Origin of the sequence: Cronobacter malonaticus LMG 23826 (assembly GCF_001277215.2) — a bacterium.
Taxonomy (GTDB): Bacteria; Pseudomonadota; Gammaproteobacteria; order Enterobacterales; family Enterobacteriaceae; genus Cronobacter; species Cronobacter malonaticus.
Map to the genome: position 1 here is coordinate 398466 of NZ_CP013940.1, position 56284 is coordinate 454749.

At 56.8% G+C, this 56284-nt stretch carries 56 protein-coding genes and 1 pseudogene (2 of these 57 only partly in view); 40 read left to right on the top strand and 17 right to left on the bottom strand.

Annotated elements, in window-relative coordinates; translation table 11 throughout:
• The 5 genes from yjfP to rplI form a co-directional block, all read left to right on the top strand.
• A protein-coding gene (yjfP, locus tag AFK66_RS01860; RefSeq protein WP_032968431.1) for an esterase crosses the window boundary here: on the top strand, positions 1 to 161 show its end. The gene continues 568 nt to the left of window position 1, outside the view; 161 of the gene's 729 nt are visible here — the last part of the coding sequence; its start codon lies off the left edge, out of view; its stop codon occupies positions 159 to 161.
• 171 nt (positions 162 to 332) lie between these two features.
• A complete protein-coding gene (gene rpsF, locus AFK66_RS01865) occupies positions 333 to 728 on the top strand; it encodes a 30S ribosomal protein S6 (RefSeq protein WP_001216673.1) in 396 nt (131 codons plus the stop codon).
• A gap of 5 nt (positions 729 to 733) precedes the next feature.
• Positions 734 to 1048: a primosomal replication protein N gene (priB, locus tag AFK66_RS01870; RefSeq protein WP_004385309.1), complete on the top strand. Its 315-nt coding sequence runs from the start codon at positions 734 to 736 to the stop codon at positions 1046 to 1048.
• A 4-nt stretch (positions 1049 to 1052) separates the two neighbouring features.
• Positions 1053 to 1280, top strand: coding sequence for a 30S ribosomal protein S18 (gene rpsR, locus AFK66_RS01875; protein WP_000135199.1), 228 nt, complete (start codon positions 1053 to 1055; stop codon positions 1278 to 1280).
• A 41-nt stretch (positions 1281 to 1321) separates the two neighbouring features.
• Positions 1322 to 1771 (top strand): 50S ribosomal protein L9, encoded by a 450-nt coding sequence (gene rplI / locus AFK66_RS01880; RefSeq protein ID WP_007778346.1) that lies wholly within the window; start codon positions 1322 to 1324, stop codon positions 1769 to 1771.
• A gap of 72 nt (positions 1772 to 1843) precedes the next feature.
• Here the strand turns inward: rplI and AFK66_RS01885 are convergent, their stop codons facing one another.
• Positions 1844 to 2422, bottom strand: a complete 579-nt coding sequence (locus AFK66_RS01885; RefSeq protein WP_007778344.1) for an OapA family protein — start codon at positions 2420 to 2422, stop codon at positions 1844 to 1846.
• A gap of 201 nt (positions 2423 to 2623) precedes the next feature.
• On the opposite strand from AFK66_RS01885, the gene fklB reads away from it, so the two are divergent.
• Positions 2624 to 3244, top strand: coding sequence for a BamJ family beta-barrel-assembly machinery protein (gene fklB, locus AFK66_RS01895; RefSeq protein ID WP_007702034.1), 621 nt, complete (start codon positions 2624 to 2626; stop codon positions 3242 to 3244).
• Between the two features lie 289 nt (positions 3245 to 3533).
• Positions 3534 to 4946 (top strand): D-serine/D-alanine/glycine transporter, encoded by a 1413-nt coding sequence (gene cycA, locus AFK66_RS01900; RefSeq protein ID WP_004385314.1) that lies wholly within the window; start codon positions 3534 to 3536, stop codon positions 4944 to 4946.
• Positions 4947 to 5014: 68 nt separating this feature from the next.
• Here the strand turns inward: cycA and ytfE are convergent, their stop codons facing one another.
• The gene (ytfE, locus tag AFK66_RS01905) at positions 5015 to 5680 is read right to left on the bottom strand and encodes an iron-sulfur cluster repair protein YtfE (protein WP_007778342.1); all 666 of its coding nucleotides are present in this window, start codon (positions 5678 to 5680) and stop codon (positions 5015 to 5017) included.
• 242 nt (positions 5681 to 5922) lie between these two features.
• Here ytfE and AFK66_RS01910 point away from each other — a divergent pair, with 242 nt between their 5' ends.
• Positions 5923 to 7596: a methyl-accepting chemotaxis protein gene (locus tag AFK66_RS01910; RefSeq protein ID WP_023897938.1), complete on the top strand. Its 1674-nt coding sequence runs from the start codon at positions 5923 to 5925 to the stop codon at positions 7594 to 7596.
• Between the two features lie 30 nt (positions 7597 to 7626).
• On the opposite strand, the gene AFK66_RS01915 is transcribed toward AFK66_RS01910, so the two are convergent.
• The 5 genes from AFK66_RS01915 to AFK66_RS01935 all read right to left on the bottom strand — a co-directional run bounded on the left by AFK66_RS01915 (position 7627) and on the right by AFK66_RS01935 (position 11535).
• Positions 7627 to 8595: a DMT family transporter gene (locus AFK66_RS01915; protein ID WP_032986528.1), complete on the bottom strand. Its 969-nt coding sequence runs from the start codon at positions 8593 to 8595 to the stop codon at positions 7627 to 7629.
• 79 nt (positions 8596 to 8674) lie between these two features.
• A complete protein-coding gene (locus tag AFK66_RS01920) occupies positions 8675 to 9256 on the bottom strand; it encodes a DUF1349 domain-containing protein (protein ID WP_007778338.1) in 582 nt (193 codons plus the stop codon).
• 48 nt (positions 9257 to 9304) lie between these two features.
• Positions 9305 to 10126 (bottom strand): AraC family transcriptional regulator, encoded by an 822-nt coding sequence (locus AFK66_RS01925; RefSeq protein WP_023897940.1) that lies wholly within the window; start codon positions 10124 to 10126, stop codon positions 9305 to 9307.
• Positions 10127 to 10211: 85 nt separating this feature from the next.
• On the bottom strand, positions 10212 to 10583 hold the full coding sequence (locus tag AFK66_RS01930; RefSeq protein WP_004385319.1) for a lysozyme inhibitor LprI family protein: 372 nt from the start codon (positions 10581 to 10583) through the stop codon (positions 10212 to 10214).
• 97 nt (positions 10584 to 10680) lie between these two features.
• Positions 10681 to 11535, bottom strand: coding sequence for an SDR family oxidoreductase (locus AFK66_RS01935; RefSeq protein WP_007778331.1), 855 nt, complete (start codon positions 11533 to 11535; stop codon positions 10681 to 10683).
• A gap of 88 nt (positions 11536 to 11623) precedes the next feature.
• Between AFK66_RS01935 and AFK66_RS01940 the strand changes: the two genes are divergently transcribed.
• On the top strand, positions 11624 to 12004 hold the full coding sequence (locus tag AFK66_RS01940) for a winged helix-turn-helix transcriptional regulator (RefSeq protein ID WP_007778329.1): 381 nt from the start codon (positions 11624 to 11626) through the stop codon (positions 12002 to 12004).
• Between the two features lie 116 nt (positions 12005 to 12120).
• Here the strand turns inward: AFK66_RS01940 and AFK66_RS01945 are convergent, their stop codons facing one another.
• Positions 12121 to 14064: a bifunctional 2',3'-cyclic-nucleotide 2'-phosphodiesterase/3'-nucleotidase gene (locus tag AFK66_RS01945; protein WP_007778326.1), complete on the bottom strand. Its 1944-nt coding sequence runs from the start codon at positions 14062 to 14064 to the stop codon at positions 12121 to 12123.
• A 221-nt stretch (positions 14065 to 14285) separates the two neighbouring features.
• On the opposite strand from AFK66_RS01945, the gene cysQ reads away from it, so the two are divergent.
• Positions 14286 to 15029, top strand: a complete 744-nt coding sequence (gene cysQ, locus AFK66_RS01950) for a 3'(2'),5'-bisphosphate nucleotidase CysQ (protein WP_023897942.1) — start codon at positions 14286 to 14288, stop codon at positions 15027 to 15029.
• Here the strand turns inward: cysQ and AFK66_RS01955 are convergent.
• Positions 15019 to 15576 carry a YtfJ family protein gene (locus AFK66_RS01955; RefSeq protein WP_007778321.1) on the bottom strand — a complete coding sequence of 186 codons (558 nt, stop codon included), beginning with the start codon at positions 15574 to 15576 and terminating at the stop codon, positions 15019 to 15021. The genes cysQ and AFK66_RS01955 overlap by 11 nt on opposite strands.
• Before the next feature lie 327 nt (positions 15577 to 15903).
• Here AFK66_RS01955 and AFK66_RS01960 point away from each other — a divergent pair, with 327 nt between their 5' ends.
• Positions 15904 to 16110 (top strand): DUF1107 domain-containing protein, encoded by a 207-nt coding sequence (locus AFK66_RS01960; RefSeq protein WP_004387562.1) that lies wholly within the window; start codon positions 15904 to 15906, stop codon positions 16108 to 16110.
• A gap of 63 nt (positions 16111 to 16173) precedes the next feature.
• Here AFK66_RS01960 and paeA read toward each other — a convergent pair whose 3' ends face one another.
• The 3 genes and pseudogenes from paeA to msrA all read right to left on the bottom strand — a co-directional run bounded on the left by paeA (position 16174) and on the right by msrA (position 19862).
• A complete protein-coding gene (gene paeA, locus AFK66_RS01965) occupies positions 16174 to 17505 on the bottom strand; it encodes a polyamine export protein PaeA (protein ID WP_023897943.1) in 1332 nt (443 codons plus the stop codon).
• A gap of 198 nt (positions 17506 to 17703) precedes the next feature.
• Positions 17704 to 19118: pseudogene (locus AFK66_RS23135) on the bottom strand (CBM96 family carbohydrate-binding protein).
• A 105-nt stretch (positions 19119 to 19223) separates the two neighbouring features.
• Complete coding sequence (gene msrA, locus AFK66_RS01975) at positions 19224 to 19862, bottom strand: peptide-methionine (S)-S-oxide reductase MsrA (RefSeq protein ID WP_004387565.1); 639 nt, start codon at positions 19860 to 19862, stop codon at positions 19224 to 19226.
• Between the two features lie 224 nt (positions 19863 to 20086).
• On the opposite strand from msrA, the gene tamA reads away from it, so the two are divergent.
• The 14 genes from tamA (at position 20087) to AFK66_RS02040 (ending at position 37427) form a co-directional block, all read left to right on the top strand.
• Entirely contained in the window at positions 20087 to 21820 is a 1734-nt protein-coding gene (gene tamA, locus AFK66_RS01980) for an autotransporter assembly complex protein TamA (RefSeq protein WP_007778311.1), read from the top strand.
• On the top strand, positions 21817 to 25593 hold the full coding sequence (tamB, locus tag AFK66_RS01985; RefSeq protein WP_032986527.1) for an autotransporter assembly complex protein TamB: 3777 nt from the start codon (positions 21817 to 21819) through the stop codon (positions 25591 to 25593). Before tamA ends, tamB begins: the two co-directional genes overlap by 4 nt.
• A gap of 2 nt (positions 25594 to 25595) precedes the next feature.
• Positions 25596 to 25931, top strand: a complete 336-nt coding sequence (locus AFK66_RS01990) for a gamma-glutamylcyclotransferase family protein (RefSeq protein ID WP_004387569.1) — start codon at positions 25596 to 25598, stop codon at positions 25929 to 25931.
• Between the two features lie 420 nt (positions 25932 to 26351).
• Complete coding sequence (locus tag AFK66_RS01995) at positions 26352 to 26885, top strand: fimbrial protein (protein WP_007778306.1); 534 nt, start codon at positions 26352 to 26354, stop codon at positions 26883 to 26885.
• Positions 26886 to 26957: 72 nt separating this feature from the next.
• Positions 26958 to 27521 (top strand): fimbrial protein, encoded by a 564-nt coding sequence (locus AFK66_RS02000; protein WP_179944221.1) that lies wholly within the window; start codon positions 26958 to 26960, stop codon positions 27519 to 27521.
• A gap of 61 nt (positions 27522 to 27582) precedes the next feature.
• Positions 27583 to 30093, top strand: a complete 2511-nt coding sequence (locus AFK66_RS02005; protein ID WP_147573909.1) for an outer membrane usher protein — start codon at positions 27583 to 27585, stop codon at positions 30091 to 30093.
• 39 nt (positions 30094 to 30132) lie between these two features.
• Complete coding sequence (locus AFK66_RS02010; protein WP_023897949.1) at positions 30133 to 30891, top strand: fimbria/pilus periplasmic chaperone; 759 nt, start codon at positions 30133 to 30135, stop codon at positions 30889 to 30891.
• Positions 30892 to 30912: 21 nt separating this feature from the next.
• Entirely contained in the window at positions 30913 to 31488 is a 576-nt protein-coding gene (locus AFK66_RS02015; protein ID WP_007778296.1) for a fimbrial protein, read from the top strand.
• Positions 31489 to 31496: 8 nt separating this feature from the next.
• On the top strand, positions 31497 to 31991 hold the full coding sequence (locus tag AFK66_RS02020) for a fimbrial protein (protein ID WP_007778293.1): 495 nt from the start codon (positions 31497 to 31499) through the stop codon (positions 31989 to 31991).
• On the top strand, positions 31988 to 32470 hold the full coding sequence (locus tag AFK66_RS02025; protein ID WP_007778291.1) for a fimbrial protein: 483 nt from the start codon (positions 31988 to 31990) through the stop codon (positions 32468 to 32470). The genes AFK66_RS02020 and AFK66_RS02025 overlap by 4 nt, the downstream gene beginning before the upstream one ends.
• A 9-nt stretch (positions 32471 to 32479) precedes the next feature.
• Positions 32480 to 33010: a fimbrial protein gene (locus tag AFK66_RS02030; RefSeq protein WP_032968427.1), complete on the top strand. Its 531-nt coding sequence runs from the start codon at positions 32480 to 32482 to the stop codon at positions 33008 to 33010.
• A gap of 125 nt (positions 33011 to 33135) precedes the next feature.
• Entirely contained in the window at positions 33136 to 33954 is an 819-nt protein-coding gene (locus AFK66_RS22220; protein WP_123948290.1) for a PapG chaperone-binding domain-containing protein, read from the top strand.
• Positions 33955 to 34050: 96 nt separating this feature from the next.
• On the top strand, positions 34051 to 35667 hold the full coding sequence (locus tag AFK66_RS02035; RefSeq protein WP_007778290.1) for a PglL family O-oligosaccharyltransferase: 1617 nt from the start codon (positions 34051 to 34053) through the stop codon (positions 35665 to 35667).
• Between the two features lie 164 nt (positions 35668 to 35831).
• The gene (locus tag AFK66_RS02040; RefSeq protein ID WP_023897954.1) at positions 35832 to 37427 is read left to right on the top strand and encodes a methyl-accepting chemotaxis protein; all 1596 of its coding nucleotides are present in this window, start codon (positions 35832 to 35834) and stop codon (positions 37425 to 37427) included.
• A gap of 51 nt (positions 37428 to 37478) precedes the next feature.
• On the opposite strand, the gene ppa is transcribed toward AFK66_RS02040, so the two are convergent.
• Positions 37479 to 38006, bottom strand: a complete 528-nt coding sequence (gene ppa, locus AFK66_RS02045; protein ID WP_004388179.1) for an inorganic diphosphatase — start codon at positions 38004 to 38006, stop codon at positions 37479 to 37481.
• A gap of 198 nt (positions 38007 to 38204) precedes the next feature.
• Positions 38205 to 38330, bottom strand: coding sequence for a hypothetical protein (locus tag AFK66_RS23140; protein WP_007778280.1), 126 nt, complete (start codon positions 38328 to 38330; stop codon positions 38205 to 38207).
• Positions 38331 to 38407: 77 nt separating this feature from the next.
• Here AFK66_RS23140 and ytfQ point away from each other — a divergent pair, with 77 nt between their 5' ends.
• The 5 genes from ytfQ (at position 38408) to AFK66_RS02070 (ending at position 44843) form a co-directional block, all read left to right on the top strand.
• Positions 38408 to 39364, top strand: coding sequence for a galactofuranose ABC transporter, galactofuranose-binding protein YtfQ (ytfQ, locus tag AFK66_RS02050; protein WP_012123718.1), 957 nt, complete (start codon positions 38408 to 38410; stop codon positions 39362 to 39364).
• Positions 39365 to 39652: 288 nt separating this feature from the next.
• A complete protein-coding gene (ytfR, locus tag AFK66_RS02055) occupies positions 39653 to 41155 on the top strand; it encodes a galactofuranose ABC transporter, ATP-binding protein YtfR (RefSeq protein ID WP_023897955.1) in 1503 nt (500 codons plus the stop codon).
• A gap of 10 nt (positions 41156 to 41165) precedes the next feature.
• Positions 41166 to 42191, top strand: a complete 1026-nt coding sequence (ytfT, locus tag AFK66_RS02060) for a galactofuranose ABC transporter, ATP-binding protein YtfT (protein ID WP_105581152.1) — start codon at positions 41166 to 41168, stop codon at positions 42189 to 42191.
• A complete protein-coding gene (gene yjfF, locus AFK66_RS02065) occupies positions 42178 to 43167 on the top strand; it encodes a galactofuranose ABC transporter, permease protein YjfF (protein ID WP_007778269.1) in 990 nt (329 codons plus the stop codon). Before ytfT ends, yjfF begins: the two co-directional genes overlap by 14 nt.
• 110 nt (positions 43168 to 43277) lie before the next feature.
• A complete protein-coding gene (locus AFK66_RS02070; protein ID WP_023897957.1) occupies positions 43278 to 44843 on the top strand; it encodes a methyl-accepting chemotaxis protein in 1566 nt (521 codons plus the stop codon).
• A gap of 180 nt (positions 44844 to 45023) precedes the next feature.
• Here the strand turns inward: AFK66_RS02070 and fbp are convergent, their stop codons facing one another.
• Positions 45024 to 46022 carry a class 1 fructose-bisphosphatase gene (fbp, locus tag AFK66_RS02075; protein ID WP_012123724.1) on the bottom strand — a complete coding sequence of 333 codons (999 nt, stop codon included), beginning with the start codon at positions 46020 to 46022 and terminating at the stop codon, positions 45024 to 45026.
• Positions 46023 to 46197: 175 nt separating this feature from the next.
• On the opposite strand from fbp, the gene mpl reads away from it, so the two are divergent.
• Positions 46198 to 47577 (top strand): UDP-N-acetylmuramate:L-alanyl-gamma-D-glutamyl-meso-diaminopimelate ligase, encoded by a 1380-nt coding sequence (gene mpl, locus AFK66_RS02080; RefSeq protein WP_012123725.1) that lies wholly within the window; start codon positions 46198 to 46200, stop codon positions 47575 to 47577.
• 57 nt (positions 47578 to 47634) lie between these two features.
• On the opposite strand, the gene AFK66_RS02085 is transcribed toward mpl, so the two are convergent.
• A complete protein-coding gene (locus AFK66_RS02085) occupies positions 47635 to 48843 on the bottom strand; it encodes an aldose 1-epimerase family protein (protein ID WP_007778256.1) in 1209 nt (402 codons plus the stop codon).
• Positions 48844 to 49167: 324 nt separating this feature from the next.
• Positions 49168 to 49719 (bottom strand): ribosome biogenesis factor YjgA, encoded by a 552-nt coding sequence (yjgA, locus tag AFK66_RS02090; RefSeq protein WP_004385258.1) that lies wholly within the window; start codon positions 49717 to 49719, stop codon positions 49168 to 49170.
• A gap of 107 nt (positions 49720 to 49826) precedes the next feature.
• On the opposite strand from yjgA, the gene pmbA reads away from it, so the two are divergent.
• The 9 genes from pmbA to AFK66_RS02135 form a co-directional block, all read left to right on the top strand.
• Positions 49827 to 51179 carry a metalloprotease PmbA gene (gene pmbA, locus AFK66_RS02095; protein WP_023897958.1) on the top strand — a complete coding sequence of 451 codons (1353 nt, stop codon included), beginning with the start codon at positions 49827 to 49829 and terminating at the stop codon, positions 51177 to 51179.
• Positions 51180 to 51236: 57 nt separating this feature from the next.
• Positions 51237 to 51623: a cytochrome b562 gene (gene cybC, locus AFK66_RS02100; RefSeq protein WP_004385260.1), complete on the top strand. Its 387-nt coding sequence runs from the start codon at positions 51237 to 51239 to the stop codon at positions 51621 to 51623.
• A 304-nt stretch (positions 51624 to 51927) separates the two neighbouring features.
• On the top strand, positions 51928 to 52269 hold the full coding sequence (locus AFK66_RS02105; protein WP_071602986.1) for a glycine dehydrogenase: 342 nt from the start codon (positions 51928 to 51930) through the stop codon (positions 52267 to 52269).
• 16 nt (positions 52270 to 52285) lie between these two features.
• Positions 52286 to 52648, top strand: a complete 363-nt coding sequence (locus tag AFK66_RS02110) for an SFCGS family glycine-rich protein (RefSeq protein WP_004385262.1) — start codon at positions 52286 to 52288, stop codon at positions 52646 to 52648.
• Between the two features lie 3 nt (positions 52649 to 52651).
• The gene (locus AFK66_RS02115) at positions 52652 to 52954 is read left to right on the top strand and encodes a DUF4312 family protein (RefSeq protein ID WP_007764242.1); all 303 of its coding nucleotides are present in this window, start codon (positions 52652 to 52654) and stop codon (positions 52952 to 52954) included.
• A 22-nt stretch (positions 52955 to 52976) separates the two neighbouring features.
• Complete coding sequence (locus AFK66_RS02120) at positions 52977 to 53753, top strand: DUF4311 domain-containing protein (protein WP_004385264.1); 777 nt, start codon at positions 52977 to 52979, stop codon at positions 53751 to 53753.
• Positions 53754 to 53763: 10 nt separating this feature from the next.
• A complete protein-coding gene (locus tag AFK66_RS02125; RefSeq protein ID WP_004385265.1) occupies positions 53764 to 54408 on the top strand; it encodes a DUF4310 family protein in 645 nt (214 codons plus the stop codon).
• Between the two features lie 40 nt (positions 54409 to 54448).
• Positions 54449 to 55582 carry an amidohydrolase/deacetylase family metallohydrolase gene (locus AFK66_RS02130; protein ID WP_023897962.1) on the top strand — a complete coding sequence of 378 codons (1134 nt, stop codon included), beginning with the start codon at positions 54449 to 54451 and terminating at the stop codon, positions 55580 to 55582.
• Positions 55566 to 56284: the 5' portion of a DgaE family pyridoxal phosphate-dependent ammonia lyase gene (locus AFK66_RS02135; protein WP_007774481.1), read on the top strand. 400 nt of this gene lie beyond the right edge of the window; only the first 719 of its 1119 coding nucleotides appear in the window; it begins with the start codon at positions 55566 to 55568; the stop codon falls past the right edge of the window. Before AFK66_RS02130 ends, AFK66_RS02135 begins: the two co-directional genes overlap by 17 nt.

Sequence of the window (56284 nt, forward strand, 5' to 3'; positions counted from 1 at the left end):
ATGACGTCGTGCCGGCGGCGCAGAGCCTGCGTTTAGCCGACGCGCTGCGCGAACGGGCGCTTGATAACAATCTCACCTGCCAGTGGCAGCCGGGCGTGAAGCACCGCATTACGCCCGAGGCGCTGGACGCGACGGTCGCATTTTTCCGCCGCTCTCTTTGAAAGCTGCGCAAACCGGGATTGCGGCTTTTTTTACCAGCGGCCTTGTGTTTGTCATGGTCCGCCATTAGAATGACGCGTCAATTTTTCAGCCGCCCTTTAATCACGTTCCTTGCCTCCCCGGGCCGCGGCTGACCCAGACAGGAGGCTGAATAATCCGTAAGGAGCAATTCGATGCGTCATTACGAAATCGTTTTTATGGTCCATCCTGACCAGAGCGAACAGGTTCCGGGCATGATCGAGCGCTACTCTGCTGCCATCACTGGTGCAGAAGGCAAGATCCACCGTCTGGAAGACTGGGGCCGCCGTCAGCTGGCTTACCCGATCAACAAACTGCACAAAGCACACTACGTTCTGATGAACGTTGAAGCGCCGCAGGAAGTTATCGATGAGCTGGAAACTACCTTCCGCTTCAACGATGCCGTTATCCGCAGCATGGTTATGCGCACCAAACACGCCGTAACTGAAGCCTCTCCGATGGTTAAAGCGAAAGACGAGCGCCGTGAGCGTCGCGATGATTTCGCTAACGAAACCGCTGATGATGCTGAAGCTGGGGATTCTGAAGAGTAATTCTGATGGCCAACCGTCTGGTGTTGTCCGGCACCGTGTGCAGGGCACCCCTTCGTAAGGTCAGCCCATCAGGAATTCCTCATTGCCAGTTCGTGCTTGAGCATCGTTCTGTGCAGGAGGAGGCCGGTTTCCACCGGCAGGCGTGGTGCCAGATGCCTGTAATAATCAGCGGGCACGAGAACCAGGCCGTTACTCACAGTATAACGGTCGGCACGCAAATCACCGTTCAGGGGTTCATCAGTTGCCACAAGGCAAAGAACGGACTGAGCAAAATGGTGTTGCATGCCGAGCAGATTGAATTGATAGATTCTGGAGACTAGCCAAATGGCACGTTATTTCCGTCGTCGCAAGTTCTGCCGTTTCACCGCGGAAGGCGTTCAAGAGATCGACTATAAAGATATCGCTACGCTGAAAAACTACATCACCGAAAGCGGTAAGATTGTCCCGAGCCGTATCACCGGTACCCGTGCAAAATACCAGCGTCAGCTGGCTCGCGCTATCAAACGCGCTCGCTACCTGTCCCTGCTGCCGTACACTGATCGTCATCAGTAATCGGTCACGGTCCATTAATACGACTTTGAGAGGATAAGGTAATGCAAGTTATTCTGCTTGATAAAGTAGCAAACCTGGGCAGCCTGGGCGACCAGGTAAACGTTAAAGCGGGCTACGCTCGTAACTTCTTGGTTCCGCAGGGCAAAGCTGTGCCGGCTACCAAGAAAAACGTTGAGTTCTTCGAAGCACGTCGCGCTGAACTGGAAGCCAAACTGGCTGACGTTCTGGCCGCTGCTGAAGCTCGCGCAGAGAAAATCAATGCGCTGGGCTCTGTTACCATCGCGTCCAAAGCGGGCGACGAAGGTAAACTGTTCGGTTCCATCGGTACTCGCGACATCGCTGACGCTGTAACTGCAGCTGGCGTTGAAGTGGCTAAGAGCGAAGTTCGTCTGCCGAACGGCGTTCTGCGTACCACTGGCGAACACGAAGTGGACTTCCAGGTTCACAGCGAAGTATTCGCTAAACTGACTGTCAACGTGGTTGCTGAGTAAGTTTTTACTCAACTACACGTAAAGACGCCGGCCTTGTGCCGGCGTTTTGCTTTTCTGACGCGCTGAAAAGTCTCAGCGCACGCGTAGGAAACTGCCGTCCGGCTGGCGGGTAAACAACACCTGCTGGTTATCGCCGGTATCAATGGTCAGTGCCGTCACCACGCCGCTGGCGTTCTGACGAACCTGCACCATCTGCCCCTGCTGGAGATTACTGAGCGGCTTGCCGTCGCCTTCCACTTTCGCCATCGCGTACACATCTTCAGGCGGTAGTCCGTGATCGCGGAACAGCTGCGCCAGCGTTTTGCCGGATTCGACGCGATAAGTGCGCCACTGCTGCTCGATATCATTATTCTGGAACGGCTGCACCGGCGCGCTGGACGCAGGTTGCTGGACGTTCGCCTCCGGCGTTTCCACAGGCGCTACCGCCTGCGGCTGTACGGGGGCTTCTGGCGTACGGTTGAAGTCGAGCTGCGCGTCGCGGCGCTGCGGCGCTTCCGGCTCGTTGGAAGAAGGCCATAAAAAGCACAGCGCGATGACGACCGCGCAAAGAATAATGCCGCGTCGGTGCGCAGGCGGTAGCGGGTCCATCAGCCGGATGCGGTCCGGGGCGTGCCATACCTGCGCCAGCAGCGGTTTAATTCGTCCAGGCATGTCTTCTCCTCATTCACTCAAACGCTTCGCCGCGCCAGTGTACCATTATAGCGTTCTAACTGGTTGATGCCGGTAGTAAAGCGCGCATTCGTGAGCGCGCTGACATCCCTGACCTTATCACCTTGCCGGAGGATTATTTTACCCGACGTGGCGCTGCTGTTATGCTGCCCGCTAATTTTCCCATTGAGAAAGGATAACCCCATGACAACCCCTTCTTTTGACACCATCGAAGCGCAGGCAAGCTACGGCATTGGCTTACAGGTCGGACAGCAACTGCGCGAGTCGGGCTTACAGGGTCTGCTGCCGGAAGCGCTGGTGGCGGGGCTGCGTGACGCGCTGGAAGGCAACCAGCCAGCCGTTCCTGTTGACGTAGTGCACCGCGCGCTGCGTGAAATCCACGAGCGCGCCGACGCCGTGCGCCGTGAGCGCCAGCAGGAGATGGCGGTAGAAGGCCAGAAATATCTGGATGAAAACCGCGAGCGCGAAGGGGTGAACAGCACCGAATCCGGCCTGCAATTCCGCGTGCTGACCCAGGGTGATGGCCCGATCCCGTCCCGTAAAGATCGCGTACGCGTGCACTACACCGGCAAGCTTATCGACGGCACCGTGTTTGACAGCTCCGTCGCACGCGGCGAACCGGCGGAATTCCCGGTGAGCGGCGTGATCGCAGGCTGGATCGAAGCGCTGACCCTGATGCCGGTCGGCTCCAAATGGGAACTGACCATTCCGCACAACCTGGCCTACGGCGAGCGCGGCGCGGGCGCGTCTATTCCGCCGTTCAGCACGCTGGTCTTTGAAGTCGAACTGCTGGAAATCCTGTAAGACTTTTCATTTCCCCGCTGTGGCGGGGAATTGTTTTCCCGTAAGCGAAATAGCGCGATTTTATTTTGATAATAAGCGGATTGCGGGTATTTTTGTGATGCATTTCGCGAAGTGAAAGTGATTTGCCACCCATTTTAAACATAAAATTAACATTATATTTAAATCTTAGTATTCAACCCTCCGATTCTTACCTAATATCGATGATGTTTTCGCCATGGACATCGTCATTTCAACACGTAAATAGAGGCCAGCAGAGCCTCCACAACACAGACAGGTACAGGAAACGAACATGTCAGAACAGATCAAAGTGGCTGATGCTGCTGAGGCGCCGGCTGAGCAGTCGCTACGGCGCAATCTAACCAATCGTCATATCCAGCTAATCGCTATCGGCGGCGCTATCGGCACCGGGTTATTTATGGGTTCCGGCAAAACCATTAGCCTCGCCGGCCCGTCGATTATTTTCGTCTATATGATCATCGGCTTTATGCTCTTTTTCGTCATGCGGGCGATGGGCGAGCTGCTGCTTTCTAATCTCGAATATAAATCGTTCAGCGATTTCGCCGCCGATTTACTCGGCCCCTGGGCGGGGTATTTTACCGGCTGGACGTACTGGTTCTGTTGGGTCGTCACCGGCATGGCGGACGTGGTGGCCATTACCGCCTATGCGCAATTCTGGTTCCCCGGGCTTTCGGACTGGGTCGCGTCGCTGGCAGTCGTCGTGCTGCTGCTCTCCCTTAACCTCGCCACGGTGAAAATGTTTGGTGAGATGGAGTTCTGGTTCGCGATGATCAAAATCGTCGCCATCGTCGGGCTTATCGTGGTCGGGCTGGTGATGGTGCTGATGCACTTTAAATCGCCGACCGGCGTTGAAGCGTCCTTTACGCACCTGTGGAATGAGGGCGGCTGGTTCCCGAAAGGGCTGAGCGGGTTCTTCGCGGGCTTCCAGATTGCGGTTTTCGCGTTTGTGGGGATTGAGCTGGTGGGCACCACCGCCGCCGAAACCAAAGATCCGGAGAAATCACTGCCGCGCGCGATTAACTCGATTCCGGTTCGTATCATTATGTTCTACGTCTTCGCGCTGATTATTATTATGTCCGTGACGCCGTGGAGTTCAGTGGTGCCGACAAAGAGCCCGTTCGTGGAGCTGTTTGTGCTGGTGGGGCTGCCGGCGGCGGCGAGCCTGATTAACTTCGTGGTACTGACTTCTGCGGCCTCTTCGGCCAACAGCGGCGTCTTCTCCACCAGCCGTATGCTCTACGGTCTGGCGCAGGACGGCGTGGCGCCGAAAGCGTTCGCCAAACTCTCTAAACGCGCCGTACCGGCGAAAGGGCTGACCTTCTCCTGCATCTGCCTGCTGGGCGGTGTGGTGATGCTCTATATCAACCCGAACGTCATCACCGCGTTTACGATGATCACCACCGTGTCGGCGATCCTGTTTATGTTCGTCTGGACCATCATCCTGTGCTCTTATCTGGTGTACCGTAAGCAGCGCCCGCAACTGCATGAAAAATCGATCTACAAAATGCCGCTCGGTAAGCTGATGTGCTGGGTCTGCATGGCGTTCTTCGTGTTTGTCATCGCGCTGCTGACGCTGGAAGACGACACCCGCCAGGCGCTGATGGTGACGCCGCTGTGGTTTGTGGTGCTGGGCGTGTGCTGGTTGTTTATCGGCAAGAAACGTCTGGCGAACTTCCGCCGCTAAGCCATAAAAAAGGGCCCACGTATCGGGCCCAAAAGGTCAAGTTACTGAGGCGCTCGACAGGGCGCCTTTTATTTTTCGCCTGCGAGGGCACGCGGGAAAAGTGTATTGTTCTCAAGGCTGATGTGATTCATCAGATCGTCAATCAGCTCATTGATGCCGTTATATAGCGCGCGCCATGTCGTGCAGGCCTCCGGCGGCGGCGTCACGTTATTCGTGGTGTGCTTAATCACCTCCAGCAGCTCTCCCGCCTCGTCGTGCTCGCTCTCCATTACGCTAACCGGTCCCGCCGCCTGGCTGCCCATGCCCTGTTTAATCATCGGGAACAGCACACGCTCCTCTTTCATCATATGGCTCGTCAGCTCTTCATGCAGCAGGCTCAGATACTTCGCCAGCCCCTTCGGCACGCCCGGTTTATCGGCGTGAACGCGCTCCACTTTGGTGGCCTGCAAAATCAGCTCCGGCAATTGTTCGCGGTGGCGGTCGTGGTAGCGCACGATGATGTGATCGATGATTTCAGCAAGCGGCGCGGCTTGCCAGTCCTTCTCCAGCGGCGTTTCAGCCAATGCCGCCAGTTCGTTTTCAATCATTTCCAGATCGAGCGCCTGGCGGGTCGCCGCGCGCAGCAGCGTCTGTTTGCCGCCGCAGCAGAAATCCAGGTCGTATTTACGGAACAGCGCAGAGGCGCGCGGGATGGTTAACGCCAGTTCGCCAAGGGGTTGGTCACGGAAGGCCATAGCAGTACCTCACTCAGGATTTATTAAGATGCATATTAAATGCATCTTTAAGGCGAGGCTATAACCCTTTCGGGGAGGGGGATTAAAGTGTGAGGTGTGTCACAAAAATATTTTGCCAGCTAACTGGCTGATCGCTATCAGGAAATAACTGGAAACCGCGCTCTGCGCCGCTTTGCTGATTAAACAACCTGAATGACCTGCCGATAGATACACCCTGGATTACACCTGCCAAAAGGTCTTTCATGTTTAAACGTATAAAAGTCATAACCCTTTTAATTACCGTATTGATCGTTCTGGGCGCGATGCAGCTTATTGCGGCAGGCGTTTTTATCTCTGCGCTCAATAACGACAAAGACAACTTTAACGTCTCGCAAATCTCCAGCCAGAACGTGGCGGAATTTACCGACGCCTGGATAAGCCTCAACCAGACGCGCGTTACGCTGAACCGCGGCATGCTGCGTCTGCAGGGCAACATGGCGAACCAAATCAACGGCGGCCAGCTCAATCAACTGGTTGATACGGCTAACAAACTGCTGGCAGAAGCGCAGAGCCATTACGACAAATACTATGGGCTGCCGGAAACGCCGGGCATGGACGAGCGTCTGGTCGATCGTCTGGAAGAGCAGTACCGCATCTACTCCTCGACGCTTGCGCAAATGAATAAATTCCTGGCCGAAGGCAATCTGGAAGGCATGTTCAAGCAGAATGCCGAGCAGAAGCAGAACGCCATGCAGGCGGTCTATCGCGAATGGCGCGCCGAGCAGGCGAAGCTTGCCAGCAAAGGCGTGAAAGACAACGAAAGCGACTACGAGCGCATTCTGTGGATCCTGTCGGCGATTATGGTGATGGTGCTGGCCGTCATTATTATCAGCTGGGTGGCGATGCGCCGTGTGCTGCTGCTGCCGCTGCACGATGTCATGGGTCATATCCGCGCGATTGCCGCAGGCGATCTGACGCAGCCTATCGATGCGCAAGGCCATAACGAAATGGCGCTGCTGGCGCGTAACGTCCACGAAATGCAGCAGGCGCTGGCTCGTACGGTCAGCACCGTGCGCGACAGCACCGACACCATCTTCACCGGTGCCAGCGAAATCTCCGCGGGCAGCAACGATCTCTCTTCACGCACCGAGCAGCAGGCCGCGTCGCTGGAAGAGACCGCCGCCAGCATGGAACAGCTGACCGCGACCGTGAAACAGAATGCCGATAACGCCCGTCAGGCGACGCAACTGGCGCGTACCGCATCGGAAACCGCGCTGAAAGGCGGGGAAGTGGTGGATGGCGTCGTCCGCACTATGGACGAAATCGCCGCCAGCTCTAACCAGATCGCGCAGATTACCAACGTCATCGACGGCATCGCGTTCCAGACCAACATCCTCGCGCTTAACGCGGCGGTGGAAGCGGCGCGCGCGGGCGAGCAGGGCCGTGGTTTTGCGGTGGTGGCGGGCGAAGTGCGCACGCTGGCAAGCCGCAGCGCCCAGGCCGCGAAAGAGATCAAAGCGCTTATCGAAAACTCCGGCAACCGCGTCGACGCGGGCTCGCAGCTGGTGCGCGAAGCGGGTGAAACCATGAAAGAAGTGGTCGGCGCGGTGACGCGCGTAACCGATATCATGGGTGAAATCGCCTCGGCGTCAGATGAGCAGAGCCGCGGTATCGATCAGGTGGGTCTGGCGGTCTCCGAGATGGATAAAGTGACGCAGCAGAACGCCGCGCTGGTAGAAGAGTCCGCCGCCGCAGCAGCAGCTCTTGAAGATCAGGCGGGCAAGCTTAACGAAGCGGTCGCGGTGTTCAAACTCAACCGCGCCCAGGCGCGCGCGGCGAGCGTTGCGCCGCAGGCATCAACCTTCAGCGCGCCAGCGCCGGTGGCGAGCCTCAAAGCCGCGCCAGCAGGCGGCAGCGACAACTGGGAAACGTTCTAAGCCTGAAGGCCCGTCACCGACGGGCCTTTTTTATGGCGCCTCCTGCGTCACGCGCTCCGCGACCGGCACGATTTTCACCCGCACCGCCATCACCACGCCTGCGGCCAGCAGCGCGATGCCGGTCAGGGTCAGCAGTGGCGGCAGGCTCTGGCGCAGCAAAAAGGTATAGAGCAGCCCGGCCAGTGTTTCAAAAACGATAAGCGGACCGAGGATCACGGTCGGCAGGCGCTGGCTTGCAATATTCCAGCACAGCGCGCCAATCCACGAACAGCAGAGCGCAATGGCGATCATCAGGCCGATAAACACGCCAGGGCGCGGGCCGAAGGGCAGCGCGAAGCCGCTATTATTGGCCGAAAGCCACAGGCACGCGGCGATATAACCCACCAGCGAAACCGGCAGCGTCACCAGCCCTTGCGCGGTCGCCCACATCATCGGGTGTTTATCGGGGTTTTCCCGCAGCCAGCGGGCGTTACGCAGCGCATACCACGCCCAGCAAATCACCGACACGCTCGCGAGCGCAATGCCGCTTGCGTAGCGGCCCGGCGTAAAGCCCGGCAGACCGTGACGCAGCTCGGCGAAATTAACGCAGACCAGCCCGCAGAAAATCGCCGCCAGCGCCGGGCACAACCGCCGCCAGGGCAGCCTGCCGTCGCGACGGCTATAGAGCAGATTGGCGAAGACCGGAATGACCACCGGCAGCGTGCCGATGATCATCGTGGAGACCGGCGCGCCGGTGCGCTGAATGGCGCTCGCAAGGCACACGTAATAGATAAGATTGCCCATCATGGTCAGCGCCAGCGCGGTCAGCCAGTCGCGCGCGGTAAGCTGTTTTAACCGCCCGCGCCCGGCCCACGCCAGCGGCAGCGCCAGCAGACCCAGCGCCAGATAGCGCCCCATCGACTGCAATACCGCCGGGTATTCCGGCACCAGTAAGGGGCCGACGAAAATCAGCCCCCACATTAACCCCGCCAGCAGGGCATACAACACACCCGTTAACATCATCACCACCCACGTCGCTGTTTAGCGCATGAGTGTAGCGGCGGGCGAAAGAGGGCGTCTTGTACCAGCTTGCTGCGCATCAGCTCAGATCGTGCAGATCTTTGCCGTTGGGCGGCCCGAGGCGAAAATCGGAGAAAACTATCTCAAGCCCGGCGCGCGACGGCGAACAGCACATCGCGCCGAGGAAATAGCGCTCCACTTGCGGAAATGGGCACAGGCGCAGCAGCGGCCAGGTGTCGCCGTCGGTGGAGTATTGCAGGCGCAGGCTCTGGTTCTGGCGCGTCAGGCGCAGCCAGAAGTGATTCTGCGCGGCGGGGAAAATGCCGGTCGCCCAGTCGGAGCGCTCAAGCGTCAGCACGCTGCCTATCATCGGCTGCGCGTCGTTATACTCAATACCCGCTTTCAGCCAGCGTTGTTCGTCCGCCATCAGGAACAGCCCCGCCTGGTCATACAGCGTGGTGAAATCGCCCTCGACGCGCACCTGGAACGTAAACTCACCGGCGATATCCGTACCGAAAACGTGCCCGGAATGGCGCTGAAAGCCATACCAGGTGGTTTGCCAGAAATCGGTTTGCGCATCGGTGGTGACATGCAGCGCGTCACTTTCGCGCCGCCAGCGTGCGGGTTCATTCAGCCAGCGCCAGTCCGCCAGATTTTCCATCGGTCTTCTCCCTTGCAAAGGTGTCTGAATTATAGCCGGGCTGAAGATCTAGCGAGCCACCTGTTTCTGGTAGCGGGCGGGCGTAATGCCGTAGCGGCGGGTAAACGCGCGGGTGAGGTGCGGTTGATCGGAAAGGCCCACGGCAGCGGCGACTTCGGCGGCGGGCAGGCCAGCGGCGAGAAACTGTTTGGCGCGCCACAGCCGCACCGCCATCAGCATCTGGTGCGGCGTCACGTCATAGCGGGCTTTAAACTGGCGCTGGAAATGATAAGGGCTTAACGCCGCTTCGGCGGCAATCTCATCGAGCGTCAGCGGCAGCATGTAATTTTCGTAGAGAAAATCGCGCACCCGGTCGAAGCGGTGCGCGCCTTCGGCAGCCTGCGGCGCGTGGCGCGCGTACGGGCGGAAGGTGTCGATAAGCTCAAGCAGCAACCCCTGCTGCGCGAGCGTATCCGGCGCGGACCAGAGTGCGGCGATAAGCTGGCCGGTCTGGCGGGCGCGTAGCGGGTCGTGACGCTCCACCTCGCCAAACCACCAGTGGCGCTCGCCAGTGAGCTGCGCCAGCGTTTCTGGCTCCAGATAGATCATCCGGTAGCGCCAGCCCTGCTGGGTCGCCGCTTCGCCGGTGTGCAGTTCATCGGGGTTCATGGTGACGAGCGAATTGACCGCCGCCACGTGTTGCGCGCCGCGATAGCGAAAGCGTTCGGCGCCAAGTTCAATCGCGCCGATGCCAAAGGCCTCGTGGGTGTGTGGCTCAAAAGCGTAATGCGCGATATGGGCGTGATAAAGCTCCACGCCCGGCAGCGCAGGCAGTTGCCGGAAGCGGGCGCTGTCGCGTTCGTCGGTGAACTGATCGGGTACGCCGTGCACAGGAGCTCTCCACGAAGGGTAAGCCCCCATTATAAGAACAACGGTGGCCTTCGCCACCGTAATTAACAATTAATTAACCTGACGGTTATTCGATGCGGGAGAGGTCGGCGTCGTTGCACCCGGCGTTGCGGCACTCGCGCTCGATGCTTTTCAGCAGCGCAATGCGGGCGGCCATTTTTTCATTCGCGCAGCCGAGCAGCAGCGTGGAGCCTTCCGCGCACTCGTGATCGCGCACTTTCAGCCAGGAGATCTGCGCGTTTTTCACGACCTGTTTCTGCGCAGGCGAGAGCACTGACATGGTGTTTTTATATTGCTGGTTGAGGTCGCGGTCGCCCTGAACCATTTCCAGCGCGGCGCAGTAAGTGGTGTCATACGGGCTGCGCGGATTGTCACAGCTCATGGACCACGCGGCGGCGCTGCACAGCAGCAGCGGAAGTGCGAGAAGGTGTGCTTTCATGAGGATCCCTGTTTTCGGTTTATTGTTTTGAGCGCCTGTGGCAGGCGCTCGCATTGTATCCGGCAGGCACAGGGAAAGCAGCCTGCCAGATTTAATATTACGGTTTCAGACTCTCGCGCAGGCTCGCTTCAAGCGAGGTAGTCGGGCGGCCAATGAGCGCGCTGAGCTGGCGGCTGTCATCAAACAGGCCCCCTTTGGAGGCACCGACATCGGAATCCGCCAGCAGCTTAGCAAAGCCTTCCGGCAGACCCGCGCCCGTGAGCGCCGCGGCGAAATCCGCCTCGCTCAAATTCTGATACGCGACCGTTTTACCGGTTTCTTTACTTAACAGCGCGGTCAGATCGCGAAGCGTCCAGGCGTGGTCGCCCGCCAGCTCATAAACGCGCCCGGCCTGGTTATCGAGTGTCAGCACTTTCGCAGCGGCTTCGGCGTAATCCTGACGGCTGGCGGAGGCGATTTTCCCGTCGCCGGCGCTGCCGATAAACACGCCGTGCTCAAGCGCCGGCGGCACGCTCGCCAGATAGTTTTCGGTGTACCAGCCGTTACGCAGCAGGACGTAAGGAACACCGGCATCCGCGAGCATCTTTTCAGTAGCGACATGTTCGTCGGCAAGCCCCAGCGGCGAGCGGTCGGCATGCAGCAGGCTGGTGTAAGCAATGAGTTTCACGCCTGCGGTTTTCGCGGCGTCGATAACGTTGCGGTGCTGCGGCGCGCGCTGGCCCACTTCGCTTGAAGAGATGAGCAGCAGTTTCTCCACGCCCGCGAATGCCGCGGTGAGCGCCGCCGCGTCATTATAATCAGCCGCGCGGACCTGGACGCCTCTGGCACTGAGCGCCGCGGCTTTCGCCGGATTACGGACAATCGCGACAATTTCCTGTGCCGCGACGGTGTTCAGCAGAGTATCAATCACGCGCTGGCCAAGCTGGCCGGTAGCGCCGGTAATCGCAATCATGGTCTTTTCCTTTGTATCGGTTGGGTGTTGTGGCACACTATCACTCAAACTAACTTTTAGTAAGTACGTACAAAAAGGTAAGTATGAAATGACCCTTCCTACCCTGAGTGAGCAGTTACGCGACGGCAATCTGTTCGCCGAGGAATGCCCGTCACGCGATGTGCTGAAACATGTGACCAGCCGCTGGGGCGTGCTGATCCTGGTGGCGCTGCGCGACGGCACGCACCGCTTCAGCGATTTGCGCCGGAAAATGGGCGGCGTGAGCGAGAAGATGCTGGCGCAGTCGTTACAGGCGCTGGAGCAGGATGGTTTTGTCGATCGCGTCTCGTATCCGGTGGTGCCGCCGCATGTGGAATACAGCCTGACGCCGCTCGGCGTGGAGGTGAGCGAAAAGGTGGCTGCGCTGGCCGACTGGATTGAAGTCAATCTGCCGCAGGTGATGGCGAACCGTGGAGAGCGGGCGGCGTAGGGGCGGCCTTTGATGCGGCTAAGTGCCGGGTGCGGCTGCGCCTTACCCGGCCTACGGGGGGGATGGTTTGTCTGGGTGCCGGGTGCGGCTACCACCACACCTGGCACTGATGACCCTTACTTCGACAGATCCAATTGATACACCGCAAAACCGATATCATCTTTGCCAACGCTGGTCATCGGATATTGCGCTTTCTCTTTGATAAACACCGCCGCTTTGTCGGAAGGCGAGGTTTCAAAGCGGATATCCAGCTTGTGGTTGCCCGCAATCGGCGCGAGACGCCAGTTGTTATCCGCCGCCGGGTGAATTTCCCCCGCGCGTTTGGTTTCGGCACCAATCCACGCCGCCAGCACCGCGCGGTTCTCATCCGGCGAGGCGAACGCGATATGGCTGTCGCCGGTGCCGGCAAACTTCCCGCCATAAGCGCGATAGTTATTGGTGGCGACCAGGAACGTCGCGTTCGGATCGATGGGCTTGCCCTTAAACGTCAGGTTTTTGATGCGCTCCGCTTTCGGGTTGATCGTCTGACATTCACCGTCATAGCGGGCGGGCTGCGTCACGTCTATCTGGTAATTTACGCCGTCGATAACGTCGAAGTTATAGGTGCGAAAACCGTCCCAGTTCAGCAGCGACTGCGGCTTCGTGCTGTTGACATCAATCTGGTTAAACTGTCCGGCGGAGCACTCCAGCCACGCTTTTACTTCCGCGCCGGTCGCCTTCACCACCACCAGCGTATTCGGGTAGAGATAGAGATCGGAGGCGTTGCGCAGCGTCAGCTGGCCTTTTTCCACTTCCACAAAGCTTGCCGGATCGTTTTTACGGCCGCCTACTTTAAACGGCGCGGCGGCGGAGAGCACCGGCAACTGCGCCAGGTCCGGATCGCCCTGGATAAAGTGTTCCACGTAAGCTTTCTGGGCGTTATTCACCACCTGCACGGTCGGATCGTCCTGCACCAGCGCCAGATAGCTGTACATCGGATCGGCGGATTTCCCGACCGGCTGGCTGACAAATTCGCGCGTGGCGTCGTGATCCGCTTTCAGCATCTTCACCAGCGCCGGATCTTCAGCGGCGAGCGATTTCTTCGCCTGGGTGTCGTAGATCGGGCGCGCTTCGGCTTTGCTGTGCGTCACTTGCCATTTGCCGCTGTCGTTATTCAGCACCAGATCGACGATCCCCAGATGATCGCCCCACATGCCCGGCATCACCGCCGGCACGCCGTTTAGCGTACCTTTGGCGATATCCGCGCCTTTGATGGCGGCGAAATCTTTACCGGGGAAGACCGCGTGCGCATGGCCGAAGAGAATGGCATCCACGCCCGGCACCTGGCTCAAGTAGTACACCGAGTTTTCCGCCATCGTTTTGTATGGCTCGGCGGAAAGCCCGGAGTGCGCGACCACGACCACCAGATCGGCGCCTTCCGCGCGCATTTGCGGCACATATTTACGGGCGGTTTCGGTGATATCGTTGACCGTGACTTTGCCGCTGAGGTTCGCCTTATCCCACGTCATGATCTGCGGCGGCACAAACCCGATGTAGCCGATTTTCAGCGTATGCGGCTTGCCGTCTTTATCTTTTACTTCGGTTTCTTTAATCAGGTACGGCGTAAAAAGCGGCTTTTGGGTTTTGGCATCGATGATGTTCGCGTTGACGTAAGGGAATTTCGCGCCAGCGAGCGCTTTATGCAGGTAATCGAGGCCGTAATTGAATTCATGGTTGCCGAGGTTGCCGACGGCGTAGTCCAGCATGTTCAGCGCTTTGTAGACCGGATGCACATCGCCGTCTTTCAGGCCCTTCGCGGCCATGTAATCGCCCAGCGGGCTGCCCTGGATGAGATCGCCGTTATCCACCAGCACGCTGTTGGCGGCCTCCTGGCGTGCGGCTTTGATTAAGCTTGCGGTACGCACCAGGCCGAATTTTTCGGTGGGCGCGTCTTTGTAATAGTCAAAGTCCATCATGTTGCTGTGCAGGTCGGTGGTTTCCAGAATGCGCAGGTCCACCGTGGCGGCGTTCACGCTGGCGGCGACCAGCGTGGCTATCATCGTTGCACTAAACTTAATCATCAGGCAGGTCCTTTTTTTCAGAGCGAAGCCACAAAAGTTTATGTATCTATCGTTTGTTGCTTACAAAAATGTGAATCCTGCCAGAAAAACGGGCAGGGAAACCGGAATCGCTTCACAGATAGCGGAACAAGACGCAATGCGATATAAAAATCATATCGATAAAACAAGGTGTTAAATCCGCAGCCGGGACGGACTGCGAAACGAGAAAGAGGTGGATGACAATGTTAGAACAGATTTGCCAACTGGCGCGCGAAGCCGGCAGTGCCATCATGGAAGTCTACGAGGGTCACAAACCGCTGGAAGCCACCCAAAAGGTTGATGATTCGCCGGTGACGGCGGCGGATATCGCAGCGCACGCGGTGATTGTCGCCGGGCTAAAAGCGCTGACGCCGCAGGTGCCAGTGCTCTCCGAAGAAGATCCGCCAGGCTGGGACGTGCGCCAGCACTGGCAGCGCTACTGGCTGGTGGACCCGCTCGACGGCACAAAAGAGTTTCTCAAGCGCAACGGCGAATTCACCGTCAATATCGCGCTGATTGAAGACGGTAAGCCGGTGCTCGGCGTGGTCTACGCACCGGTGCTGAATGTGATGTACAGCGCGGCGGAAGGCAAGGCGTGGAAAGAAGAGTGCGGCGTGCGCAAGCAGATCCAGGTGCGCGACGCGCGTCCGCCGCGCGTGGTGATAAGCCGCTCCCACGGCGATAACGCCGAATTGCAGGATTATCTGCAACAGCTCGGCGAACACCAGACCACGTCCGTGGGCTCGTCGCTGAAGTTCTGCCTGGTGGCGGAAGGGGAGGCGCAGCTTTATCCGCGCTTCGGGCTGACGAATATCTGGGATACGGCGGCAGGCCACGCCGTGGCGGTCGCCGCCGGGGCGCAGGTTCACGACTGGCAGGGCAAAACGCTCGATTACACGCCGCGTGAATCGTTCCTGAACCCCAGCTTCCGGGTCACTATTTACTGAGTAACTGTTGCAGCAGGTTCATGACCTGCTGCACTTCTTCCTGCGTCAGGCCGCCATCTTTCGCGTACCGTACGCGCCCGTCTTTATCCAGCACCACAATCGCCGAGCTTCCCGGCTCCAGCTGCCAGGCTTTTTGCGCCACGCCGTTGCTGTCGACGATAAACTGCGACCACGGATACTGCTGTTTATTGCTCTCAATGCTGTTGCGAACAAACATGCCGGTACCGGGAATGGCGTCGTCGCTGTTCACAATCGTTGTGGTCTGGTAGCGGTCGTGCGGAAATTTCGCGGCTTTGATGGCTTCAATCAGCCCCGCGTTTTTCTCTTTCGCCGAGGTGCGTCCGGCAATATGTTGCAGCACTCGCACTTTTCCAGGTAACTGCGCGCTGTTCCAGTTTTTGTAGCTAAACTGATCTTTATCCAGCATCAGTTCGCCTTTGTCGTTAATGCCGATGGGCGGCACGCGGTCGTTCTCTTTGAAATTGTGTGCCGAGGCCATCAGCGGCAGCAGCAGGCAGCTTAGCGCCAGCATTCCGCGCAGGGTCATAGGTGGCTCCTTCTTCAATTTTGCAGGTGATCGGACCACTTGGGCCCATTGCTTTTTAGCTTAATTGTTAATTTTCTGTTTTCACGCAACCAGAGTGCCAGTTTGCGGGCGAACGCACAGAACCCGTGAAAAAAAGTGGCATTCTCCTGCGCTCCTTCGAGTTTTGAAAAGAATATTCTGAAAGAATGTAATAAAAGCGTAAATAAAGTCAGGCAGAGTGGGTGCTCCCGAACTTCTGGTCTATAGTCATCTGGCAACAAATTTTGCGTCTTAATCATGATGGTCCAAATGTGGTACCACGAGGGCGTAATTCAGCAGGAGAGAACAATGAAAATTTTCCAACGTTACAACCCGCTTCAGGTGGCGAAGTACGTGAAGATCCTGTTTCGTGGACGGTTGTATATCAAGGATGTTGGCGCTTTCGAGTTCGATAAAGGCAAAATCCTCGTCCCGAAAGTGAAGGACAAACAGCACTACTCCGTCATGTCCGAAGTCAACCGTCAGGTTATGCGCCTCCAGACCGAGATGGCGTAACGACAGCGTTGTATGTATGCAGTAAGACAAACGGCCCCGATGGGGCCGTTAGTGTTTTGAGGCTCAGGCGGCGTTCTGCTCGTCTGGCAGTTTAGGCGTCAGCACACCCGGCTTGTTGTCGATGCGCGTCACCAGCAACTGGTCGATGCGGTAGTTATCGATATCCACCACTTCAAACTTATACCCGGAGAATTTCACCGCGTCGGTGCGTTTCGGGATCTTGCGCAGCATAAACATCATAAAGCCGCCGATGGTTTCGTAGTTGCCGGACTGCGGGAACTCGTCAATATCCAGCACACGCATGACGTCGTCGATCGGCGTGCCGCCGTCAATCAGCCAGGAGTTCTCGTCGCGCGCGACGATCTGCTCTTCCAGCCCCTGACCGACCAGGTCGCCCATCAGCGTGGTCATCACGTCGTTCAGCGTGATAAGCCCCACCACCAGCGCATACTCGTTCATGATAACCGCGAAGTCTTCACCGGCCGTTTTGAAGCTTTCCAGCGCCTCGGAGAGCGTCAGCGTATCCGGCACGATAAGCGTGTTGCGGATCTGTACGCCGCTGGTCAGCGCCAGGCTCTGGTTGGCCAGCACGCGGTTCAGCAGGTCTTTGGAATCGACATAACCGATGATGTGGTCGATATCCTGATTGCAGACCAGGAACTTGGAGTGCGGATGCTCCGCCACTTTGTTCTTCAGGCTCTGCTCATCTTCATGCAGATCGAACCAGACGATGTTTTCGCGTGAGGTCATGGAGGACGGCACGGTGCGCGACTCCAGCTCAAACACGTTTTCGATAAGCTCGTGCTCCTGTTTGCGCAGGACGCCCGCGAGCGCACCGGCTTCCACCACCGCGTAGATATCATCAGAAGTGATGTCATCTTTGCGCACCATCGGCAGCTTGAAGATGCGGAAAATCACATTCGCCATGCCGTTAAAGAACCACACCAGTGGGCGGAAGATGAACAGACAGAAACGCATCGGGTTGATGATGCGCAAAGCCACGGCTTCTGGCGCAATCATACCGATGCGTTTCGGGGTCAGGTCGGCAAAGAGAATGAACAGGCTGGTGACGAGCGTAAAGGAGAGGATAAAGCTCACCTGCTCGGCGGCCTCAGGGGAAATAAACCGCACCAGCAGGGTGTAGAACGCCGGAGAAAACGCCGCATCACCCACGATACCGCCAAGAATGGCGACGGCGTTCAGGCCAATCTGCACCACGGTAAAGAAGGTGCCGGGGTTTTCCTGCATCTTCAGCACCCGTTGGGCGTTGATGTTGCCGTCATCGGCCAGCAGCTTGAGTTTGATTTTACGGGAGGCGGCAAGTGAGATCTCGGAAAGCGAGAAAAAGGAGCTGACGCCAATGAGACAAAGTATCAGTAAAATACTGTTTAACATATCTTATCCAGCCATCGCCGGATCCTCGGAAGGGAAGTTGATTATTGTGTGAAAACACGGTGAACGCAGGTCTGTAGAGAAGGAGGCCTGCAAATTCAAAGGGTAGTATAGCGTAAGCCCCTGCGGGGCTGCCAGAGGGCTTGCGCAACGGGTGAAGAAAGCGCCCGCCGCGCGGAGAAGCGGCGGCGGGGCGAAGTATCAGATTTCTGGCGTGGTCTTATACGCCGAGAGCATCAGCAGCAGGTTTTCTTTAGTGCCGGCGGGGTTGAACGTGTAGTTATTGTTCTTACGGTCACCGCCGATATACCAGGCGATCTCGGTTTTCCCTGCGGCCAGCGCGGCCCGCACGGCTTTATCGACATCCACGTAGCGATAGTCCCGTTCCTTTCCGGTATACATAATGCCATCGGAGAGGTAATTACAGCCCGGGCGGTTATTCCACGTCACCGTATGCTCATCCCACTTCGTGTCGGTCGGATAGAAAAACACCTGATCGGCGCCGTCGGCGTTTCTGCCGCCGTAGATACGAACCTCATATTTAAACAGCGCCGCGTCAGCCTCTGAGTAACCTTCCGGCAGCGGCGGGATGGTGAATTTTACCAGCGACATGATCTCTTTATTAGCGGTGCGCCCGCCGTTGCGCCAGTCATCCTGGACCTGCAACACGGTGTCGTCACCAAAATTGCGGCCCGGCTCCGCGCTGCTGACATACGTATCGGCGCTGGCGCGCGTGTAGCTGAACGGCACTTTCACACCGCAGTCCATATTGTTATTCATACACTCGTCGGTCATAAACTGCGCCGACTCCACCGACCAGCCGTTCATAAAGTCGCCGTGCGCGGTGTAGATGCTGCCCCATTTTTCTATGCGCGTTTCGCCATCCATCTGCGGGTCCATCGACAGCTCGATTTTTGCGGTATCCAGTGAGGTGATTTGCGGCAACACCCAGGCGACGTTCATATTGACCGTCGGGATCTTCACCGGAAATTCCGCCGGACACGCGCCCGCGTCGTTCGTATAGGTGGCGTTCATCCTGCCACGTACTGGTTTGAGGTTGACGCCATCCCAGCAGTTCGGGAACTGGATGCCGATATTAACTGCACCGCGTCGCCTTTTTCGCGCAGCCCGCACACTTCGCCCGCCGTATTGGTATAACCCTTGCCGTTTCCGCACAGGAACGTGATACGCCGGTTCGGGCCGGTACCGTGGTGATCGCCCGCCAGCAGTTCCAGCCCGAGCGGGAAGGGCGTCAGCGGATATTTATCGACGTTGGTGCTCTGGTAATAGGTTTTCTGGTAGGCGGGCTTCACGATCTGCCCATCGGGCAGTTTCATGGTGGGTGCCCACCAGGCGGAGCTGTCCGCTTTGTTGTCGCAGGTGGTTTCCGGCTGATTTCGCAGCCGGACATAGTCGGTATAAGCGTCGGTATGGGTATTGCCGAAGAAGTCATGCAGCATGGCATGGTTCGGCATACCGTACATCATGATGGCGTCGTCGCCTGCGGTGTGATGATAAGCGCAAACCGCGTGCGCCTGGGGGCCAGCCCAGGCGGAAAAAGCGCTAAGACCGGTAATTACCGGGATCAACGAGCGTAACAGCGTGGTGGGTTTCATGGTATGTCTCCGTAACCAGGGTCGGTTGAGGCATACCACGGGCGCGCTGCTTAGCGCCTCTCATCACTTATCACAAATCCAGATAAAACGATGAATGATAAATTGTTACGCTTCAGGCGGCAGGCAGACCCCGATGCCGCCGATGCCGCAGTAGCCGTACGGATTTTTATGCAGATACTGCTGATGCTCGTCTTCGGCGTAGTAGAACGGTTTTGCCGGGGCGATTTCCGTGGTGATGTGGCGATAGTCGCCTGCCGCCTCCATCGCCGCGCGGAACCGTTCGAGGCTCGCCTGCGCTGCCGCTTCTTGCTCAGGCGTTAGCGGGTAAATCGCCGAACGGTATTGCGTCCCGACATCATTGCCCTGACGCATGCCCTGCGCCGGATCGTGGTTTTCCCAGAACACCTGCAACAGCTGTTCGTAGCTGATGACTTTCGGGTCATACACCACGCGTACCGCTTCGGCGTGTCCCGTCTGGCCGCTGCAGACTTCGCGGTAGGTCGGGTTTGGCGTATAGCCGCCGGTATAGCCCGCCGCGGTGCTGTAAACGCCCGGCAGCGCCCAGAAGAGCCGTTCGACGCCCCAGAAGCAGCCCATCGCGAACAGCGCGACCTCCATCCCTTCCGGCACATTGGTCATTGAGTGGCCGGTCACGGTATGTAATGCCGCTACCGGCATACGTGTGTTACGTCCCGGTAGTGCTTCTTCTTCTGTAATCATCTGTTTCTTATCAAAAAAACTCATGGCGCCGACCTCCTGAAAAATGTTGCGCGTGCAAATTCTCGCCTGCAGTTGTCACGAAGCGGCTCTTTGCCCACAATAAACCTCTTAAATGCGACTAAATTAAACATAAGAAATATTTGGGTGATCGTCTTCATTTCAACTCCATTTACCGGAGTTTTATCAGGCCGCGGAGCGGCATCAGGTTTCCTCCCAGGGGTGGGAATAAGGGATATTCAGGAGAAAACGTGCCATTAATCCGTAACTTGTGCTGGGCCACGCTGCTGGTGGCGAGCGCCTCGACCGCTGCGCCCGTCCGTTTGCAGGTAGAAGGGTTGACCGGCGCGCTGCAAAAAAACGTCCGCGCTCAGCTTTCCACGATTCAGACGGATGAAGTCACGCCGGACCGCCGCTTTCGCGCGCGCGTCGATGACGCCATCCGCAACGGGCTGAAAGCGCTGGGCTATTACGAGCCGACTATCGATTTCGAACTGCGCGAACCGCCGCCGGGCGGGCGTCGCCAGGTGTTGCTGGCGCGGGTTAACGCGGGCAAACCGGTACTTATCGCCGGCACGAATGTGATTCTGCGCGGCGGCGCGCGCGACGATAAAGAGTATCTGGCGCTGCTGAAAAAGCGCCCCGCTATCGGCACAGTGCTGAACCATAACGACTATGACAGCTTCAAAAAGGGGCTGACCAGCCTGGCGCTGCGCCGCGGTTATTTCGACAGCGAATATAAAAAAAGCCAGCTTGGCGTTTCGGTGGAGCGCCGCGAGGCGTTCTGGGATATCGACTACGACAGCGGTCAGCGTTATCGCTTCGGCGATGTCACTTTCAGCGGCTCGCAGATCCGCGAAGAGTATCTGCAAAACCTCGTGCCGTTTAAAAAGGGCGACTATTACCAGTCAAGCGACGTGGCGGAGCTGAGCCGCCGTTTATCCGCGACCGGCTGGTTTAACTCGGTCGTCGTGGCACCGGAATTTGAAAAATCCCGTAAGACTAAAGTGCTGCCGCTGCGGGGCGTGGTCTCGCCGCGCATTAAAAATACCGTCGAAGTGGGCGCAGGCTACTCGACTGACGTCGGACCGCGTCTTAAAGCGAGCTGGCGCAAGCCGTGGATCAACTCTTACGGCCACAGCCTGACCACCTCGGCCAGTATCTCCGCGCCGGAACAGCAGCTTGATTTTAGCTACAAAGTACCGCTGCTGAAGAACCCGCTGGAGCAATATTATCTGGTGCAGGGCGGCTTTAAGCGCACCGATCTCAACGATACCGAAGCCGACTCCACCACGCTTGCCGTTTCCCGCTACTGGGATCTCACAAGCGGCTGGCAGCGCGCTATTAACCTGCGCTGGAGTCTGGATCACTTTACCCAGGCCAACGTCACCCATACCACCATGCTGCTCTATCCTGGCGTGATGTTAAGCCGCACCCGTTCGCGCGGCGGCCTGATGCCGACCTGGGGCGATTCACAGCGTTATTCCATCGACTACTCTGACTCCGCCTGGGGCTCGGATGTCGATTTCGTGGTGTTGCAGGCGCAAAACGTCTGGATCCGCACGCTCTATGACAAGCATCGCTTTATGGCGCGCGGCAACCTTGGCTGGATTGAAACGAACGATTTCGATCGCGTGCCGCCGGATCTGCGTTTCTTCGCGGGCGGTGACCGCAGCATCCGCGGCTATAAATACAAATCGATTTCGCCTGAAAACGACGACGGTAAGCTGACCGGTGCCTCAAAACTCGCCACCGGTTCGCTGGAGTATCAGTACAACGTGACCGGAAAATGGTGGGGCGCGGTGTTTGTTGATTCCGGCGAAGCCGTCAACGATATCAAACAAAGCAATTTCAAAACCGGCGCGGGCGTCGGGGTGCGCTGGCAGTCGCCGGTCGGGCCGATTAAGCTCGATTTCGCGGTGCCCGTTGGCGACAAAGAGGAGCATGGTTTGCAGTTTTACATCGGTCTGGGGCCTGAATTATGAGTCGTATGAAAAAAATCAGCCTCGCCGTTCTTGCCGTTATTGTGCTGCTTATCGCGACCGTTGGCTTTCTGGTGGGCACCACGACGGGTTTACACCTGGTTTTCAACGCCGCTAACCGCTGGGTGCCGGGGCTGGATATTGGCCGCGTCACAGGCGGCTGGCGCGACCTGACTATTACCTCGTTGCGTTACCAGCAGCCGGGTGTGGACGTTAACGCCGGCGAAATCCATCTTTCCGTGAAGCTCGCCTGCCTGCGTGACAGCAGCCTGTGCGTGAATGATTTCTCGCTGAAAGATATCAACGTGGTCGTCGATACCAAAAAAATGCCGCCTGCGGAGAAAGTGGAAGAAGAAGAGAGCGGGCCGCTTGACCTCTCCACGCCGTACCCAATCACGCTGAGCCGGGCGGCGTTGCATAACGTCAACATTAAAATCGACGATACGCTGGTGTCGGTGATGGATTTCAGTTCGGGCCTCGCCTGGGAGAGCCGCAACCTGACGCTCAAACCGACCTCTTTACAGGGGCTGCTGATTGCGCTGCCCAAAGCGGCGGACGTGGCGCAGGAAGAGGTGATCGAGCCGAAGGTGAATAACCCGCAGCCGCAGGAGAAACCGCTCGGCGAGACGCTGCGCGAGCTGTTCTCTAAGCCTGTGCTGCCGGAGATGGCCGATGTGCATCTGCCGCTCAACCTGACGGTGGAAAATTTTCATGGCGAACAGCTGCGCCTGACCGGCGACACCGATATCACGGTCAGTAATCTGCTGTTGAAAATCAGCAGCGTGGATGGCGTTACGAAGCTCGACACGCTGGATATCGATTCGAATCAGGGCACGGTTAACGCCACCGGCAGCGCGGAGCTACGCAACAACTGGCCGGTCGATATTACGCTTAACAGCACGCTGAACGTGGAGCCGCTCAAAGGCGAGAAAGTGAAGCTCAAAGTGGGCGGCGCGCTGCGCGAGCAGCTGGAGTTCGGCGTGAACCTTTCCGGCCCGGTGGATGTGGTGCTGCGCGGGCAGACGAAACTTGCCGAAGCGGGGCTGCCGCTCAATCTGGATATTACCAGCGAGCAGCTCTACTGGCCGCTGACTGGCCCGAAACAGTATCAGGCTGACGATCTTAAACTGAAGCTTTCCGGCAAAATGACCGACTACGCGCTGTCGTTCCGTACCGCCGTGAAAGGCGATCAGCTGCCGCCTGCCACCATTACGCTTGACGGCAAAGGCAACGAACAGCAGATCAACATCGATAAGCTGGACGTCGCGGCGCTGCAGGGCCACACCACGCTGACCGCGCTGCTCGACTGGCAGCAGGCCATTAGCTGGCGCGGCGAACTGGCGCTGAAAGGCATTAACACCGCGAAGCAGTACCCGGAGTGGCCGTCAAAGCTCGACGGGCTGATGAAGCTACGCGGCAGTCTCTATGGCGGCACCTGGCAGCTCGACGTGCCGGAGCTGAAGCTTGCGGGCAACGTCAAACAGAACAAGGTGAAAGTTGACGGGCAGCTTAAGGGCAATAGCTATCTTCAGTGGACCATTCCCGGCCTGCATCTCGAGCTTGGGCGCAATAAAGCGGACGTGAAAGGCGAGCTTGGCGTTAAAGATCTGGCGCTGGATGCGACGATTGACGCGCCGGCGCTGGATAACGCGCTGCCGGGGCTTGGCGGCACGGCGAAAGGACTCGTGAAAATCCGCGGTAACGTTGAGGCGCCGGAACTCAACGCTGACGTCACCGCACGCAACCTGCGCTGGCAGGAACTCTCCGTCGCGCAGGTGCGCCTGCTTGGCGATGTGAAATCCACCGATCAGATCGGCGGCTCGCTGGATCTGCGCGTCGAGCGCCTGGTGCAGGGCGATATTAACCTGCGTCTGATTACGCTTGCGGCCAAAGGCAACGAGAAGTCACACCAGATGGCGCTGCGCGTGCAGGGCGAACCGGTCTCCGGGCAGCTCGACCTGCGCGGCAGCTTCGATCGCCAGGCGATGCGCTGGCGCGGCGAGATTGATAATACGCGTTTCGCCACGCCAGTTGGCCCGTGGGCGTTGAGCCGCGCGCTGACGCTCGACTATCGCGGCCAGGAGCAGAAAATCGCCATCGGCCCGCACTGCTGGCGCAACCCAAACGCCGAGCTGTGCGTGCCGCAAACCATCGATGCGGGCGCGACCGGCCGGGCGCAGGTGAACCTCAACCGTTTCGATCTCGCCATGATCAAACCGTTTATGCCGGAAGAGACCCAGGCGAGTGGGCTTTTCACTGGTAAAGCGGATGTCAGCTGGGATACGACCAAAGAAGGGCTGCCGCAGGGGCAGGTGCAGCTTGCCGGGCGCGGTGTGCGTGTGACTCAACTGGTAAACGGCAATCCGCTTCTGGTGGCGTTCGACACGCTGAACCTGAACGCGGAGCTGCGCAATAACCGCGCGCGGCTCAACTGGCTGATTCGTCTGGCGAATAACGGCCAGTTCGACGGTGATATTCAGGTGGCGGATCCGCAGGAGCGCCGCAATCTTTCCGGCAATATCAATATCCGTAACTTCTCCCTCGCTATTGCCAACCCGGTCTTTTCGCGCGGTGAGAAAGCGGCAGGTATCCTGAGCGCGAATCTGCGGCTTGGCGGCAGTGCGCGTCAGCCGCAACTGTTCGGTCAGATGCAGCTTAACGGTGTGGATATCGAAGGCAACTTTATGCCGTTCGATATGCAGCCAAGCCAGCTTGCCATGAACTTCAACGGGATGAGTTCGACGCTACAAGGCGTGGTGCGCACGAAGCAGGGCGAAATCGCGCTGGACGGTAACGCCGACTGGAGCCAGATCGATAACTGGCGCGCCAGAGTGGCGGCGCGCGGCAGCCGTGTGCGGATCACCGTACCGCCGATGGTGCGCCTGGATGTCTCGCCAGATGTGGTGCTGGAGGCGACGCCGAGCCTGATTACGCTCGATGGCCGTGTGGATGTGCCGTGGGCGCGCATCGTGGTTCACGATCTGCCGGAAAGCGCGGTGGGTGTCTCCAGTGATGAAGTTCTGCTCGATGAAAATCTGAAACCGGAAGAGGAACAGCACGCTTCTATTCCTATTAATAGTAATCTCATCGTTCACGTTGGGAACAACGTGCGGATAGATGCTTTTGGGCTGAAGGCGCGTCTCACCGGCGATCTGAAAGTGGCGCAGGATAAACAGGGTCTGGGCCTGAACGGGCAGATCAACATTCCGGAAGGGCGTTTCCACGCTTACGGCCAGGATCTGCTGGTGCGTAAGGGTGAGCTGCTGTTCTCCGGCCCGCCGGACCGGCCACTCCTGAATATTGAGGCGATTCGTAACCCTGATGCCACCGAAAACGACGTGATTGCCGGCGTGCGCGTGACCGGCGAGACCGACGAGCCGAAGGTGGAAGTGTTCTCCGACCCGGCGATGTCGCAGCAGGAGGCGCTCTCTTATCTGCTGCGCGGGCAGGGGCTTGAGAGCGGCCAGAGCGACAGCGACGCCATGACGTCCATGCTAATTGGCCTGGGGGTTGCACAAAGTGGTCAGGTTGTGGGTAAAATCGGCGAGACGTTTGGCGTAAGCAATCTGGCGCTGGACACCGAAGGGGTGGGCGATTCCTCCCAGGTGGTGGTCAGTGGCTATGTACTGCCGGGTCTCCAGGTGAAATACGGCGTGGGCATTTTTGACTCGCTGGCGACGCTCACGCTAAGGTATCGCCTGATGCCTAAGCTATATCTGGAAGCGGTGTCTGGCGTAGATCAGGCACTTGATGTGCTCTATCAGTTTGAGTTTTAGCAATGCGAATATTTGTCTACGGCAGTTTACGACGCAAACAAGGTAACAGCCACTGGATGACCAACGCCCAGTGGCTGGGCGATTACGACATCGAAAACTACCAGCTCTTCAGCCTGGGGCATTACCCTGGAGCGGTGCCAGGCGAAGGCTCGGTGGTCGGCGAGGTGTATCGTATCGATGCCACAACACTTGCGGAGCTGGATGCGTTGCGCACCGCGCGCGGCGAGTATAAACGTCAGCTTATCCAGACGCCGTATGGCAGCGCCTGGATGTATGTATACCAACGGCCTACAGAAGGGCTGACCCGCATCGAAAGCGGCAACTGGCTCGACAGGTAAACTCGTCCTTCCCTGAAACCACGCTCCGGCGTGGTTTTTTATTATCTGTAGTTTAATTAAAGGTGTTTTTTAATGGATGTTAATTGTCTTTTATTGATTCTGTCGCCGACGGAAATGATAAAAATTGAGTGACCATGAATTGATAAAAAATGTTATTTCTTAAAGCTTTTTAAATTGTCTCGTTGGTGTGTTTTTATTTTATTTTTCAGTCGTTTAAATCAAGCCCACGCATAATGCTAATGCTGTTCTTTTTTTAGAATTTATATCCCTTGCTGCAATCCCGCCGTAATCCTAAAATTCTCGCGAATCCAACGGCTGGTAAATATAAAGAGCACTATATATTAATTTAGTGAATTTTATATTCAATCACGTTGGAAAGAGTTAGTAAGGAACCGTTTTAATTTTACTCAAGGAAATAACATGAAATTCAGCAAAGTTTCTCTGGCAGCGGCAATGGGTTTAATGCTGGCAGCAGGTATGGCTAACGCGAAAGATCAGGGCCACGGCAAAGTCACTTTCACCGGTTCTATCATTGATGCGCCGTGCTCCATTAACCCGGACAGCATCGATCAGACCGTGAAAATTGGTGAGATTTCTAACGTGGCGCTGAAAGCCAATGGCAACACCGGCACTTCCGTACCGCGTAACTTTGAAATCAAGCTGGAAAACTGCGATGTCTCCACGCTGAAAACCGTGAAAACAACCTTCACTGGCGCAGAAGGCGCTATTGATGGTTCTCTGGGTATCACCGGTACAGCAAAAGGCGCGAGCCTGATCCTGACCAACGGTGACGGTGAGCAGATCAAACTGGGCGAAGCGTCTGAAGCGCATGAACTGCAGGAAGGCTACAACACCCTGCTGTTCTCCGCATACCTGCAGGGCGACGGTGCGTCTGCAACCATCACCCCGGGTGATTTCACTGCCGTTGCTGATTTTACGCTGGCTTACGAGTAAGTTTTAGCGTTAGCGGGCAACATACGTCCGCGTAAGCGGACGTATGATTTTTCCCTTCCAGAGACGGATCTCATGACCAGATTCACGTGGTATGCGATGGCCCTGGCCCTCGGAACGGTAGCCTGTTCCGTACACGCATCGCAACAAACCATCATGCTTAACTCCGAATTTGATATGGGGTTAAACGGGCGAGTGAGTATGCAGGGCGCGATTGTGTCTAAAGCCTGCGATATCGCCATGGAGAGTCGTTATCAGTCAATCGAAATGCCGGATGAGTCAGTCAATATTATCAGGCGTACCGGAGAAAGCATTGCGCAGCCGTTTTCGATTCATCTGGTTAATTGCACTTTTGATACTGGCGAGCCAGACAGCGCACCGTGGCAATTCTTACAAATTAGTTTTGATGGTGCTAATGATGATGGACTCTTTCAGGTTAATGGGACAACAGGCGGTGTAGCACTGGAGATTGCCAGTAAAAATGGTGAAGAAATTCATCCTGGGCAGCCACAACCGTATACCGAAATCGCAGGCGACGATATTAAACTGGATTATGAATTACGCCTTAAAGTTAATCACGAAGATTTACGACCAGGCGCTTATTCCTCGATTATTAAATATCGCATCGATTATTTTTAACCAATACCTTTTATTGATGATTGTTTCTGACAGAGATTGCCCGTAAACCGGCAAAAGAGAAATGGCCAGACTACATAATAAACAAGCCACAATATCAAAACTGATCGTGCCGTCAGCATTGGCTTTATGCATCTGCGCGTGTTTACGGACTCCCGCAATGGCTGCGGATGATATTCAGTTCAATACCGATGTGTTAGATGTTAAAGACAAACAAAATATCGATTTAAGCCAGTTTTCAAAGCGCGGCTATATTATGCCGGGCAATTACGATTTCAAAATTAAAATTAACCAGAATGAACTGGAAGAACAGCCGGTCAGCGTATTTACTGCTGAAAATGATAAAACACAATCGGTTGTCTGTTTTACGCCAGAGCAGGTTAAAAAATTCGGTTTTAAAGAAAAATACCTGACGCAGTTCAAAAGCTGGCATAACGGCCAGTGTATAGATGTCATGGCGCTTAAAGGTGTGGAAGTCACGCCGGATCTTGGCAGCGGTATGCTGCTGCTGAGCGTGCCGCAGGCGTACCTGGAATATACCTCAGATGACTGGGTACCGCCGTCAATGTGGGATGACGGTATTCCTGGATTCATTGCGGATTATAACGTCAACGCCCAGGCGCGTCATAACGAAGGCGATCGGAGCGGTGATGATAATTCAGTGTCTGGTAACGGTACTGTAGGTGCCAACTTCGGGCCGTGGCGTCTGCGCGCCGACTGGCAGGCGAACTACGATTCGCAGTCAGAAAACAGCAGCACTCAGAAAAAATGGACGTGGAGTCGGTTTCAGATGTACCGCGCTCTGCCGAAAATGGGCGCGAAGCTGACCGTCGGCGAAGACTACATGAATTCGGATCTCTTCGACAGCGTGCGTTTTGCGGGTGCAAGCGTGGTTTCAGATGACAATATGCTGCCGCCGAACTTGCGTGGTTACGCGCCGGAAGTGACCGGCGTGGCGAAAACCAACGCCAAGGTCACTATTTCGCAGCAGGGTCGCGTGATTTATGAAACGCAGGTGGCGGCAGGGCCGTTTTCGATTCAGGACCTGAACAACTCTGTCGCAGGCGCGCTGGATGTTCGCGTCCAGGAGCAGGATGGCTCGGTGCAGGAATATAAAGTGAACACCGCGTCTATTCCTTATCTGACGCGCCCTGGCAGCGTACGTTACAAAATGTATGCCGGGCAGCCCAGTACCTACGATCACCATAGCGAAGGCAGCGGTTTTGGTTCTGGCGAATTCTCCTGGGGCGTCAGCAACGGCTGGTCGCTTTATGGCGGTCTGGTGGCGAGCCGCAACTACCTGGCCACGGCGCTGGGTGTAGGGCGTGATCTGATGGCGATAGGGGCACTGGCTTTTGACATCACCCGTTCCGGCGCGAAGCTTGATGACGGTGAAGATAAACACGGTCAGTCTTATCGTGTGAGTTATTCAAAGCGCTTTGATGATACCGGAAGCCAGGTAACCTTTGCGGGTTATCGCTTCTCGGAAAAAGACTTTATGAGCTTTAATGATTATCTGAATTATCAGGCAGATAACGGCGATTTTATGCAGAGTAAAGAGATGTATACCGTCTCTTTCAGCCAACAGTTTAAGAGCATTGGGCTGAGCGCATACCTGAACTATTCGCATCAGACCTACTGGAATAATCCGGCGGAAGATCGCTACAGCCTGTCGCTGTCGCGTTATTTCGATATCGGGAAGGTGAAAAACATCAGCGCGTCGCTGACGGCGTACCGCAACAAATTTAACGGTCAAAATGACGACGGCATGTATGTGTCGATGTCCGTCCCGATGGGGGATACCGGCTCTCTGGGTCTTAACTCCTCCTTTAACGGTAATGCCAGTAACCACAGCCTGAGCTATTTCGACAGACTTAAGAATGGCGACAACTACCGCATTGCCGCGGGTGGCAGTGATGATGGCGGTAACCTGAGCGGCTATTACGACCATATGGGCGACCTGGCGGAAGTGAGCGGAAACGTGGATTACCAGCATGGCCAGTACAGTTCAGCAGGGGTCTCACTGCGAGGCGGGATGACGGCGACAGCCAAAGGCGCTGCGCTGCACCGCTCGAATGTCATGGGTGGTAGCCGCGTACTGCTGGATACCGGCGATGCTGCGGATATTCCGGTGCAGGGTTATGCCAGTACCACCACGACCAACCATTTTGGCAAGGCAGTGGTGACGGAAGTCAGTGACTACAGCAAAAACAGCCTGAGCATTGATATCAACCATCTGCCGGAAAACGCAGAAGCGTCTGCCTCGGTAGTCCAGGCCACGCTGACCGAAGGGGCTATTGGCTATCGCAAGTTTAATGTGATTTCCGGCATCAAGGCGATGGCGATTATTCGTCTCGCGGATGGCAGTTTCCCGCCGTTCGGTGCCAGCGTAATGAACGCCGAAAAACAGGAGGTCGGCATCGTCAATGACGAAGGCCAGGCTTACCTGAGCGGCCTGAAACCGGGCCACAAATTACAGGTTAACTGGAACGGTGCCACGCAGTGTGTCGTCACGTTGCCAGAGAAACTGCAAGGGACGAGCGAGAACGGAAATCTGCTGTTGCCGTGCCATTAAGGCACGGCGGTAAACCGATTAACTAAAAGGTCATTCATAATGTTCACCATGAAAAAAACGGTTTTCGCAGCTGCGCTGGCACTGACTGGCGTACTGACAACCCAACAGGCTTTTGCGGCTATCGCCCTCGATCGCACCCGTGTCGTCTATAACGGTGGTGAAAAATCAATTAGCCTGAGTATCAGCAATGAAAACAAAAATCTGCCTTATCTTGCACAAGCCTGGATTGAGGATGCGCAGGGTAACAAGATTACATCGCCACTGAACGTGTTGCCGCCGGTACAACGTATAGAAGCAGGCGCGAAAAGCCAGGTAAAAGTACAGGCCTCTCCTGCGCTGGCGTCTCTGCCGCAGGATAAAGAAACCCTGTTCTATTTTAACCTGCGTGAAATCCCGCCCCGTAGCAATAAACCGAACACGCTGCAAATCGCGCTGCAGACCCGCATCAAGCTGTTTTATCGCCCGGCGGCTATCGCATTGGATCAAACCGAGGCGGCGACAGGAGACTGGGTGGAGAAAGTCACACTGACGCGCCAGGGTGATAAATTTGTCGTGAATAACCCAACGCCGTATTTCCTGACTATTGTTGAAGGCGCGGCCAGCATTAAAGGCAAAGCGGTAGCTTTTGAGCCGGTGATGGTCAGCCCGAAAGGCAGCGCGACGATTGAAGCATCTGCGTCTCTGTTCGGCAATAGTCCGGTACTGACCTACGTCAACGATTACGGCGGCCGCCCGCATCTGCAGTTCAGCTGTAACGGTGCCTCCTGCACAGCGAAGCTGCTGAAAGAGAAAAATTAACCGGACGGCAAAGGAATCGTGATGAAAAGGATTACTCAACTGATTGTGGCGGGTGTCACGCTCACCGTCATGCTGCCCGTGTTTGCAGATGAATCTGTTTCTGCCGATGGTGGCGAACTCTATGTACACGGTGTACTGCGTGAAAACACGTGTCGGCTGGAGATGGATTCCGCCTGGCAGGATGTCGATCTCGGTGACACCGCGCGTGCAGAGGTCAGCCTGGTCGGTAAGCAGGCGAAGCCCGTTACCGTTACGCTCTACCTGCGTGACTGCCCGCAGATCCCGACGCGCAGCGCCAACATTACGCCGCTGACGCATTCTCGCAGCTCGCAGCAGCCTGGGTATCAGGCGCGGTTTGTCGCAGCGACAGATGCCTTTAATCCGGACCTTATTCAGGTCACCGGGTCTTCCGGCATCGGGTTACGTCTGAAAGACAGCCGTGGACAGACGGTAAAAATGGCGCAACAGGGAGACACAGTACTGTTAAACCCAGGCCAGGACAGCGTGACCTATACGCTTCAGGCTGAGCGTACCGCTGCCGCTTTTGTACCAGGGCCTTACCATGCGCTGATCCAGTTCAGCATGATGTATCAGTAAGGATAAACATGACGATTTATAAATGGTGTGGAGTTGCCTTACTGCTTGCCTGTTGCAGCAGCAGCGTTTTTGCAGATGAGAACTCTGTATTAATCACTGTCAGCGTCACCATTAATACCGCACCATGTGAGATTAATAACAATCAAAACATCGATGTTAATTTTGGTGACAATGTAATTACCACCGATGTTATTGCTGGTCTGGTAGAAAAGGTAATCAATTATACGCTTGACTGTAGCAATGCTGATACTGCAAAAACTTTAAAAATGCATATAACAGGTAATGGTGCAGATTTTAATAGTGATTTGCTGCAAACCAGTATTCCGGAGCTTGCAGTCAAACTTAAAGCTGATGGTTCCGATTTTCCTCTTAATAGCGATCTTACGCTTGCCTCTACTACAGAAAAACCTGTGCTGGTGGCAGCCCTGGTTGGCAAACCCGGAGCACGTTTACCGACTGGTGAATTTACGGCTGGCGCAACGATGACGGTAGATTATCAGTGAAAATGTTAATAAAAATTCTGGGCCTAACAGTGTTACTACCAGCATGTGCCCTCTGCGCTGAAAATATGTCTTTCCACGGCACGCTGGTGGCACCACCTTGTAAAATTAGTAACGGGCAAACTATTGAAGTCACCTTTGGCAACGATCTGGGTGTCAACAAAATTGACGGCAATAACTACAAGCAACCGATAAATTATACGATAGATTGCGATGCCGGTTATACCGCTAATAATCTGGCCATTGTGGTCGATACTACCAACCCCGCGTTGTTTGATAGTGCTGCGGTGATGACCGATAAAACCGGGCTCGGCATCCGTATTCTGGTAGACAGCCAGCCCGTCACGTTTTCTCAGCATGTAGCGGTCATTAACCCGGCTTCGCCACCGAAAATAGAAGCGGTCCCGGTGCAGGATCAAAGTATCACCCTTACGGAAGGTGCGTTTGAGGCCACGATGACCCTTCGCGCAGATTATCTTTAAGAGGCAATAATGAAACGTAATCATTTTCTGCTGGGGATATTATTTTTTATTACGGTATCAACAAATATTTTTGCTGCCGAGGATAATATACATTTTTCAGGTGCGCTTGTAGCTGAGCCTTGTAAGTTACCGGACGCGGATACTGATATTCATCTGGACTTCGGTACGGTTATTGAAAAATATCTATATCAATACCAGCGAACGAAAAGCCAACCTTTTTCTATTCATCTGAATGATTGTGACCCTTCATTGATGAACTCGGTTAGCGTTATGTTTCAGGGAACAGCTGATACAGAACTTACCCAGATGCTAGCACTTGATACTTCCAGTACAGCAAAGGGAGTGGCTATTGGATTGGAACTTAAGGATGGTACTCCGTTAGCCGTTAACAAGTCTAGTCCTTTTACAGAGCTTACTCAGGGAAACAATACGCTAGATTTTAATGCTTATGTACAAGCGCAGCCAACAACCATCGTCAATAAAACATTAGTTGCGGGCGACTTTACAGCCATTAGTACTTTTATACTGGCGTATCAATAGTCCGAAATTTGGATGGGGAAACCCTCACTATTTTTATTTATGGATTATACGATGCTGTAAAATATTTATTTTACTGAAATGCTAAATTTCTTTATTGCGCCAACGACATTTCATAAGGTATCTCCATGTTAAAGTTTTTAAATTTTAAAGGGGTGGTGAAAATCCCCTTTTTGGTATTGTTGATTTTCCCGGTAGTTAGTATCGCGGGAAAGTGGCCAGTGGCTGTAACCATTAAAAGTGAATACGTAGGTTCTGGTGGAGCAGGTGGCCAAAAATGGCGTTACTATATTACGCAAAGATTGATTGAAGTAGGCAGTTCAGTTGACGTCGTAATGCCAAATAATTATGTAATGCTAACGCATAGACATGATCCTACTGGTAAAGATGAAGTAGGGTTACCATCCGTATATGAAGCAACGGATTCCAAAAAAACTATCAGCCAGATAGCTGTGGATTTATATAATTCTCAAGGGAAAAATGTAACCTATCTTGAACATACAGGATTAGATCCGACAGGAGAAGAATGTGTCGGTTATCTTGTAAACAAAACACATGGTGATTATAGCCCCTGGAGTGGCGCATTTGTTCCTGGAGGGTGTCTCATTGTTCCTCCTGCTGACGATTGGTGCAAGATTACTACGCCAGAAATAGTTCTTGAACACGGGAATATTTTGTTAAAAGACGCAGAGGGGCATTCAGCTCGTTCTAGTTTTAATGTGACATGCGTTTCGCCAACAGCTGTAAAATTTAATTTAATCACTAATGACAACTATGTTTACCTTGATGAAGGAAAGTCTTTAATAACCATTGATGAAAAACCTTTGAATACAAAAATTGATTTGCCAGAAGGAGATTCTACGTGGTCAATAAAGGATATGCTCACAGGTATGACTACTGAAGGTTATCACACCGGTAGCAGTGTATTGGTAATGATGCCGTATTAAGTTATGGATGAAGGTGTAAAATATTTACAACAGGGAAAGGTTCGCCTTTTCCTGTTTTTTATTTTTATAGTTTTAATATTTTGAAAATTAACGCCGATGAAACGTTTCCTTTTTTTACTCCTGCTCTGTTTAACGCTGACCTATATCCCCGGCTCCGGCGGATCAGGTGTCACGCTACCCTATAACCTGACGTTTCTCGGCTGGCTGGGAATTATTCTTTTACTGTTCGCGCTAAATAATCTCTGGCAACAGCCTCAGCGCCAACCGCTGTTATTCTGTGGCGGCCTGTTACTGCTGTTACCCTGGCTTGTCCAGATGCGTGGCAACCCCGGCGTATTCGTGTTGCTGGGTGCACTTCTTCTCTGGCAGTTATTGCTGCGCTTGCCGTTCACAGGCGGCCATAAAAAAGCCATACTGCTGGCGATAGTTATTCTGGCGCTGGCGCAGGCACTTATCGGGTTACTTCAGACTTTCTTCCCCCATCTCGCCATGCAGCTTTATGAGTATAACTGGCTGCGTAATTACGGCCGCCCTTACGGTATTTTCCAGCAGGTGAATCTGCTCGCGAGTTCTCTCGCCTCCGGCATCGGCTGCGGCTTTTTACTGCTGATGCAACAGCGTCTGCGCAGGAATGTGCTGCTCTGTATCTCCGGGCTGAGCCTGCTGACGTTTGTGCTGGTGCTGAATCAGTCCCGCGCTGGCGAAATCGGCACGATATTGATTGTCCTGTGCCTCGCCGCGCTGCTGTGGCGTCAGCACCCGGCGCGCAGCGTGGCGGCGTTAACACTGATGATGATATGCGCAGCGTCAGCCTGGTACATCACGCAGCATACGACGGTGCTGGTTAACGGCATGCCCTATTCACTGGCGCGTGAGTATGCCGGTTCCACTCATGCCCGGTGGCAGATCCTGTGCATCACCTGGCAGATGATCATGGAAAAACCGTGGCTCGGCTGGGGTTATGGCACCTTTGAATATGCGTTCAGCCGCTTTGTGTTGGCGCACCCGGAACAGGGTTACACTTATTCCAGCATCGTCACCCACCCTCATAACGAACTGCTTTACGCCTGGTTCCAGGGCGGCGTGGTGGCGCTTTCAGGAATGCTTTTACTGTTCGCGGGTTGGGTGAAAATCGTCATTGCCGCCTGGCGGCAGGGTCGTGTGCAGTCAGGCTACGCGCTGCTGATTATTCCGCTGCTGGTGCACCTCAATCTGGAATATCCGTTTTACCAGTCGTTTGTGCACTTCGGGCTGTTTATCCTGCTGCTGCGCCTCGGCGTTATCGATAAACCGCATAGCCAGACACAGCGCGCAAAGGTGAGCCTGCGTGTGACGATCGGCGCTGTGGCGCTTGCGCTGCTGGCTTTTAGCCTGACGGCGCTCTGTGCCGGTTATCAGCTCACGATGCTTGAGCGCGGCCATCTGGCGAATTTCCCGCGGCCTGCGCCGTGGTATTTCGCGCTACAGGGCGAACGGGCGGAATTTGATGAAAACGTGTCGCGGCTGATCGACTACAACCACACCCATAACGAAGCCGATCTAGACACATTTATGACCTGGGCTGCGCGCTATTCGCTGCGTCATAACGACAAAAATGTCTGGCAGAGTATGATCGTGATTACGCAATCAAGAGGCGATATCGTCGCCACAGCCCGTCTGCGCACACAGTACAATCGCCTGTTTCCTGTTGTTCAAACCAGCGATTCGCCGTAAATCTGCGCTGTCATAAAACTGCCATAAAAGTTTTAGCGTGACTAATTAACCACTTAACTGTTGCTACCATTTCCACGCCCTGGTTTCCCATAAAGCTCGTATTTTGCAGGCCGATAGATCCGAAGCGCCCCTTTCGGGCGTGCCTACACCATGGGAAACAGAGTATGAAATTAAACCACCTGACAATCGGGCAACGACTCGGTCTGCTGGCGGCGTTGCTGCTCGTCGCGGTGCTTTTTATCGGCATTCGCGGTCTGACTATCAACGCCGACGGGCTTGAGCAAAACAACAATATTATGGCCACGGAAAAGGTGATAGCAGAGAGCATCGACACCGCGCGTAACGCGCAGGTGCAGTTCAAAATCCAGGTACAGGAGTGGAAAAACACCCTGCTGCGCGGTACGCAGGGGCAGGCGGCGTTTGATAAATACAAAGCCGCGTTTGTCGAGCAGAGTGATAAAACCCAGGCGCTGTTAAACCGTCTGGCGACGTTGTTGCCGCAGCTTGGCATGAGCGTGGATGAAGTACACCAGACCATTGCGCTGCATGAAGGGCTGGAAAAAAGCTATCTGGAGGCCATTGCGCAGTACAACATTGCCGATCCGACGAGCGCCCAGCGTGTCGATAAGCTGGTGAGCGGTATCGACCGTGAGCCGACCCGGATGATCGACGAAGTGGTGGCGAAAACGCTGAAGCAGGCGGATGCGCTGACCCGTCAGACCGAAGCGCGCAACCTGTCGCAATATCAGCAGACCCGCACGATGCTGCTGATCACCATGGCGCTGACGCTTATCGCGAGCATTCTGATCACCTTCTGGCTGGTGCGCAGCATCACGCGTCCCCTGGCGCAGGCGGTGACCATCGCGCGTAACGTCGCCGCCGGTGATTTGCAGACCGCGATCACCGTCAGCGGCCGCGATGAAACCGCCGAGCTGATGAGCGCGCTCCAGGAGATGAACGGTAACCTCACCCGCATCGTCTCTGGCGTGCGCAGCGGTACGGAGACCATCGCCACCGCGTCGGCGCAAATCGCCACCGGCAGCCGTGAGCTTTCAGCGCGCAACGAAGCGCAGGCGAGCGCGCTGGAAGAGACCGCGGCGTCAATGGAAGAGCTGACGTCGGTGGTGAAAAACAACGCTGAAAACTCACGTTTCGCGAGCGACATCGCCCGTGACGCGTGTCAGGTGGCCGGGCAGGGCGGTCAGGTGGTCGAGCGCGTGGTGCAGACCATGAGCGAAATCCACCAGTTCTCTACCGAAATCAGCAACATCATCAGCGTTATCGACGGCATTGCCTTCCAGACCAATATTCTGGCGCTCAACGCAGCGGTCGAAGCGGCGCGCGCGGGCGCGGAAGGGCGTGGTTTTGCGGTGGTGGCGGCGGAAGTACGCGCGCTGGCGCAGCGTTCCAGCTCAGCGGCGCAGGATATCCGTAACCTGATTGACCGCTCCGTCAGCCGTATCGACGAGGGCAACAGCCTGGTGAAAGGCGCGGGCAGCGCGATGGAAGATATCCTGAAAAGCGTGCAGCGCGTGAGCGAGCTGGTGGAAACCATTTCGATGGCGAACCGCGAGCAGAGCACCGGTATCGATCAGGTCAATATCGCCGTGACGCAGATGGACGCCTCGACGCAGCAGAACGCCGCGCTGTCGCAGGAATCCGCCGCGGCGGCGCAGTCGATGCAGTATCAGGCCGAGAAGCTGCTGGATTCCGTCAGCGTCTTTCGTCTGGCGGCGCGCCAGGATGAAGCGCTGGCGTAACGCCCATAAAAAAACACCGCCATCGGGCGGTGTTTTTTCATTCGCGGCGAATTACTTCTTCGCGCGTTCGAAAGAGGCGCGGATCTCTTCTTTAGCGGCTTCGGCGTTATCCCAGCCTTCCACTTTAACCCACTTGCCTTTTTCCAGATCTTTGTAGTGTTCAAAGAAGTGGGTGATCTGCGCTTTCAGCAGTTCCGGCAGATCGTTCACGTCTTTGATGTGATCGTATTCTTTAGAGAGTTTGGTGTGCGGTACCGCAACCAGTTTGGCGTCTTCGCCAGACTCGTCGGTCATTTTCAGCACGCCAACCGGACGGCAGCGGATCACAGAGCCAGGCTGCAGCGGGTACGGCGTCGGGACCAGCACGTCAACCGGGTCACCGTCCAGAGACAGGGTGTGGTTGATGTAGCCGTAGTTGCACGGGTAGAACATCGCGGTGGACATAAAACGGTCAACGAACAGCGCGCCGCTCTCTTTGTCCACTTCGTATTTGATAGGATCAGCGTTAGCCGGAATTTCAATAATAACGTAGATGTCTTCCGGCAGATCTTTGCCCGCAGGTACGTTCAGTAAGCTCATGTCTGTTTCCTTAAAAATGTATGGCAAACAAGTGCCAGGTATTATAGCCAACTGCAATGGAAAGTCGTGGACTCTTTTGTTTCACCGGTGAGCCTGCTGCACCTTTCAGCGTTTTCCCATGACACGTTCATCCATAAAGCCAGCTCCATCCTCAATAAATTACTGAAAACGTTTACATTACGCCTCTGGCGACCGTTTTTACGCTAAATATTTTTGCCCGATGCCGCGCTGGCGCTTGCCGCGCCGTATCCCGGCTGGCGTTAAATCCCGCCCCTTCTGAATTTTAACTTTTTCGTTACTTTTTTGAATTGTGATGTAACGCATTCAGTTACATCCACGCTTGTCTATAGTTTCGCCACAGGTGGACTCTTACCCAACAATAACCCTACGAGGATACCCTTATGTGGAAGCGCTTACTTGTTGTCACAGCAGTTTCGGCAGCCATGTCGTCTATGGCACTGGCTGCCCCGTTAACCGTGGGATTTTCTCAGGTCGGCTCTGAATCGGGCTGGCGCGCGGCGGAAACCAGCGTTGCGAAAAGCGAGGCGCAGAAGCGCGGCATTACGCTGAAAGTCGCCGATGGCCAGCAGAAGCAGGAGAACCAAATCAAAGCGGTGCGTTCGTTTATCGCCCAGGGCGTGGACGCGATTTTCATCGCGCCTGTGGTGGCGACCGGCTGGGAGCCGGTGCTGAAAGAGGCGAAAGACGCGGAGATCCCGGTGATCCTCCTCGACCGTTCGATTGATGTTAAAGACAAGTCGCTCTACATGACCACCGTTACCGCCAACAACGTGCTGGAAGGCAAGCTTATCGGCGACTGGCTGGTGAAAACCGTCGCGGGCAAGCCGTGTAACGTCGTGGAGTTGCAGGGCACCGTGGGCGCGAGCGTGGCTATCGATCGTAAGAAAGGGTTTGCCGAGGCGATTTCCAAAGCGCCGAATATCAAGATTATTCGCTCGCAGTCCGGCGACTTTACCCGCTCGAAGGGCAAGGAAGTGATGGAGAGCTTTATCAAGGCCGAGAACAACGGCAAAAACATCTGCATGGTTTACGCGCATAACGACGATATGGCGATCGGCGCGATTCAGGCCATCAAAGAGGCCGGGCTGAAGCCGGGCAAAGATATCCTGACCGGCTCCATCGACGGCGTGCCGGATATTTTCAAAGCAATGGCGGATGGCGAGGCGAACGCGAGCGTAGAGCTGACGCCGAACATGGCTGGCCCGGCGTTCGACGCGCTGGAGAAATTTAAGAAAGACGGCACGCAGCCTCCGAAGCTGACAATTACCGAGTCGGTGCTCTACTTGCCGGATACCGCCAAAGAGATGTTAGAGAAGAAGAAAACGATGGGGTATTGATTGACCGGCGTGACGGGTTTTTGACGTGTTCTTACGGCGGCGGGTGCGCGTTGCTTACCCGCCCTACATATTGCCCGCTCTTTGACAGGTAGGGCGGGTAAGCGCAGCGCACCCGCCACGCCCAGGCAGCGCCATATGAATTTGTAGGGCGGGTAAGCGCAGCGCACTCGCCGTGCCCAGGCGGCGCCATATGAACCTGTAGGGCGGGTAAGCGCAGCGCACCCGCCGTGCCAGCCAACATCACGCTACCCGCGACACGCCGACCTCAGGCCACAGGAGAGTCCGACCATGCATAACGATAACCATCAGGAAATCCTGCGAACGGAAGGCCTGAGCAAAACGTTCCCCGGCGTAAAGGCCCTCGACCATGTTGATTTCAGCCTGCGGCGCGGGGAGATCATGGCGCTGCTCGGGGAAAACGGCGCTGGTAAATCGACGCTGATTAAAGCGCTCACCGGCGTTTATCAACCCGACGGCGGCACTATTTATCTCGGCGGCGAAGCGGTACGGCCGCGCAACACCGCGCACGCGCAACAGCTTGGCATCGGCACCGTCTACCAGGAAGTTAACCTGCTGCCCAATATGTCGGTGGCGGACAACCTATTTATTGGCCGCGAGCCGCGCCGCTTTGGCCTGCTGCGCCGCAAAGAGATGGAAAAGCGCGCCACGGCGCTGCTCGAATCCTACGGCTTTCATCTTGACGTTCGCGAGCCGCTGAACCGCTTTTCGGTCGCGATGCAGCAGATCGTTGCCATTTGCCGCGCCATCGATCTCTCCGCGCGCGTGCTAATCCTTGATGAACCGACCGCCAGCCTCGACGCTAAAGAGGTCGAGATGCTCTTTACCCTGATGCGCCAGCTGCGCGCGCAGGGCGTCAGCCTTGTCTTCGTCACGCACTTTCTCGATCAGGTCTATGAAGTTACCGATCGGATCACGGTGCTGCGTAACGGGAAATTTGTCGGTACGCGCGACACCGCCGAGCTGCCGCAAATCGAACTGGTGAAAATGATGCTGGGGCGCGAGCTTGAAAGTAACGCGCTGCAGCGCGCCGGACGCACGCTGCTTAGCGAAAAACCGGTCGCGGCGTTTCACGATTACGGCAAAAAAGGCGTTATCGCGCCGTTTTCACTGGAAGTACGCCCTGGCGAAATCGTCGGCCTGGCAGGCCTGCTCGGCTCCGGGCGTACCGAAACGGCGGAAGTCATCTTCGGCATCCACCCGGCAGACAGCGGCACCGCCACCATTAAAGGCAAACCGCAAACGCTGCGTTCGCCGCAGCAGGCGTCACGGCTTGGTATCGGTTTTTGTCCTGAAGACAGGAAAACCGATGGCATCATCGGCGCCGCTTCGGTGCGCGAAAACATCATCCTGGCGCTGCAGGCCCAGCGCGGCTGGCTGCGCCCGATCCCGCGGCGTGAACAGGATGAGATCGCCGCCCGCTTTATTCGCCAGCTCGGCATCCGTACGCCGGGCCCGGAGCAGCCGATTGAGTTTCTCTCCGGTGGCAACCAGCAAAAAGTCCTGCTGTCGCGCTGGCTGCTGACGAAACCGCAGTTCCTGATCCTCGACGAGCCGACGCGCGGCATCGATGTCGGCGCGCATGCGGAGATCATCCGGCTTATCGAAACCCTGTGCGCCGACGGGCTGGCCCTGCTGGTCATCTCGTCTGAGCTGGAAGAGCTGGTGGGCTACGCCGACCGGGTGATTATTCTGCGCGACCGCCAGCAGGTGGCGGAGATCCCGCTTGAGGATCTCTCGGTCGGTGCCATTATGAATGCCATTGCGGCATAAGGAGCTACGCGTGATGCCTCGTTCATTACCGGATACGGGCGCGCCGAAGCGGCGCTTACGCTTCCCGCCCGGCATGCCGCAGATCGCGGCGCTGATGCTGGTGCTGCTGGTTGACGGCCTGGTGGCGGATCACTTTTTCCAGATAGTCTTGCAGGACGGGCGGCTCTTCGGCAGCCCGATAGATATCCTGAACCGCGCCGCCCCCGTGGCGCTTCTGGCGATCGGCATGACGCTGGTCATCGCCACCGGTGGGATCGACCTCTCCGTCGGCGCGGTGATGGCGATTGCGGGCGCGACCGCCGCGACGCTGACCGTGGGCGGGCACAGCCTCGCCGTGGTAATACTGGCGTCGCTCGGCGTCGGCGTGCTGGCCGGTCTCTGGAACGGCATCCTGGTGGCGGTGCTGAAGATCCAGCCTTTCGTGGCGACGCTGATACTGATGGTCGCCGGGCGCGGCGTGGCGCAGCTGATTACGTCCGGGCAGATTGTGACGTTCAACTCACCGTCGCTCGCCTGGCTTGGCAGCGGTTCGCTCTTTTTCTTCCCGACGCCGGTCATTATCGCGATTCTGACGCTGCTGGCGTTCTGGCTTTTTACCCGCAAAACCGCGCTCGGCATGTTTATTGAAGCCGTTGGTATCAATATTCGTGCGGCGAAAAACGCGGGCGTCAGTACGCGGCTTATCGTCATGCTCACCTATATGCTGAGCGGCCTGTGCGCGGCGATTGCCGGGATCATCGTCGCGGCGGATATCCGAGGCGCGGACGCTAACAACGCCGGGCTGTGGCTTGAGCTCGATGCCATTCTGGCGGTGGTGATTGGCGGCGCGTCGCTGATGGGCGGGCGCTTTAACCTGGCGCTGTCGGTCGTCGGCGCGCTGATTATTCAGGGGATGAACACCGGGATTCTGCTGTCGGGCTTTCCGCCGGAGCTGAATCAGGTGGTGAAAGCGGTGGTGGTGCTGTGCGTGCTGATTGTCCAGTCGCCACGATTTATTGGTCTGATTAAAGGAGTGCGCCGCCATGATAAAACGTAATCTGCCGCTGACCATCACGCTCGCGGTGTTTGTGCTCGGCTACCTCTACTGCCTGACGCAGTTCCCCGGTTTCGCCTCCACGCGCGTGATTTGCAATATCCTGACCGATAACGCGTTTCTTGGGATCATCGCCGTCGGCATGACGTTTGTGATCCTCTCGGGCGGGATCGATCTCTCGGTTGGTTCGGTGATCGCCTTCACCGGCGTGTTCCTCGCCAAAGCGATCGGCTTCTGGGGCATGTCGCCGCTGGTGGCGTTCCCACTGATCCTGCTGATGGGCTGCGCGTTCGGCGCGCTGATGGGCTGGCTTATCGATGCGCTAAAAATCCCGGCGTTTATCATTACGCTCGCGGGCATGTTCTTTCTGCGCGGCGTCAGTTATCTGGTGTCTGAGGAGTCGATCCCCATTAACCACCCGATTTACGACACGCTCTCAAGTCTCGCGTGGAAAATCCCCGGCGGCGGACGGCTTAGCGCCATGGGCCTGCTGATGCTGGGCGTGGTGGTGATTGGCATTTTCCTCGCGCACCGCACCCGTTTCGGCAACCAGGTGTACGCCATCGGCGGCAGCGCCACGTCCGCCAACCTGATGGGTATCTCCACCCGCAGCGTCACCGTGCGTATTTATATGCTCTCGACCGGGCTTGCCACGCTGGCGGGCATTGTTTTCTCCATTTATACCTCGGCGGGCTACGCGCTGGCGGGCGTTGGCGTTGAGCTGGACGCCATCGCCTCGGTGGTCATCGGCGGCACGCTGCTCTCCGGCGGCGTGGGTACGGTGCTCGGCACGCTGTTTGGCGTGGCGATTCAGGGGCTTATCCAGACCTATATTAACTTTGACGGCACGTTGAGCTCCTGGTGGACCAAAATCGCCATCGGGCTGCTGCTGTTTATTTTTATCGCGCTGCAGCGCGGGCTGACGGTCCTGTGGGAAAACCGCCAGAGCGCCGAGGTCACGCGTGTGACGCAGCGCTAACTTTTCAGTTATAAGATATTGATCTGACTAAACTGTATAAACTTTCCCCGGTAATTGCCGATAGTTTTTTCTTCAATGGATCAAGCTATCGCGATTACCGGGACCCCACCATGTTGAGAAATCTCTCTATCCGTACCGGCCTGCTGACGCTGTTGGCGGTTATGGCCGTTTTGCTTCTGCTCGTGAGCGCCATGGGCATCTATTCACTCACCCAAAGTTCGGCGTCCTTACAGCGCATTAACACGTTGCAGGGCGAAAAAATGATGCGTCTGAACGAAGGCTATACGCTGCTGTTGCGCGCGCGCAACGAGGCAGGCCAGGCGGTGCGCCAGATGGAAATCGGCATGGTGGACGACGCGACGGCGTCCGTGAAAACGATCGCGGGCGAGCTGGTGCGCGGTCAGCAGTTGCTGAAAACGGTGCTCACCAGCGAGGTGGACGACGAACAGGGCGCGCTGCTGCTGGGTAAGCTTAACCAGAGCTTCAACGCGCTGAACGGCCAGGGGCTTGCGCCGATGATGGCGGCGCTCAATAAGCAAAGCCCGGATGACTACTACGATCTGCTTGGCAACGGGCTTATCCCGCTGACCCGCGCCTTTGACACTGACGTGCAGGCGTTTCAGCGCTGGGGCGAGGCGCGTGGACGTCAGGAAGTTAACGGCGTGCTGACGCAGAAACAGGTGATGCTGGCGCTGATTGGTCTGGTGGCGCTGCTGACCGCGGCGGTGATGACGCTGGTCTGGCTGGCGCTGCGGCATTTGCTGCTCAAACCGCTCGCGCAGTCGGTGGAGCAGCTTGAGCATGTGGCGGCAGGCGATTTGACCCGTTCGCTGACCGCCACCAGCAATAACGAGCTGGGGCGGCTGGTAAGCGCTATCGAGGCGATGCGTTTGTCGCTCGCGCAGTCGGTGATGCGCGTGCGTGACGCCAGCGCGCAGATCGATACCGGGAGCCGCGAGCTCGCGGCGGGTAACGTCGATCTGGCGCAGCGTACCGAATCGACCGCCACGTCGCTTGAACAGACCGCAGCGAGTATGGAGCAGATCACCGCGACGGTGAAACAGAACGCCGATAACGCCGGGATGGCGCATCAGCTGGCGAAAGCGGTCTCCGATACCGCCGATCGCGGCAGCGAAATGGTCTGTTATGTGATTGAGAAGATGCGCGATATTTCCGGCAGCTCTGATCGGATTGGCGACATCCTGAGCGTGATTGACGCGATTGCGTTCCAGACCAATATCCTCGCGCTGAACGCGGCGGTGGAAGCGGCGCGCGCGGGCGAGCAGGGGCGCGGGTTCGCGGTGGTGGCGGGTGAAGTGCGTACGCTGGCGAGCCGTAGCGCCGAGGCGGCGAAAGAGATCCGCACGCTTATCAGTAATTCGCAAAGCCAGGTAGGCGAGGGGAGTGAGCTGGCCATGCAGGCTGGCGAAACAATGGATGAGATCGCCGAAGAGGTACTGCGGATGACGAAGCTGGTGCGTGAAATCGCCGATGCGTCGCTGGAACAGAGCCGCGGTATTGAGCAGGTGAATATCGCCGTGAGCCAGATGGACGAAACCGCCCAGCAGAATGCGGCGCTGGTGCAGCAATCCTCCGCCGCCACCCGTTCGCTGGAAGAGCAGGCGCAGCAACTGGTGGAAGCGATGGCGTCGTTCCGGTTGCAGACGGCGGGTTAAGTTTTCGCTGATAATCGGTGGGTGCGCTTCGCTTACCCACCCTACAAATAAGCGGTGAGGTAACCGTAGGGCGGGTAAGCGTCAGCGCACCCGCCGTTTTTGCCTCAGCCCGCCGTTTTTTATCCACCCGCCAACAAAAAAGGCAGCCGTGGCTGCCTTTTTCATCACTGACAAACGCGCTTACGCGTCCGGGAATTCGCGGATAAACCGCTCGACGTCATTCACCATCTGCTCGGTGCCGACGAAGAACGGACGGCGCTGATGCAGGCTGTCCGGTTTAATATCGAGAATACGCTGCTTGCCGTCGCTCGCCTTACCGCCCGCCTGCTCGGCCAGGAACGCCATCGGGTTGCACTCATACAGCAGGCGCAGCTTGCCTTCCGGGTGGCTCGCGGTGCTCGGGTAGAGATAAATCCCGCCTTTCAGCAGGTTACGGTGAAAATCCGCCACCAGCGAACCGATATAGCGCGAGGTATACGGGCGCTGGGTCGCTTTATCTTCTTCCTGGCAATATTTAATGTACTTCTTCACGCCCATCGGGAATTTAATGTAATTCCCTTCGTTAATGGAGTACGTATTGCCGCTTTGCGGGAAGCGCATACGCTCCTGGCACAGGCAGAACACGCCGAGCGACGGATCGTAGGTAAAGGCGTGCACGCCGCAACCGGTGGTATACACCAGCATCGTGGAGGAGCCGTAAACCACATAACCCGCAGCGACCTGCTGACTGCCCGGTTGCAGGAAATCTTCCATCGTGACCGGCGTACCTACCGGCGTCACGCGGCGATAAATAGAGAAAATCGTACCGACAGAGACGTTAACGTCAATGTTTGACGAGCCATCCAGCGGGTCCATCAGGACGACATACTTCGCGTGTTCGCAGCCTTCGAAAACGACAATCTCGTCTTCTTCTTCGGAGGCGATGCCCGCCACGATATCGCGTGCTTTAAGCGCGGCTTTGAGCTTTTCATTAGCGAACAGATCGAGTTTTTGTTGCGTCTCACCCTGCACGTTTTCGACGCCGCTGGCACCCAGGATATCGACCAGACCGGCCTTATTGATATCGCGGTGGATGATCTTAGCGCCAAGCTTTATTGCCGACAGCAGCGCCGTCAGTTCCCCGGTGGCGTGAGAAAATTCGTGCTGCTTTTCAACAATAAATTCACCTAACGTTTTCATAACACTTTCCCTGCATCCTGAAGTTGAGTAAAGCGATCGCAACAATCTTAACAAACATTCAAATTGTAGCGCACAGGTGAATCGCGCCAGCAAAATGCGGATTATCCTGAAATGCGTTTATTCGCCCCACGTCAAACAGGTAGAATGTGCGTCAGTTTTAATAAGGACTGTACCTATGCGTATTCATATACTGGGAATTTGCGGCACATTTATGGGCGGCGTGGCGATGCTGGCGCGCTCGCTGGGTCATGAAGTGACGGGGTCGGACGCGAACGTCTACCCGCCGATGAGTACCCTGCTGGAAAAGCAAGGGATTGACTTAATTCAGGGCTATGACGCCTCGCAGCTCGAACCGCGTCCGGATCTGGTGGTGATTGGCAACGCCATGACCCGCGGCAACCCGTGCGTCGAGGCGGTGCTGGAGAAGGGCATTCCTTATATGTCCGGCCCGCAATGGCTGCACGATTTCGTGCTGCGCGACCGCTGGGTCGTGGCGGTGGCAGGCACCCACGGCAAAACCACCACGGCAGGCATGGCCACCTGGATCCTGGAAGCCTGCGGCTACAAGCCCGGCTTTGTCATCGGCGGCGTGCCGGGCAATTTCGACGTCTCCGCGCGCCTTGGCGACAGCCCGTTCTTTGTGATTGAAGCCGACGAATATGACTGCGCGTTCTTTGATAAACGCTCCAAGTTTGTTCATTACGCGCCGCGCACGCTGGTGCTCAACAACCTTGAGTTCGATCACGCGGATATCTTTGACGATCTGAAAGCTATCCAGAAACAGTTCCACCACCTGGTGCGCATTGTACCGGGGCAGGGGAAAATCATCTGGCCGGAAAACGACATCAACCTTAAACAGGTGATGGCGATGGGCTGCTGGAGCGAGCAGGAACAGCTTGGCGAGCAGGGCCGCTGGCAGGCGAAAAAACTCACTAACGACGCCTCGAAATGGGAAGTCTGGCTGGACGGCGAATGCGTGGGCCAGGTGGAGTGGCAGCTGGTGGGCGAGCACAACATGCAGAACGGGCTGGCGGCCATCGCCGCGGCGCGTCATGTGGGCGTGACGCCTGCCGATGCCGCGCAGGCCCTCGGCTCGTTCGTGAACGCGCGTCGCCGCCTTGAGCTGCGCGGCGAAGCCAACGGCGTCACGGTGTATGACGATTTCGCCCATCACCCGACCGCTATCCTCGCCACGCTTGCCGCGCTGCGCGGCAAAGTGGGCGGTACGGCGCGTATTATCGCGGTGCTTGAGCCGCGCTCCAACACCATGAAAATGGGCGTCTGCAAAGACGATCTGGCGCCGTCGCTCGGGCGCGCCGACGAGGTGTTCCTCTTCCAGCCGCACCACATTCCGTGGCAGGTGGCGGAAGTGGCGGATGCCTGCATTCAGCCGGCGCACTGGAGCGCTGATATCGACACGCTGGTGGAGATGATTGTCAAAACCGCGCAGCCGGGCGATCATATTCTGGTGATGAGCAACGGCGGCTTCGGCGGCATTCATCAGAAACTGCTGGATGCGCTGGCGAAAAAAGCCGAAAAAGCGCAGGCGCTCTGAGCCGCTCCCGCTAATAAAAAAGCCTCCGCATGCGGAGGCTTTTTTTTAAGGCCCGGCTTACTCTTTGGCGATGGGCGTCTCTTCCTGCGTAGTCTTCTTATCGCCCTGAATATCGGCGATGCGTTTTTCCACGTCTGAGACCTGCTGCGCGTTATGCAGCAGCGTATAGGTCAGATCAAAGCGCGTGCTTTCGCCCGGGGCGAGCTGTTTCACGCGTTTCTGCTCGCGCTCAATAGTGACCGGGTAGGCGTAGCTGGTGCCAGGCTCAATGCCGGTCACATAGCCCTGCTTCAGCGTGTCGGTGTTTTTCCACATCGTCAGCACCGGCAGCTGCTGCAGGTTAAAGCTAATCGCTGCCCCTTTATCGCCCGCCTTGTTAACAACAGCCGCGACGGACTCCTGTTTCGCATCGCCGAGCGGCGTCAGGTTAAAGACCATCTCATCGAAGCCTTTGGTCGGCCCGCTGTAGGTATTCCACGCTTTCAGGCCGCCTTTGGCGTAATCGTTAAAGGGGCTGACTTTTTCCAGCGGCGCGATAAAGCGCGCGCCTTCTTCCAGAATCGGCTGGCCGAAGTTGCTGTGGTAGATAATCTGGTAGTCGTGCGGGTAATCCGCGTGGTTGGTCAGTACATCGTTGATGCTGAAACTGTTGCTGCCCGGCACGTAGCGCAGCTCGGTCAGGGTCTGCAAATCCGCTTTTTTGAACGTGCTTTCTTTCAGCAGGCCGCGCACCTTGATCTCATACGGCGCTTTGTCGCTCACTTCCACTTCCACGCGCGAGGCGGGCGTATTGCCCGCTTTGCCGTGCAGCGTGTAAAGCTGACCGTCAGCGGTGGTCGGGTGCCCGGTCCATTCATAACCGCAGCGCACCATCATCTCGTTGAAGCCTTCCAGCCAGCCCAGTCCGTTGCGGCTTTCCAGATTGATATACGCAGGGTTGACCACCTCTTTCACCGGCGAATCCCAGCCCATGCGCACGCCAAAACCGTCGGCGCGCAGCAGGTTCATACCGCGTGTCGGGCTTAACGTAATGGTCAGGCCGTCTTTACTGGTGATGGTGATGATTTTGCTGCCTTCCTGCTTGCCGCCATGAAGCACTTTCTGCTCAATGCTGAACGGCGCGCCGGAAAGCTTCAGCTTCTGGCTGCTGATTTGCCAGTTTCCTTTCTCGACGCCCTGTTCAGCATCGGTCAGCACCCAGGTTTGCGCGCTCACCTGAGCAGAAATCAGCAGGGCAAGCGGGGTAAGCCATACGGTTTTATTCATCTTTTCTTCCTTTTAGCTGAATCGTTTTTAGCTTTGCCCGTGCAGCCTGGCGGATAGCAGGTTAAGAAAACGTGATCGTTTTCAACTGTCTAAAAAAAGCCGATTTTTGCGAAGGTAATTGTGATGGGTGATCTGTTATTGATGAAAATGTACGCAGAAAAGTAATTAAATTTGTGAATATGAACGGCTTTAGCTTTAACGATTCAGCCAATAAAAGCGAAGTCATGTCTGGTGGTATGACACGCCTTAAAAGCGGTCATAAACCATCACTAAAAGGAATAGAAAAGAGGGAAACAGCTCAGGCAGCGCCTGAGCCGGGAGGGATTACTGCTCGCTTTCCGCCAGTTCGCGCAGATACTGGAAAATCAGGCGTGAGGATTTCGGCGGCTTATTGCCTTCTTTCTCTTTTTTGGCGTTACGGATGAGCGAACGCAGCTGCTGGCGATCCGCCTGCGGCCACAGGTTCAGCACGTCCGGCACCGCGTCGTCGCCTTCTTCAATTAAACGATCGCGCAGTTGTTCCAGCTTGTGGAACAGCGCCACCTGCTGGTTATGGCGGTTCTTCAGCTTATCAAGCGCCTGGCGGATCGGCTCGTCGTCACGCTGACGCAACATTTTGCCGATAAGCTGCATCTGGCGGCGGCGGCCTTCTTTCTTAATGCGCTGCGCCAGTTCAATGGCCGCGCGCAGATCGTCATCCAGCGGGATTTTATCCAGCGCGTTTTTACCGAGATCGACCAGTTCAGCGCCAAGGCGCTTCAGCTCTTCGGCGTCGCGTTTAATTTCACTTTTGCTGACCCAGATAATCTCATCATCGTCGTCATCGTTTTCGTTATCGGGCACTTCATCGAGCCAGTCATCGGGCTGCTTTGTCATCTCAGGCTCCTCAAAAAAAGAGGCTAATACTACCAGTTAAGGCGCGCACTGCGAAATGGTTCTCTGTTAGACTCACAAAATGTGGCTTTTCAGTTTCACCTTACATTATGGCACTCGCGATGAAAGTAATCACACAAGTTGAAGCGCAGCGCAAAGCGCTGGAACAGGCGGTTTCTCAGGCGCTGGAGCTGGCGTCCGGCAAGTCGGACGGCGCGGAAGTGGCGGTCAGCAAAACGACCGGCATCAGCGTCAGCACCCGCTACGGTGAGGTGGAGAACGTCGAGTTCAACAGCGACGGGGCGCTTGGCATCACGGTTTATCACCAGAATCGCAAAGGCAGCGCCTCGTCGACCGATTTAAGCCCGGACGCTATCGCGCGCACCGTACAGGCGGCGCTGGATATCGCCCGTTACACGTCGCCAGACCCGTGCGCGGGCGTGGCGGAAAAAGATCTGCTGGCTTTCTACGCCCCGGATCTCGATCTCTTCCACCCGGCCGAGATCGAACCGGAACAGGCTATCGACTACGCCGCGCGCGCCGAACAGGCGGCCTTAAAAGCGGATAAACGCATCACCAATACCGAAGGCGGCAGCTTTAACAGCCACTACGGCATCAAAGTGTTCGGCAACAGCCACGGCATGTTGCAGAGCTACTGCTCGACGCGCCATTCGCTCTCCAGCTGCGTGATTGCCGAAGAAAACGGCGACATGGAGCGTGATTACGCCTACACCATTGGCCGCGCGCTGGGCGATCTGGAATCGCCAGAGTGGGTGGGCGAAGAGTGCGCCCGTCGCACGCTGTCCCGCCTCTCACCGCGCAAACTGCCGACCATGAAAGCACCGGTCATTTTTGGCCGTGAAGTGGCGACCGGGCTGTTTGGTCATCTGGTCGGCGCCATCAGCGGCGGCGCGGTGTACCGTAAATCCACGTTCCTGCTTGATTCGCTTGGCAAGCAGATCCTGCCGGAGTGGCTGACGATTGAAGAGCATCCGCATCTTCTGAAAGGCCTCGCCTCCACGCCGTTTGACAGCGAAGGTGTGGCGACCTCGCGCCGCGACATCATCAAAGACGGCGTGCTGCAACAGTGGCTGCTTACCAACTACTCCGCGCGCAAGCTGGGGCTGAAAAGCACCGGCCACGCGGGCGGCATCCACAACTGGCGCATCAAAGGCCGCGGCCTGAGCTTTGAGCAACTGCTGAAAGAGATGGGCACCGGCCTGGTCGTCACCGAGCTGATGGGCCAGGGCGTCAGCGGCATCACCGGCGATTACTCGCGCGGCGCGGCAGGCTTCTGGGTGGAAAACGGCGAAATCCAGTATCCAGTGAGCGAAATCACCATCGCCGGCAACCTGAAAGAGATGTGGCGCAATATGGTTACCATTGGTGACGATATCGAAACACGTAGCAATATTCAGTGTGGTTCAGTACTGCTGCCGGAGATGAAAATCGCCGGTGAGTAAGGCAAGGGCGCCCGTTGTGGCGCCTTTTTTTGGTCATAACAATAAAAAGGTGAGTCAATGCGTAAGCAAGCATTAGCGATGTTAGCGGTCTCCTCTCTGTTGTTCACCAGCGCCGCGGCGTGGGCTGATCTGGAAGACAACATGGACACCCTCAATGAAAACCTGAAAGTCGTGCAGAAGACCAGCGATGCGGCCGAAATGAAAACCGCGCTGACGAAAATGCGCGAGGCGGCCCTGGACGCCAAAAAAGAAACCCCGCCGAAGCTCGAAGATAAACCGGCTGACAGCCCGGAAATGAAAGATTTCCGCCACGGTCTCGATACGCTGGTAAGCCAGATTGACGGCGCGTTGAAGCTCGTTGATGAAGGCAAAATCAAAGAGGCTCAGGCGAGCGCCGAAGAGTTCAAAACCACCCGCAACACCTACCACAAGAAGTATCGCTAAGCCCTTTTCTGTGCGGCGGTTCGCCGCCGCACGCTTCCTCTGCGCACGGTCATAAGCGACGCTTATTCTCTGCCGCCTTTTGCGCGCGGCGTCGCAAGCCCGTTATTTTCTTTTCTCCCCGCCCGGCACGACCGCCAGTGACATTCATCACAGTTATCTGGTGGTTTATATCTATTCACGACTTTTATGTGGAACAGATCACTGCCGCCACTCTCCTTTCCACTTCGAAGTGGAAAACAACTCGCTACAAACCTTTAACACCCGCCGTTAGTGTTACCTCAGCGCAACTAATCAGGTATGCAGAGTGAATAACGGAGCGGTAATGAACAACGCCGGATGTCAACACGCGGACGATGCCGCGACGCTTGCCGGGCGGATGCTGGATGAAGTTTACGCGCTCCTTGAGCGCCACCAGATAACGCCCAACGACGTGCAGCGACAGATGCTCAGCTCACATGTGCGGGCGATGGCGCACCGCTCGGTGACAGGCGAACCGCTGCCCGAGGTGGAAGAGAGCCTGTTTGAGGAGATCTCCGAAGGCTCGATGGCGCTGGCGCGTGAAATTGTGGCGCAGTTCGGCAATCTGCCCGATGAAGAGGCCTGGCTGTTGTCGGTGCACTTCGAGGTGGCGAAAGAGAATCTTTAACCTTCAGGAGCAAACCATGGAACAGATTACGGTAGTGATTGGCGATCGTCTGGGCAAAGGCCAGAAAGTGGCGGCGGGCGCGGAGAAAGCGGGCGCACGCGCGGTCGTGGTGCCGGGTGTCGCGGCGGATATGAAGCTTGGCGACGTGATGAAAACCGAAGGCGCGACGTTCGGCATCTCGTTTTGCGGCAGCGGCGGCGCGGGCGCTATCACCGCGCAGACCAAACATGGCTACAAGGCCAAATATGGAATGCGCTCGGTGGAAGAGGGCGTCACCGCCATCAACGAGGGCTGCAACGTGCTGGGCTTCGGCTTTATGGATAAAGAAGAGCTGGGCGAGCGTCTGGTGGAAGCCTGGAAAAAGAAATACGGCGCATAACGCATGAAAGAACAGTTCACCACCACGGTGAGAGTGAAAGGCAAAGGCGACGCGCGCGCTCGCGCGTTCGCCGATGCCCTGAATCAGGTACAGGCGGCGGTGATGAAAGCCTCGCCGCACATCTTACTGCGTATAGAGCCACAGGATGTGCAGGTTGTTCATGCGCGGGAAACGGTGCGCAAAGAAGCGTTTCTCTTTTTCTTTTTGCGCCGGGAACGACGGGCTTTCAGCGTGGAGCTGGACGTGACCGTCAACGTGACCGCCATCAATCTCGACAAGGTGGATTTCGTCACGCAACACAGCTGATCGTTACTAAAAGGGCAGACCAATGTTCCTGATAATTTTAATAAAATCGCTCATCATCGGCGGCCTTGTCGGCGTCGGCGTGGGTGCCGGGGCCGCACGCATGTTTCATGCGCCCACCACGCAAGGGATGGGCGCCTTTCGTACGTTAGGAGAGCTGAACTCCTGCGAAGGCGATCCGGCTTCGCATTTCTCCTTTGGGTTAGGGTTTTTCTTCAACGCCTGGGCGTCCTCCGTCGCGGCGGGCGCGTTCACCCAGGATGTCGATCACCGCATTATTCCCAACTGGGGCGCGGCGGCGCTGATGGTGAAAAACCGCAATCTCGCCGATACCCTGCACAATCCGAAAAAAATGGCGGTCGCCTGCGGGCTTATCGGCATGGCGGTGGTGGCGTTTCTCAACACCACGGCGTCGGCTGTGCCGGAAGCGCTACAGGTTACCGCCGTTAAAGTGCTGGTGCCTGCCGCTAACCTGCTGGTGAACACCGTCATGCCGGTGATTTTCTGGCTGGCCGCCATCGACGCCGGGAAAAAATCGGGCTTCTGGGCCACCGTCTTTGGCGGCGCGGCGCAGCTGATCATGGGTAACGCCGTGCCGGGTCTGGTGCTTGGCATACTTATCGGCAAGGGCGTTGAAGAGAGCGGCTGGAACCGCGTCACCAAAGTCATGATGACTGCCATTGTGCTGCTGTTCGTGCTGAGCGCCTTCTTCCGCGGCTTCGACATGAAAATGATCGAATCTTTCCGTCTGACCGTGCCGGACTGGCTCAGTCTTATCCACAACTCGCTGAGCGGCAAATAAGGAGCGCATGATGGAAGAAAATAAAGGTTTCTGGTACGCCGACTGGTCATTCCCGATCTTCGTCGGCCTGCTCTCCTCCGGCGTGTTCGCCGGAACGCATATGTACTACCTCTACGGCATCGGCGCGTTTAACGAAGTGGCGTTTGTGGCGATGCTCAAAGCGGGCATTGATACCGGCGTCTATGGCGCGGTGGCGGCGTTCGGCGCGAGTTTCCTCTTTGCGCGCATTATCGAAGGCTCGCTGGTGGGGATTCTGGATATCGGCGGCGCCATCCAGACCGGCGTGGGGCTTGGCGTCCCGGCGCTGCTTTTGGGCGCGGGCTTCGTTTTCCCGGTGGCGAATTTCGCCGCCTCGCTGGTCACCGGCCTGCTGATTGGCCTCGCCATCGGCTACGTCATCATTCTGGCGCGTAAATTCACCATCAATCAGAGCGATTCCACCTACGGCGCGGACGTAATGATGGGCGCGGGCAACGCCTCCGGACGTTTCCTCGGGCCGCTTATCATCCTGAGCGCCATGACCGCCTCAATCCCGATTGGCGTGGGATCGCTTGTGGGCGCGCTGCTGTTTTATCTCTGGCAGAAGCCGATCACCGGCGGGGCTATCCTCGGCGCGATGATCCTGGGTTCGCTGTTCCCTGTGGCGATCGGTTAACCGCGCGGGCGCTCCGGCGCCCGCCTTCTGAGGAAACCCTATGTTTGACCTGATCCTGCGCCAGGCGCGGCTGGTGGACGACACGCTGGCGGATATCGCCATCAAAGACGGCAAAATCGCCGCGCTCGGCCGCGTGACCGGCGAGGCGCGCGCCACGCGCGATCTCAATGGCGAGCATTACGTCAGCCCCGGCTGGATCGATCTGCACGTCCATTGCTACCCGAAATCGCCGATTTATCACGACGAGCCGGACGCGGTTGGCGTGACGACCGGCGTCACCACCGTAGTGGACGCGGGCAGCACCGGCGCGAACGATATCGACGACTTTTACGCGCTCACGCGTGGCGTGGCGACCGAGGTACTGGCGCTGCTTAATGTCTCGAAGGTGGGTCTGATTGCCCAGAACGAGCTGGCGGATATGGCGAATATCGACGCCGCGGCGGCGCGCGAGGCCATCGCCCGTCACCCCGATTTTATCGTCGGCCTGAAAGCGCGCATGAGCAGCAGCGTGGTGGGCGAGAACGGCATCGCGCCGCTTGAGCGCGCCAAAGCCATTCAGCAGGAGAACGGCAATCTGCCGCTGATGGTGCATATCGGCAACGGCCCGCCGCCGCTCGATGAGATCGCCGCGCGGTTATCCCAGGGCGATATCATTACCCACTGTTTTAACGGCAAACCGAACCGCATCCTGACGCCGCAGGGTCAGCTTCGCGCCAGCATCAGCGACGCGCTTGAGCGCGGCGTGCGGCTTGATGTCGGCCACGGCAGCGCCAGCTTTAGCTTTGAGGTGGCGCGCCAGGCCATCGCGCTCGGCATCCTGCCGCACACCATCAGCTCTGACATCTACTGCCGCAACCGCATCAACGGCCCGGTGCGAAGCCTCGCCCATGTGATGTCGAAATTCCTCGCCATCGGCCTGTCGCTGCCGCAGGTGATTGATTGCGTCACGCTGCACGCCGCGCAGGCGCTGCGTCTGGCCCATAAAGGGCAACTGACGCCAGGGGCCGACGCCGATCTGACCATCTTCGACCTGCGCCGCCAGCCAGTGCTCTTTACCGATGCCGATGAAGAGACGCTACACGGCGACTATTTACTGGTGCCGCTTGCCACAGTGCGGGCGGGCGCCTGGCACATGACCGAACAAGGGAGCGCGGAACATGCCTTCAGTGTATGAAAAATATGAATTAAAACAGGTGATTAACGCCTCCGGGCGCATGACGATTTTAGGCGTCTCCACGCCACGGCAGGAGGTGGTGGAAGCCGTCACGCAGGGGCTGAATCACTATTTCGAGATGAAAGATCTGGTGAATAAAACCGGCGCGTACATCGCCAGACTGCTGGAGGTGGAGGCCGCGACTATTGTCTCCTGCGCCTCGGCGGGGCTTGCGCAGTCGGTGGCAGCGGTGCTGGTCAAAGAGAGCGACTGGCTGCTTGAGAACCTGCATACCACCGCTATCGGGCAAAACGAAATTGTGCTACCGAAAGGCCATAACGTGAATTACGGCGCGCCGGTCGGCACGATGGTGGCGCTCGGCGGTGGAAAGCTGGTCGAGGCGGGCTACGCCAACGAGTGTTCCGCGCAGCAGCTGGCCGCCGCGATCACGCCGCGAACGGCAGCGATCCTCTATGTGAAATCGCACCACTGTGTGCAAAAAAGCATGCTGAGCGTCGCGCAGGCCGCCGCGGTGGCGCGTGAGCATCAGTTGCCGTTGATTGTCGACGCCGCCGCCGAAGAAGATTTGCAGTGCTATTACCGCGCGGGCGCGGATCTGGTCATCTACAGCGGCGCGAAGGCGATTGAAGGGCCGTCGAGCGGCCTGGTGATCGGCAAAACGCAGTACGTGGAGTGGGTAAAACGCCAGGCGAACGGCATCGG

Excerpts from the sequence above, each read along its gene's own strand:
- rpsF (WP_001216673.1), top strand. The coding sequence starts at position 333 with ATGCGTCATTACGAAATCGTTTTTATGGTCCATCCTGACCAGAGCGAA.
- priB (WP_004385309.1), top strand. The coding sequence starts at position 734 with ATGGCCAACCGTCTGGTGTTGTCCGGCACCGTGTGCAGGGCACCCCTT.
- rpsR (WP_000135199.1), top strand. The coding sequence starts at position 1,053 with ATGGCACGTTATTTCCGTCGTCGCAAGTTCTGCCGTTTCACCGCGGAA.
- rplI (WP_007778346.1), top strand. The coding sequence starts at position 1,322 with ATGCAAGTTATTCTGCTTGATAAAGTAGCAAACCTGGGCAGCCTGGGC.
- AFK66_RS01885 (WP_007778344.1), bottom strand. The coding sequence starts at position 2,422 with ATGCCTGGACGAATTAAACCGCTGCTGGCGCAGGTATGGCACGCCCCG.
- fklB (WP_007702034.1), top strand. The coding sequence starts at position 2,624 with ATGACAACCCCTTCTTTTGACACCATCGAAGCGCAGGCAAGCTACGGC.
- cycA (WP_004385314.1), top strand. The coding sequence starts at position 3,534 with ATGTCAGAACAGATCAAAGTGGCTGATGCTGCTGAGGCGCCGGCTGAG.
- ytfE (WP_007778342.1), bottom strand. The coding sequence starts at position 5,680 with ATGGCCTTCCGTGACCAACCCCTTGGCGAACTGGCGTTAACCATCCCG.
- AFK66_RS01910 (WP_023897938.1), top strand. The coding sequence starts at position 5,923 with ATGTTTAAACGTATAAAAGTCATAACCCTTTTAATTACCGTATTGATC.
- AFK66_RS01915 (WP_032986528.1), bottom strand. The coding sequence starts at position 8,595 with ATGTTAACGGGTGTGTTGTATGCCCTGCTGGCGGGGTTAATGTGGGGG.
- AFK66_RS01920 (WP_007778338.1), bottom strand. The coding sequence starts at position 9,256 with ATGGAAAATCTGGCGGACTGGCGCTGGCTGAATGAACCCGCACGCTGG.
- AFK66_RS01930 (WP_004385319.1), bottom strand. The coding sequence starts at position 10,583 with ATGAAAGCACACCTTCTCGCACTTCCGCTGCTGCTGTGCAGCGCCGCC.
- AFK66_RS01935 (WP_007778331.1), bottom strand. The coding sequence starts at position 11,535 with ATGATTGCGATTACCGGCGCTACCGGCCAGCTTGGCCAGCGCGTGATT.
- AFK66_RS01940 (WP_007778329.1), top strand. The coding sequence starts at position 11,624 with ATGACCCTTCCTACCCTGAGTGAGCAGTTACGCGACGGCAATCTGTTC.
- AFK66_RS01945 (WP_007778326.1), bottom strand. The coding sequence starts at position 14,064 with ATGATTAAGTTTAGTGCAACGATGATAGCCACGCTGGTCGCCGCCAGC.
- cysQ (WP_023897942.1), top strand. The coding sequence starts at position 14,286 with ATGTTAGAACAGATTTGCCAACTGGCGCGCGAAGCCGGCAGTGCCATC.
- AFK66_RS01955 (WP_007778321.1), bottom strand. The coding sequence starts at position 15,576 with ATGACCCTGCGCGGAATGCTGGCGCTAAGCTGCCTGCTGCTGCCGCTG.
- AFK66_RS01960 (WP_004387562.1), top strand. The coding sequence starts at position 15,904 with ATGAAAATTTTCCAACGTTACAACCCGCTTCAGGTGGCGAAGTACGTG.
- paeA (WP_023897943.1), bottom strand. The coding sequence starts at position 17,505 with ATGTTAAACAGTATTTTACTGATACTTTGTCTCATTGGCGTCAGCTCC.
- msrA (WP_004387565.1), bottom strand. The coding sequence starts at position 19,862 with ATGAGTTTTTTTGATAAGAAACAGATGATTACAGAAGAAGAAGCACTA.
- tamB (WP_032986527.1), top strand. The coding sequence starts at position 21,817 with ATGAGTCGTATGAAAAAAATCAGCCTCGCCGTTCTTGCCGTTATTGTG.
- AFK66_RS01990 (WP_004387569.1), top strand. The coding sequence starts at position 25,596 with ATGCGAATATTTGTCTACGGCAGTTTACGACGCAAACAAGGTAACAGC.
- AFK66_RS01995 (WP_007778306.1), top strand. The coding sequence starts at position 26,352 with ATGAAATTCAGCAAAGTTTCTCTGGCAGCGGCAATGGGTTTAATGCTG.
- AFK66_RS02000 (WP_179944221.1), top strand. The coding sequence starts at position 26,958 with ATGACCAGATTCACGTGGTATGCGATGGCCCTGGCCCTCGGAACGGTA.
- AFK66_RS02005 (WP_147573909.1), top strand. The coding sequence starts at position 27,583 with ATGGCCAGACTACATAATAAACAAGCCACAATATCAAAACTGATCGTG.
- AFK66_RS02010 (WP_023897949.1), top strand. The coding sequence starts at position 30,133 with ATGTTCACCATGAAAAAAACGGTTTTCGCAGCTGCGCTGGCACTGACT.
- AFK66_RS02015 (WP_007778296.1), top strand. The coding sequence starts at position 30,913 with ATGAAAAGGATTACTCAACTGATTGTGGCGGGTGTCACGCTCACCGTC.
- AFK66_RS02020 (WP_007778293.1), top strand. The coding sequence starts at position 31,497 with ATGACGATTTATAAATGGTGTGGAGTTGCCTTACTGCTTGCCTGTTGC.
- AFK66_RS02030 (WP_032968427.1), top strand. The coding sequence starts at position 32,480 with ATGAAACGTAATCATTTTCTGCTGGGGATATTATTTTTTATTACGGTA.
- AFK66_RS22220 (WP_123948290.1), top strand. The coding sequence starts at position 33,136 with ATGTTAAAGTTTTTAAATTTTAAAGGGGTGGTGAAAATCCCCTTTTTG.
- AFK66_RS02035 (WP_007778290.1), top strand. The coding sequence starts at position 34,051 with ATGAAACGTTTCCTTTTTTTACTCCTGCTCTGTTTAACGCTGACCTAT.
- AFK66_RS02040 (WP_023897954.1), top strand. The coding sequence starts at position 35,832 with ATGAAATTAAACCACCTGACAATCGGGCAACGACTCGGTCTGCTGGCG.
- ppa (WP_004388179.1), bottom strand. The coding sequence starts at position 38,006 with ATGAGCTTACTGAACGTACCTGCGGGCAAAGATCTGCCGGAAGACATC.
- AFK66_RS23140 (WP_007778280.1), bottom strand. The coding sequence starts at position 38,330 with ATGCGTTACATCACAATTCAAAAAAGTAACGAAAAAGTTAAAATTCAG.
- ytfQ (WP_012123718.1), top strand. The coding sequence starts at position 38,408 with ATGTGGAAGCGCTTACTTGTTGTCACAGCAGTTTCGGCAGCCATGTCG.
- ytfR (WP_023897955.1), top strand. The coding sequence starts at position 39,653 with ATGCATAACGATAACCATCAGGAAATCCTGCGAACGGAAGGCCTGAGC.
- yjfF (WP_007778269.1), top strand. The coding sequence starts at position 42,178 with ATGATAAAACGTAATCTGCCGCTGACCATCACGCTCGCGGTGTTTGTG.
- AFK66_RS02070 (WP_023897957.1), top strand. The coding sequence starts at position 43,278 with ATGTTGAGAAATCTCTCTATCCGTACCGGCCTGCTGACGCTGTTGGCG.
- fbp (WP_012123724.1), bottom strand. The coding sequence starts at position 46,022 with ATGAAAACGTTAGGTGAATTTATTGTTGAAAAGCAGCACGAATTTTCT.
- mpl (WP_012123725.1), top strand. The coding sequence starts at position 46,198 with ATGCGTATTCATATACTGGGAATTTGCGGCACATTTATGGGCGGCGTG.
- AFK66_RS02085 (WP_007778256.1), bottom strand. The coding sequence starts at position 48,843 with ATGAATAAAACCGTATGGCTTACCCCGCTTGCCCTGCTGATTTCTGCT.
- yjgA (WP_004385258.1), bottom strand. The coding sequence starts at position 49,719 with ATGACAAAGCAGCCCGATGACTGGCTCGATGAAGTGCCCGATAACGAA.
- pmbA (WP_023897958.1), top strand. The coding sequence starts at position 49,827 with ATGGCACTCGCGATGAAAGTAATCACACAAGTTGAAGCGCAGCGCAAA.
- cybC (WP_004385260.1), top strand. The coding sequence starts at position 51,237 with ATGCGTAAGCAAGCATTAGCGATGTTAGCGGTCTCCTCTCTGTTGTTC.
- AFK66_RS02110 (WP_004385262.1), top strand. The coding sequence starts at position 52,286 with ATGGAACAGATTACGGTAGTGATTGGCGATCGTCTGGGCAAAGGCCAG.
- AFK66_RS02115 (WP_007764242.1), top strand. The coding sequence starts at position 52,652 with ATGAAAGAACAGTTCACCACCACGGTGAGAGTGAAAGGCAAAGGCGAC.
- AFK66_RS02120 (WP_004385264.1), top strand. The coding sequence starts at position 52,977 with ATGTTCCTGATAATTTTAATAAAATCGCTCATCATCGGCGGCCTTGTC.
- AFK66_RS02125 (WP_004385265.1), top strand. The coding sequence starts at position 53,764 with ATGGAAGAAAATAAAGGTTTCTGGTACGCCGACTGGTCATTCCCGATC.
- AFK66_RS02130 (WP_023897962.1), top strand. The coding sequence starts at position 54,449 with ATGTTTGACCTGATCCTGCGCCAGGCGCGGCTGGTGGACGACACGCTG.